General features: G+C 40.2%; 56 protein-coding genes, 4 tRNA genes and 5 pseudogenes (1 of these 65 running past the window's edge). 35 read left to right on the plus strand and 30 right to left on the minus strand.

What is annotated here, in order from left to right; translation table 11 throughout:
• Positions 1–376: 376 nt before the first annotated feature.
• The 8 genes from Xets_RS15290 to Xets_RS15325 form a co-directional block, all read right to left on the minus strand.
• The gene (locus Xets_RS15290) at positions 377–661 is read right to left on the minus strand and encodes a hypothetical protein (protein WP_099131285.1); all 285 of its coding nucleotides are present in this window, start codon (positions 659–661) and stop codon (positions 377–379) included.
• Positions 662–1,955: 1,294 nt separating this feature from the next.
• On the minus strand, positions 1,956–2,135 hold the full coding sequence (locus tag Xets_RS15295; RefSeq protein ID WP_143707512.1) for a hypothetical protein: 180 nt from the start codon (positions 2,133–2,135) through the stop codon (positions 1,956–1,958).
• A gap of 51 nt (positions 2,136–2,186) precedes the next feature.
• Positions 2,187–2,351 (minus strand): hypothetical protein, encoded by a 165-nt coding sequence (locus Xets_RS15300; RefSeq protein WP_167450569.1) that lies wholly within the window; start codon positions 2,349–2,351, stop codon positions 2,187–2,189.
• Positions 2,352–2,369: 18 nt separating this feature from the next.
• The gene (locus Xets_RS15305) at positions 2,370–2,534 is read right to left on the minus strand and encodes a hypothetical protein (RefSeq protein WP_167450568.1); all 165 of its coding nucleotides are present in this window, start codon (positions 2,532–2,534) and stop codon (positions 2,370–2,372) included.
• Between the two features lie 319 nt (positions 2,535–2,853).
• Positions 2,854–3,216 carry a LecA/PA-IL family lectin gene (locus Xets_RS15310; RefSeq protein ID WP_099131283.1) on the minus strand — a complete coding sequence of 121 codons (363 nt, stop codon included), beginning with the start codon at positions 3,214–3,216 and terminating at the stop codon, positions 2,854–2,856.
• A 51-nt stretch (positions 3,217–3,267) separates the two neighbouring features.
• Positions 3,268–4,611 (minus strand): tail fiber protein, encoded by a 1,344-nt coding sequence (locus Xets_RS15315; protein WP_187652064.1) that lies wholly within the window; start codon positions 4,609–4,611, stop codon positions 3,268–3,270.
• A gap of 955 nt (positions 4,612–5,566) precedes the next feature.
• Positions 5,567–5,809 carry a hypothetical protein gene (locus tag Xets_RS15320; protein WP_120211340.1) on the minus strand — a complete coding sequence of 81 codons (243 nt, stop codon included), beginning with the start codon at positions 5,807–5,809 and terminating at the stop codon, positions 5,567–5,569.
• A gap of 703 nt (positions 5,810–6,512) precedes the next feature.
• Complete coding sequence (locus Xets_RS15325; RefSeq protein ID WP_099131278.1) at positions 6,513–6,818, minus strand: hypothetical protein; 306 nt, start codon at positions 6,816–6,818, stop codon at positions 6,513–6,515.
• A 441-nt stretch (positions 6,819–7,259) separates the two neighbouring features.
• Between Xets_RS15325 and cml the strand changes: the two genes are divergently transcribed.
• Positions 7,260–8,474, plus strand: a complete 1,215-nt coding sequence (gene cml, locus Xets_RS15330; RefSeq protein WP_187652065.1) for a CmlA/FloR family chloramphenicol efflux MFS transporter — start codon at positions 7,260–7,262, stop codon at positions 8,472–8,474.
• Between the two features lie 185 nt (positions 8,475–8,659).
• Here the strand turns inward: cml and nqrE are convergent, their stop codons facing one another.
• A complete protein-coding gene (nqrE, locus tag Xets_RS15335; protein ID WP_099131276.1) occupies positions 8,660–9,259 on the minus strand; it encodes an NADH:ubiquinone reductase (Na(+)-transporting) subunit E in 600 nt (199 codons plus the stop codon).
• Between the two features lie 91 nt (positions 9,260–9,350).
• On the opposite strand from nqrE, the gene Xets_RS15340 reads away from it, so the two are divergent.
• Positions 9,351–9,569: a hypothetical protein gene (locus Xets_RS15340; protein WP_074019599.1), complete on the plus strand. Its 219-nt coding sequence runs from the start codon at positions 9,351–9,353 to the stop codon at positions 9,567–9,569.
• 225 nt (positions 9,570–9,794) lie between these two features.
• On the opposite strand, the gene Xets_RS15345 is transcribed toward Xets_RS15340, so the two are convergent.
• On the minus strand, positions 9,795–10,508 hold the full coding sequence (locus Xets_RS15345) for a LexA family transcriptional regulator (RefSeq protein ID WP_099131275.1): 714 nt from the start codon (positions 10,506–10,508) through the stop codon (positions 9,795–9,797).
• A gap of 97 nt (positions 10,509–10,605) precedes the next feature.
• On the opposite strand from Xets_RS15345, the gene Xets_RS15350 reads away from it, so the two are divergent.
• From Xets_RS15350 to lldD, 8 genes are all read left to right on the plus strand, one after another.
• Positions 10,606–10,803, plus strand: a complete 198-nt coding sequence (locus Xets_RS15350; protein WP_047771141.1) for a Cro/CI family transcriptional regulator — start codon at positions 10,606–10,608, stop codon at positions 10,801–10,803.
• A 110-nt stretch (positions 10,804–10,913) separates the two neighbouring features.
• Entirely contained in the window at positions 10,914–11,366 is a 453-nt protein-coding gene (locus Xets_RS15355) for a DUF2335 domain-containing protein (RefSeq protein WP_099131467.1), read from the plus strand.
• Between the two features lie 16 nt (positions 11,367–11,382).
• Positions 11,383–11,877: an NADAR family protein gene (locus tag Xets_RS15360; protein WP_274539997.1), complete on the plus strand. Its 495-nt coding sequence runs from the start codon at positions 11,383–11,385 to the stop codon at positions 11,875–11,877.
• 318 nt (positions 11,878–12,195) lie between these two features.
• Positions 12,196–12,951: a thioesterase II family protein gene (locus tag Xets_RS15365; protein WP_099131273.1), complete on the plus strand. Its 756-nt coding sequence runs from the start codon at positions 12,196–12,198 to the stop codon at positions 12,949–12,951.
• A 93-nt stretch (positions 12,952–13,044) separates the two neighbouring features.
• Positions 13,045–13,872: an alpha/beta fold hydrolase gene (locus Xets_RS15370; protein ID WP_099131272.1), complete on the plus strand. Its 828-nt coding sequence runs from the start codon at positions 13,045–13,047 to the stop codon at positions 13,870–13,872.
• Between the two features lie 117 nt (positions 13,873–13,989).
• Positions 13,990–14,592: an alpha/beta hydrolase gene (locus Xets_RS15375; RefSeq protein ID WP_244208736.1), complete on the plus strand. Its 603-nt coding sequence runs from the start codon at positions 13,990–13,992 to the stop codon at positions 14,590–14,592.
• Between the two features lie 235 nt (positions 14,593–14,827).
• On the plus strand, positions 14,828–15,598 hold the full coding sequence (locus tag Xets_RS15380; RefSeq protein ID WP_187652066.1) for a polysaccharide lyase: 771 nt from the start codon (positions 14,828–14,830) through the stop codon (positions 15,596–15,598).
• 77 nt (positions 15,599–15,675) lie between these two features.
• The gene (lldD, locus tag Xets_RS15385) at positions 15,676–16,818 is read left to right on the plus strand and encodes an FMN-dependent L-lactate dehydrogenase LldD (RefSeq protein ID WP_099131270.1); all 1,143 of its coding nucleotides are present in this window, start codon (positions 15,676–15,678) and stop codon (positions 16,816–16,818) included.
• 144 nt (positions 16,819–16,962) lie between these two features.
• Here the strand turns inward: lldD and Xets_RS15390 are convergent, their stop codons facing one another.
• A complete protein-coding gene (locus Xets_RS15390; RefSeq protein WP_187652078.1) occupies positions 16,963–17,628 on the minus strand; it encodes a PhzF family phenazine biosynthesis protein in 666 nt (221 codons plus the stop codon).
• A gap of 181 nt (positions 17,629–17,809) precedes the next feature.
• On the opposite strand from Xets_RS15390, the gene Xets_RS15395 reads away from it, so the two are divergent.
• The 3 genes from Xets_RS15395 (at position 17,810) to Xets_RS15405 (ending at position 19,215) form a co-directional block, all read left to right on the plus strand.
• Positions 17,810–18,202, plus strand: a complete 393-nt coding sequence (locus tag Xets_RS15395; RefSeq protein WP_187652067.1) for a hypothetical protein — start codon at positions 17,810–17,812, stop codon at positions 18,200–18,202.
• 32 nt (positions 18,203–18,234) lie between these two features.
• Complete coding sequence (locus Xets_RS15400) at positions 18,235–18,570, plus strand: hypothetical protein (protein WP_255430673.1); 336 nt, start codon at positions 18,235–18,237, stop codon at positions 18,568–18,570.
• A gap of 183 nt (positions 18,571–18,753) precedes the next feature.
• A complete protein-coding gene (locus Xets_RS15405; RefSeq protein ID WP_099131267.1) occupies positions 18,754–19,215 on the plus strand; it encodes a hypothetical protein in 462 nt (153 codons plus the stop codon).
• A gap of 178 nt (positions 19,216–19,393) precedes the next feature.
• Here the strand turns inward: Xets_RS15405 and Xets_RS15410 are convergent, their stop codons facing one another.
• The 3 genes from Xets_RS15410 to Xets_RS15420 all read right to left on the minus strand — a co-directional run bounded on the left by Xets_RS15410 (position 19,394) and on the right by Xets_RS15420 (position 21,398).
• Positions 19,394–20,020: a LysE family translocator gene (locus tag Xets_RS15410; protein WP_167450567.1), complete on the minus strand. Its 627-nt coding sequence runs from the start codon at positions 20,018–20,020 to the stop codon at positions 19,394–19,396.
• A gap of 102 nt (positions 20,021–20,122) precedes the next feature.
• Complete coding sequence (locus Xets_RS15415) at positions 20,123–21,058, minus strand: LysR family transcriptional regulator (protein WP_187652068.1); 936 nt, start codon at positions 21,056–21,058, stop codon at positions 20,123–20,125.
• Between the two features lie 139 nt (positions 21,059–21,197).
• On the minus strand, positions 21,198–21,398 hold the full coding sequence (locus Xets_RS15420; protein ID WP_370588251.1) for a hypothetical protein: 201 nt from the start codon (positions 21,396–21,398) through the stop codon (positions 21,198–21,200).
• Here Xets_RS15420 and Xets_RS15425 point away from each other — a divergent pair.
• Positions 21,388–21,720 (plus strand): annotated as a pseudogene (locus Xets_RS15425) (transposase); the annotation flags it as partial. The gene Xets_RS15420 and the pseudogene Xets_RS15425 overlap by 11 nt on opposite strands.
• 12 nt (positions 21,721–21,732) lie before the next feature.
• On the opposite strand, the pseudogene Xets_RS15430 reads toward Xets_RS15425, so the two are convergent.
• From Xets_RS15430 to Xets_RS15450, 5 genes and pseudogenes are all read right to left on the minus strand, one after another.
• Positions 21,733–22,092, minus strand: a pseudogene (locus Xets_RS15430) (MFS transporter); the annotation flags it as partial.
• A 65-nt stretch (positions 22,093–22,157) separates the two neighbouring features.
• The gene (locus Xets_RS15435; RefSeq protein WP_099131262.1) at positions 22,158–23,099 is read right to left on the minus strand and encodes a Kdo(2)-lipid IV(A) acyltransferase; all 942 of its coding nucleotides are present in this window, start codon (positions 23,097–23,099) and stop codon (positions 22,158–22,160) included.
• A gap of 505 nt (positions 23,100–23,604) precedes the next feature.
• Positions 23,605–23,949, minus strand: a pseudogene (locus tag Xets_RS15440) (hypothetical protein); the annotation flags it as partial.
• Positions 23,950–24,522: 573 nt separating this feature from the next.
• Entirely contained in the window at positions 24,523–24,873 is a 351-nt protein-coding gene (locus tag Xets_RS15445; protein WP_099131259.1) for a hypothetical protein, read from the minus strand.
• Between the two features lie 417 nt (positions 24,874–25,290).
• Positions 25,291–25,917: pseudogene (locus tag Xets_RS15450) on the minus strand (phage portal protein); the annotation flags it as partial.
• 464 nt (positions 25,918–26,381) lie between these two features.
• Between Xets_RS15450 and Xets_RS15455 the strand changes: the two are divergent.
• Positions 26,382–27,440, plus strand: coding sequence for a rhodanese-related sulfurtransferase (locus Xets_RS15455; protein ID WP_099131258.1), 1,059 nt, complete (start codon positions 26,382–26,384; stop codon positions 27,438–27,440).
• Positions 27,441–27,567: 127 nt separating this feature from the next.
• Here Xets_RS15455 and Xets_RS15460 read toward each other — a convergent pair whose 3' ends face one another.
• The 4 genes from Xets_RS15460 to Xets_RS15475 all read right to left on the minus strand — a co-directional run bounded on the left by Xets_RS15460 (position 27,568) and on the right by Xets_RS15475 (position 30,225).
• Positions 27,568–28,161 carry a response regulator transcription factor gene (locus Xets_RS15460; protein ID WP_099131257.1) on the minus strand — a complete coding sequence of 198 codons (594 nt, stop codon included), beginning with the start codon at positions 28,159–28,161 and terminating at the stop codon, positions 27,568–27,570.
• A gap of 213 nt (positions 28,162–28,374) precedes the next feature.
• Positions 28,375–28,629, minus strand: a complete 255-nt coding sequence (gene bssS / locus Xets_RS15465; protein WP_099131256.1) for a biofilm formation regulator BssS — start codon at positions 28,627–28,629, stop codon at positions 28,375–28,377.
• A 238-nt stretch (positions 28,630–28,867) separates the two neighbouring features.
• Positions 28,868–29,920 (minus strand): dihydroorotase, encoded by a 1,053-nt coding sequence (gene pyrC, locus Xets_RS15470; RefSeq protein ID WP_187652069.1) that lies wholly within the window; start codon positions 29,918–29,920, stop codon positions 28,868–28,870.
• Positions 29,921–30,149: 229 nt separating this feature from the next.
• A tRNA-Asn gene (locus Xets_RS15475) sits at positions 30,150–30,225 on the minus strand.
• A 180-nt stretch (positions 30,226–30,405) separates the two neighbouring features.
• Here Xets_RS15475 and Xets_RS15480 point away from each other — a divergent pair.
• Entirely contained in the window at positions 30,406–30,765 is a 360-nt protein-coding gene (locus tag Xets_RS15480) for a hypothetical protein (protein WP_244208734.1), read from the plus strand.
• Positions 30,766–31,023: 258 nt separating this feature from the next.
• Here the strand turns inward: Xets_RS15480 and Xets_RS15485 are convergent.
• From Xets_RS15485 to Xets_RS15505, 5 genes are all read right to left on the minus strand, one after another.
• Positions 31,024–31,099: transfer RNA gene (locus Xets_RS15485), tRNA-Asn, on the minus strand.
• Positions 31,090–31,401 carry a hypothetical protein gene (locus Xets_RS15490; RefSeq protein ID WP_099131254.1) on the minus strand — a complete coding sequence of 104 codons (312 nt, stop codon included), beginning with the start codon at positions 31,399–31,401 and terminating at the stop codon, positions 31,090–31,092. Before Xets_RS15490 ends, Xets_RS15485 begins: the two co-directional genes overlap by 10 nt.
• Positions 31,369–31,444 (minus strand) — tRNA-Asn (locus tag Xets_RS15495). The genes Xets_RS15490 and Xets_RS15495 overlap by 33 nt, the downstream gene beginning before the upstream one ends.
• A gap of 470 nt (positions 31,445–31,914) precedes the next feature.
• Positions 31,915–31,990, minus strand: a tRNA-Asn gene (locus Xets_RS15500).
• Between the two features lie 140 nt (positions 31,991–32,130).
• Positions 32,131–32,640, minus strand: a complete 510-nt coding sequence (locus Xets_RS15505) for a YlaC family protein (protein ID WP_099131253.1) — start codon at positions 32,638–32,640, stop codon at positions 32,131–32,133.
• Positions 32,641–33,147: 507 nt separating this feature from the next.
• Here Xets_RS15505 and cspE point away from each other — a divergent pair.
• From cspE to Xets_RS15585, 16 genes and pseudogenes are all read left to right on the plus strand, one after another.
• Positions 33,148–33,360 carry a transcription antiterminator/RNA stability regulator CspE gene (gene cspE, locus Xets_RS15510; protein ID WP_047766586.1) on the plus strand — a complete coding sequence of 71 codons (213 nt, stop codon included), beginning with the start codon at positions 33,148–33,150 and terminating at the stop codon, positions 33,358–33,360.
• A gap of 801 nt (positions 33,361–34,161) precedes the next feature.
• On the plus strand, positions 34,162–34,860 hold the full coding sequence (locus Xets_RS15515; RefSeq protein ID WP_244208733.1) for an MgtC family protein: 699 nt from the start codon (positions 34,162–34,164) through the stop codon (positions 34,858–34,860).
• A 106-nt stretch (positions 34,861–34,966) separates the two neighbouring features.
• A pseudogene (gene mgtA, locus Xets_RS15520) lies at positions 34,967–36,777 on the plus strand (magnesium-translocating P-type ATPase); the annotation flags it as partial.
• Between the two features lie 1,560 nt (positions 36,778–38,337).
• On the plus strand, positions 38,338–38,688 hold the full coding sequence (flhD, locus tag Xets_RS15525) for a flagellar transcriptional regulator FlhD (RefSeq protein WP_074019618.1): 351 nt from the start codon (positions 38,338–38,340) through the stop codon (positions 38,686–38,688).
• A 2-nt stretch (positions 38,689–38,690) separates the two neighbouring features.
• Positions 38,691–39,272: a flagellar transcriptional regulator FlhC gene (flhC, locus tag Xets_RS15530; protein WP_099131251.1), complete on the plus strand. Its 582-nt coding sequence runs from the start codon at positions 38,691–38,693 to the stop codon at positions 39,270–39,272.
• A 134-nt stretch (positions 39,273–39,406) separates the two neighbouring features.
• Positions 39,407–40,288 (plus strand): flagellar motor stator protein MotA, encoded by an 882-nt coding sequence (gene motA / locus Xets_RS15535; protein WP_099131250.1) that lies wholly within the window; start codon positions 39,407–39,409, stop codon positions 40,286–40,288.
• A 2-nt stretch (positions 40,289–40,290) separates the two neighbouring features.
• On the plus strand, positions 40,291–41,304 hold the full coding sequence (gene motB / locus Xets_RS15540; protein WP_099131249.1) for a flagellar motor protein MotB: 1,014 nt from the start codon (positions 40,291–40,293) through the stop codon (positions 41,302–41,304).
• 66 nt (positions 41,305–41,370) lie between these two features.
• Positions 41,371–43,548 carry a chemotaxis protein CheA gene (cheA, locus tag Xets_RS15545; RefSeq protein ID WP_370588254.1) on the plus strand — a complete coding sequence of 726 codons (2,178 nt, stop codon included), beginning with the start codon at positions 41,371–41,373 and terminating at the stop codon, positions 43,546–43,548.
• A gap of 4 nt (positions 43,549–43,552) precedes the next feature.
• Positions 43,553–44,050 carry a chemotaxis protein CheW gene (gene cheW, locus Xets_RS15550; protein WP_074019720.1) on the plus strand — a complete coding sequence of 166 codons (498 nt, stop codon included), beginning with the start codon at positions 43,553–43,555 and terminating at the stop codon, positions 44,048–44,050.
• A 178-nt stretch (positions 44,051–44,228) separates the two neighbouring features.
• Positions 44,229–45,932 carry a methyl-accepting chemotaxis protein gene (locus Xets_RS15555; RefSeq protein ID WP_099131247.1) on the plus strand — a complete coding sequence of 568 codons (1,704 nt, stop codon included), beginning with the start codon at positions 44,229–44,231 and terminating at the stop codon, positions 45,930–45,932.
• 56 nt (positions 45,933–45,988) lie between these two features.
• Positions 45,989–47,620, plus strand: a complete 1,632-nt coding sequence (locus tag Xets_RS15560) for a methyl-accepting chemotaxis protein (protein ID WP_099131246.1) — start codon at positions 45,989–45,991, stop codon at positions 47,618–47,620.
• Between the two features lie 6 nt (positions 47,621–47,626).
• On the plus strand, positions 47,627–48,514 hold the full coding sequence (gene cheR, locus Xets_RS15565; protein ID WP_099131245.1) for a protein-glutamate O-methyltransferase CheR: 888 nt from the start codon (positions 47,627–47,629) through the stop codon (positions 48,512–48,514).
• Positions 48,507–49,559: a chemotaxis response regulator protein-glutamate methylesterase gene (locus Xets_RS15570; protein ID WP_099131244.1), complete on the plus strand. Its 1,053-nt coding sequence runs from the start codon at positions 48,507–48,509 to the stop codon at positions 49,557–49,559. The genes cheR and Xets_RS15570 overlap by 8 nt, the downstream gene beginning before the upstream one ends.
• An 80-nt stretch (positions 49,560–49,639) precedes the next feature.
• Complete coding sequence (gene cheY / locus Xets_RS15575) at positions 49,640–50,029, plus strand: chemotaxis response regulator CheY (RefSeq protein ID WP_074019627.1); 390 nt, start codon at positions 49,640–49,642, stop codon at positions 50,027–50,029.
• Between the two features lie 9 nt (positions 50,030–50,038).
• Entirely contained in the window at positions 50,039–50,695 is a 657-nt protein-coding gene (cheZ, locus tag Xets_RS15580; protein WP_099131243.1) for a protein phosphatase CheZ, read from the plus strand.
• A gap of 123 nt (positions 50,696–50,818) precedes the next feature.
• Positions 50,819–51,622, plus strand: coding sequence for an alpha/beta fold hydrolase (locus tag Xets_RS15585; protein WP_370588252.1), 804 nt, complete (start codon positions 50,819–50,821; stop codon positions 51,620–51,622).
• On the opposite strand, the gene Xets_RS15590 is transcribed toward Xets_RS15585, so the two are convergent.
• Positions 51,619–52,182, minus strand: a complete 564-nt coding sequence (locus tag Xets_RS15590; protein WP_099131240.1) for a recombinase family protein — start codon at positions 52,180–52,182, stop codon at positions 51,619–51,621. The two genes, Xets_RS15585 and Xets_RS15590, sit on opposite strands and share 4 nt — an antisense overlap.
• Before the next feature lie 317 nt (positions 52,183–52,499).
• On the opposite strand from Xets_RS15590, the gene Xets_RS15595 reads away from it, so the two are divergent.
• From Xets_RS15595 to flhA, 3 genes are all read left to right on the plus strand, one after another.
• Complete coding sequence (locus Xets_RS15595) at positions 52,500–53,876, plus strand: sodium:alanine symporter family protein (RefSeq protein WP_187652072.1); 1,377 nt, start codon at positions 52,500–52,502, stop codon at positions 53,874–53,876.
• A 195-nt stretch (positions 53,877–54,071) separates the two neighbouring features.
• Positions 54,072–55,223: a flagellar biosynthesis protein FlhB gene (gene flhB / locus Xets_RS15600; protein ID WP_187652073.1), complete on the plus strand. Its 1,152-nt coding sequence runs from the start codon at positions 54,072–54,074 to the stop codon at positions 55,221–55,223.
• A complete protein-coding gene (flhA, locus tag Xets_RS15605) occupies positions 55,216–57,303 on the plus strand; it encodes a flagellar biosynthesis protein FlhA (protein WP_187652074.1) in 2,088 nt (695 codons plus the stop codon). Before flhB ends, flhA begins: the two co-directional genes overlap by 8 nt.
• A gap of 99 nt (positions 57,304–57,402) precedes the next feature.
• Here the strand turns inward: flhA and Xets_RS15610 are convergent, their stop codons facing one another.
• Positions 57,403–57,671: the 3' end of a fimbrial protein gene (locus tag Xets_RS15610; protein ID WP_099131236.1), read on the minus strand. It continues 673 nt past the right edge of the window; the window shows 269 of its 942 coding nt (coding positions 674–942); its start codon lies off the right edge, out of view — the gene reads right to left on this strand; the stop codon is at positions 57,403–57,405.

The following is a 57,671-nucleotide window of genomic DNA, read 5'->3' on the forward strand; positions in this document are numbered from 1 at the left end:
CGAATTGCTAGAAAACTTCTTTCTCACACGTTGGGTATTTTTGCCAATTTTAAACAAGGTAAAAGTCAACGCGACTGGCTTCAACAAGCCAACGTTATAAGATGTTAAAGTCGAGCATCGCGTTGTTATATAGTGATTTTATTTATCTATTAATGAGGTGGTATAGCCTAACGTATAGCAATAGCCGTTATCCAAGCCGCGCTATTCATTAATTTCAAATATATCCAGTGATAACCTGATATTCCATTATCAATAAAGCAGAGTCAGCACACTAAACGTCCTGAGCTAATGACTGACGACGAATTTCGTCGAGATTAAGTAGGTTAGTACGTTTAACGTTCTAAGCTATGGAGGTTGCGACGTTTTGCGTCGGAACCTATTGAGCGATAGAACTGACAGCCAACTGATAGCCCTGCCAGTAAGAAGATTTCCCCATAACAGTGATCACCTGACCTTTCCGCAATAGCATCACCGATAGCGCCATCTCATCAAAGCCAACGACACGCAGCGGATAATCACTGCGCTTCTCGCTCTGTACCTGCATAGTAGCAACTACCATCACTTTATCTGTCTGGCATTTGATGCGCTTGGGGGCAACGGTTATCTTCCCTGTGACTGTGGCGACTATCGATGATGCGTTCTTTTGCTTTCTTCGTGCCATTTTCCACCGTCTATAGATGAACTGGTTTTTCAACCATGATAATAATCAATAAGTTAAATCACTGCGAACGTAATACGTATGGAGTCAGTTACATTCAGCAAAAGGTATCATCGAAATGGTGATACCCACTTTAAAGATGGTCACGATTTTGACCATGTTGTTTTATAGGGCTTTTTATGGACGGCTTACTCAAGCCCTCCTGCGTTGTGATTTCCACAATAGAGATTTAGCCAATTTATTCGAAAATCACGCTCTAACGAAAAAAACGCGAAATAACTGTACCACTTGGAGTATTTTACTTTTATATCAATCAATTAAGGTGGTGCGGATACGAAAAATAACTGCGCCATATCTGTACCACCGCTCACGGAAGCAATGACCTGTGGCAACCGTGGTGATTTCCACCCTAGTTGCTTAACTCATTGATTTCTCCGAGGCCGTCACTTTGACTACCCGAGACATCTCTTCCGTAAATTCGTCTTTATTCCAACCGTTGGGGAAATCCCAACGGTTACTTTATGTGCTGGAAAAAACGACTTAACCCTTTGTTTCTAGCTCACTCTTTTGGGCACACCTCTTATTGAGTTGTGCAAGTTTTGTGAGTCAGTATTACTGCCGCGCAAATTTTGCAAGTAACTATCAGTTACGCTCAAAGTCCGATTATCGGATATTGGGTTTTGCATACCGATATTATCGATGCTCAAAATTTAATCAGATCCCAAGTTCGGGATCTGATTAAATATCAATTGGTTAGATGCTATTTTAGCCATAAAATCACCAGGCTGATTTTATCGAGGGGCCAAACTGACCCGAAATAATCGGGGTAGTGCTTGCCTCGAACACTGTTGATGGTATTTTGCGCTCTCCGATTTTGAAGCACTCAAAATATAAGCAAATGCCAAATCTGGCGTTTGATTGAATCTCAATGGGTTATCACCTAAGCCCGAATTCGGACTTTGCTCTACCGTCAGATTCGTCGGTAGCCATTAAGTTATATACGGGAAGATCACGCATGTACTAAAGTAAAAGGTGTTTCGGAAATCGAAATACCCAAGGTGGGATAGCCCATCTTGAGATGATCTGGTTTTTTCTTCATGGTTAAAATCAAATAGATGCATTAATGTTAACCGTAACCTATTGATTATTAATAACTCTGTCTCTGTGCCGGAAATTAGTAAAATTAATGGGTTACGCTAAATGGGATTTGAAAGCCTTTTTAACCGATTGATATTCCACAATTCCCGCTCAGAACCGGAATTCCTGCACCGTGCGGGAATTTGGTTAAATCAATGAGTTACCTAAATTCCGCCGATGAGAATAGCTTAATCTCTGGGTTGGGTTTTACCAGCACATTCGCTTTTATGCTGTATGACTGGCTTAAATCGTTAAACTTGGTTTCTGCGGGAAGCCCATCCATCAGATACAACAAGCAATCTTTACCATAGGGCATAACTTGTAGCATATCCGTTAGCATCATTGGTCCTCAGATTGTAGTTGAAGGCTTCCAGATTCTTGTCTTCATCGTCTAATAGTTCCCAGCCTGAACAGATAGCTTCCATCTTGCGTGTGGTGTATTGACTGAGGTGGCGATAACCCGTGCTGACAATTGACTAAAGTTGTATTGTTGGTCTTTGTTCTGTTTGTGAGCTGCTTTGCGTTTGAAGCGACCTAATCCCAGTATCTCGGACATCGTTTAATTTGCCATTTGTTATTTTCCTGTTTGCAATAAAGCCTTGTCTACTAGCTTGCGAGCCACTTCGTGAAGCGTGGGTTTAATACCCAGTTCTGAACGGCTGTACTCGTCCCGCTGTATCTGGCGTAGGGCATCCATCTGCTGACGAGTCAGTAAGATGGCTTTGTTATCGATTTTCATACTTACACCTCAATCGCTGATAATTTATACAGTCATATTGTTGCAATATATGCAGCAAATAAAATTAATGATGCAAAATAAGAAACAATAAGATTCACTATAAATTAACGACAGCAGGAAGCGGCAATATCATGAAATACCGCCGTTTGGTGAGGCTTGATGTTAGACGTCCTAGACGTCCGTGTCCAGATGCCGAAAAATTCAGTGTGGAATGTGAAGCAGAAGGTGGTGGAGGTTGCCACTGATCTTGATCATACTGAATTGGTGGAGTAAGGGAATGATTAACCCGCAAAAAATTGCGGGTTATCTTTAAGATTATTTATTTGATTTCCTGAAGAGGATAATAACGTGACTCTATTTTAACGTTGACATCAAAGCCACCAGAATTATCTTCATAAGCGCTATCTAAAAATATAAGGGTTAACTCACCATCTGTGGGAACTGTCCTGTGGAGAACTCCATTGCCAATCTCATAGGTGTTGTCGCCAATCTTTGCGACTAAAGCCCCTCCGGGAGGGCGAGGAGGTACGCCTTGAGGGGCAGACCAAGGGTTTGTATTATCAAGAGTGTACCGAACCCATCCCGAAGCAGTAATAGAGATCACGTCACCTTTTTTGAGTACAAGTCCCGTGGGTTGACCTTGTTGAAGTTTTCCAGAAACAGTTCCAGTCCAATCATACATAGCATTACCTCGAATTATATTTTGAAAGCGGAAGAAGAATTAAAATTGTAGTTATTTAGTGTCCGGCATTTGCACCCGGACAGAAATAAATCTGCCATCGGGAATATCGATTAAATCACCGTCTGAGTAACCTTCCCGTATATTTCTGGCGAAAATGGGAGCGTCTGAATGTTCGCGGTGGTAGGTCATTAATTTGATAGAGCCATCGGGTAGGGTTTCGTGATTTACCCAAACTAGTGGTAATTTGTTCAGGCAAAGTGGTATCTCTATATTGCTCCATATATCTCTGGTATTAAAACCGGAAACACCTTTAATATGGTAAATACCCTTGGAGACTCGTTCAGCAGTTGCACCTTCAGAGCCACCATTTTTTTTCAGCGAACCATCAGAAAATAGATTGATTACCGGGGTAATGTTTTTCACAAATCCGCTAGCATCAATATAATGCTGAGAGGTTGACATAATGGTACCAAATCCTTTTGGTAGGGCTTGAACAGATTCGTTTTTATTTCCTGCTGCATTTCTGTCTAGAAAGTAAAGCAAAGTCTTTTCATCATTAGGGAGCCCTTCTATCCTCCAAAATGTTCCATTGGGTCGGAACATATTTATACCTCCCCTTGGTATGTTTGGATTTACGCCTATCCCCCACGGATCTACTGTGAATGCACGTCGAGTGTTAATGTCTACTGCATATCCTAAAGTATCAGAGCTACCACCTCGTACAATACCTGTCTGAATATCATTGCAGTACCAACCATAATTAGTGAAGGCTACAAGCTTATTAGCTTCTTGATGAGGCGCAGATACGATCTTTACAGGGTTCGCTTCTTTCGGTGTTGTTTCTATTTGTTGAAATTGGAAAGAGCCTGGATAAACTCCACCATTTTCGGATACTGCGCCTATGTTACTAATAAATTCTTGTTTATTAGGAATATCAGCCCCATTCTGATTTTTAGCTAGCCTACTTTCGGCATTGGTATTGGCATTGATAGCATTCTGATTTGCGGTGGTTGCTAATGTGTTCACTTCACTGATATGAGAGTCAGTTTCTGCTTTAGTGTAAGTTCCGACATCCTCTGCGTTCAGAGTGATATCAGCAGATAGGGCATGACCATTAACTTTACGCCCAATTGGAACACGGTCACCGGCATTATTGTTTGCAGTATTGGCTAGGTCATATGCTGCTTTCACTGCTTTGGGTGTTGCAGCCATCGTTTCGCTATCACTGCCAGTATCATTACTCAGGACAACAAAACCTTTATCCTGTAATGTTGCATTTGGATGGTTACGGCTTTGGGCGTGCTCATTTATCGCTTCTTTGACATATTCCGGTGTTGTAACAATCACGAGATTGCCATCTTCTGAGACAGGTACATCAGGCTTCTTATCTTGCATAATTATTCCCTCATCTAATCAACAATACACATTGCTAAATAACATGAAGGCGGTGGGAGACTTCTCCGCCGGTGAACATCAACAAAAGGGTTCATCAATACGGGAAAATACGGCTTGACTAATATTTGATAGGTAGCATGTTTTGTTGGCAGGATGACATAAAATGACAGGTAGAGAATTAATAGAGTTTGTCAGAAGACTGATGAAAATTAATACTTCAGAGAGCCTGCTTAGATTATTAAATCATCAATAAAGAAGCTCCCATAACGGAACAAAATCAAGTGGTTAGAACGGGCCGCTCAACACCTATATCATAGTTAAATCAATATATTAGGTGTGATTTGATATGTTTCGGTCAACATACTGTTTGGGATTAGAGAACGTCCCTTCATGCTATATAAATCAGGTGGTTAATATGATTCTTAGTAGGAAAGAGAACACCCCATGAAAGATGAATTCGAATCGTGCGATGATTTCGATGGATTTTAATTCCAACCGGCAAACCATCTCTACAAGCTCAAATATCCGGTAATTCCGTTTAGTTCAAACTTACTCGTTATTACTTCGGTACTTTTTACGTAATCTGAACCCAAGAGTGACAAAATAAATGGCTAGTAAACTTTCAAATGAGTTATATAGCCAGTCCACTTCAATTTCAGATGTCATCCACTTTAAAATTGATAGCGCGAGTAAAAATATCCCACCAAAGATGAATGCTCGAGGTGTCTTATCTCCGAGTGGTAATTTTTTAAATTGTGACATATTAAATCCTTATAATATTTACTGATGGTTATTTGACATGAGTTTCACATATTTGGTTATTCCGAACAACTGAATACTGTAGTTATAAATGCTTCGGTAGTGTGAGATAGTCAGACTGAACTAAATCAGCCAATCTATTCAAAGCTGCTTAATGCGGCTTTTTTCACGTAAAACCACCTTTAATACCTTGATATTACTTATCTTCTGCATGATGCAGGTTTAGTGCTATATCATCGTTCCGCTTGAAACGGAGGCAATGGAAACGAACACAGGGGCTACCCTCTTTAAGAGATATGGTTAAAAATAGCTCAGCATATTTAAAGTACCGATCTGTTATCGATATGCTTACTTTGGCCTGTCCATCAGCCAAATTTTCGCCCAATGAACCCGCTAAAAGAGAAAGCTGATTTTCCCGATTTGAAATCGGAGAAAACATTGCCACTTCTGAATAAGCGACTATGAAATGCAAGTGTAGATGAACATGCCTACCATGTAATATAGCTATTTTTTGTTCACCAATTAGAATTTGCTTAAAGCATTATTCACATAAAAAACCATCTTTATCAATTTCAGTATAAACATTGAGAATCAGGAATAACTAGTCATCTTTGCAAATAGAAACTCTCTCGCTCAGTGAGTAATCACCTGCAAACTGATTAATATCTATACGCGGGATAGACTCATCGAAATGACGATCAACACCGCGAAACTCCGCACTATATATCATAGATACATTCTGTAATTAGTAAGAGAAAAAACTTCATGATACTAACTTGATAGATAAACACTATTGGTCTTTAAAAGTCACCTATTTTTATTGTTTATCCTGGCTTTCAGGAACCGCCAAATTTCAGGGAAGCAGGGGATTACTGCCAGAACAAAAAAGAACAGAGTTAATTTGAATTCGTGTGCAACAAACAAGCCAATGAGAGCGAATAACCCAAACATTGTTGACGTCATCCATCTGATATCATTAAAAATATCCTTTATCATCCAGATAAGCGCCCGCTTAATCCATTGCAGAAACATCAATATCGTCCTTGTTCGCTGTGGTAGTCAGATTATATGTAATACATCCTGGGTACTGACGCACTTTTATCTCCAACTGCTGAAATATTTCTATGGTTGACTTGTGGCGATTATTTGTCCGGGTAAGCAAGCCTATTGCAATTAGACTCGTTATAGCTCTGAAGCAAAAGTTTACGCGATTCGCTATCTGCTCGTAAATTTCCCGCTTCATCTCGAAAAATAGTAGCTTTATTTACTTGATTAAGTGTTGTGTACATCATTCCTAGCGAAAATTCTGGAGAAGATGAAAAAAGAGTGGTTAGCAATACCATCGGAATCTTTGATCCAAATTCTTCAGGTATGTTTCCATTAGGAAGTTGATGGGATTTTATTTCTTTAATGAGTGGGATACCTAAATCTGTTCCTTTATTGACCAATGCTTTGAATTCATCATCTTTTTGTAGCCACTCTGCGTAGAATGCACAATTAAAAATATTAACGAGCGCTTTAATCGTGGCGGCGGTGTGCAGGTGTACTTATGGTTAATCAACTCTTATGATGGAATGATGGGGCATTATTATTGCACGAAATTTCTCATGACGACACCATCTAGTTATCCATCTGAAGATGAACTATTATCTATAAAGCACCACCCGTCTATAAAGTACCACCCATAATTTAAGGCTCTTTGCATCTCAGCATGAGATCTTACGATACGAATTCACTACAGGATAACCTATATATGAGTACCCTTAATAAGCACAAAACAGATAAATAAGCCGCAGCAACCACAGTTTTTTTCGGTTGTTGCGGTGTTCTCAAGAAGCACTTAATTCTATGAGCACGCCGCCAAATCCTTAACTTTAGGAGATGGATTCGTGCAATCAAAAGATTTTTTCTGGCAATATTCTCTTACCGCCACAGTATTACTGTTATCACCATTCAATTTACTGGCATCACTGGCTATGGATATGTATCTGCCCGTAATACCTTTCATCGCTGATGCACTTAGTGCCGGAATAGGAACGATCCAGCTAACGCTGACTGCATATATGATCCTGTTAGGAGTCGGCCAGCTTCTATTTGGCCCTCTATCAGATCGGTTTGGCCGCCGTCCTGTTTTGCTTAGCGGTGGAATTGCTTATACGGTTGCTTCATTCGGCCTTGCCATTACTTCATCCCCCGAAGTTTTTTTGGGTCTTCGCATTATTCAAGCCTGTGGGGCTTCAGCATGTCTCGTAGCCATGTTCGCGGCTGTACGCGATATCTATTCGGGCCGTAAAGAAATCAACGTGATCTATGGCTTGCTCGGCTCTATGCTTGCCATGGTTCCAGCAGTAGCTCCTTTGCTCGGAACACTGATTGACATTTGGTTGGGGTGGCGCGCAATCTTTGGTTTATTAGGATGTGCGATGGCAGTTACGGTTATTGTGGTCTGGAAATTCTGTCCAGAAACTCGGCGGCAATGGACGGTAGACTTACCGTGGTCACAATTACTTCTTCCTGTAAAACGTCTGAATTTCTGGATGTACACACTCTGTTACAGTGCAGGCTTGGGGAGCTTCTTCGTCTTCTTTTCAACTGCCCCTTGGGTAATGATGAGCCGACAAGGATTATCACAAATTACTTTCAGTTTGCTATTTGCAACTGTGGCTATCGCAATGATGATGACTGCGCAAAGTGTGGGTAGTTTGATTACCCGATGGGGAACCCTAAATACGTTGCGGGTGGGAATGTTTTGCCTGATGACAGGAGCGTTGTTGCTATCTGTTGGCGAAACGCTCATACCTGAGTCGGTAATTGGCTTCATCGTCCCAATGTGGCTTGTCGCTGTCGGGATCTCTATGGCGATTTCAGTAGCACCTAATGGCGCACTACAAGGTTTTGATCATATGGCCGGAACTGCAACAGCATTCTATTCCTGTCTGGGAGGGTTATTGTTGGGAATAGGTGGAACACTCACCATTACAATTTTATCCAATGCTACTACCTGGCCGATTATCGCTTACTGCCTGCTTCTGGCAACAGTAGTACTTTGTCTGTCCTGCTTTATTAGCAATGGGGAGCAAAAACAAACAGATCAAAGTTATTAAGTGAATGGTTTACGAATACTGCTATACGGATTATTTCATTTTGAGGATTTGTGCTGTGTTGTCCGGTAAAGTACGATGAATCTAATTTTATTATTACAGTTCACGAAAGGGCTGTATTGTATTTACTATTTAAGCCTCGCGTTTGCGGGGCTTTTTTGCTTTTCTCAGTTAATTTATTGATTTTATTAAATCGATATCCCAGAGAATGACATAAATCCAAGTGACATAAGGCCGACAGTGATAAAAGTAATTCCTAATCCCTTTAATCCTTTGGGTATATTTGAATATTTCATTTTTTCTCGTAGTCCGGCCAGGGCAATAATCGCTAGCATCCAGCCAATGCCACAACCTGCGCCATAAGTAATAGATTCAGCAAAATTATAGTTTCGCTCAACCATAAATATAGTGGCGCCAAAAATCGCACAGTGGATAGTGAGCAATGGCAAGAAAATTCCTAGTGAGTGATAAAGGGAGGGAATAAACTTATCTAGAAACATCTCCAAAATTTGGACAAGAGCAGATAAAACACCAATAAAGGTTATAAAACTAAGAAATGATAAATTTATTCCTTCAATGATCGTATTCTCTTTGAGTATGTAATTATAAATTAAGTTATTGATTTGATTGGATAATATAAGCAATACTGTGACTGTTATACCCAGTTTGAATGCAGTTTTAACCTCTTTAGAAACAGCTAAAAAAGTACACATTCCAAGGAAGAAACTTAGGGCCATATTCTCAATAAAAGCTGCTTTAATGAGTATATTTAAGTGATTTTCAATCATAATTTCCTCCTATGTATGATAATCTTTCTATAGTCTAAATAAAACAGTAAATTACTTAAAGCTATCTTTTAAAAAAATGGGAGGTAGATTTATGAGTATGAACTTGGAAGAGAGAGTTTTATTAGCGCTTGATGAGCATTATCCTGATTTACGTTATAAAATTGATCATTATGATGTTGAAGTGACTCAAGCGAATTGCAGCATAAGAATGTGGATTAAAGGCGAAGTTTTGCCAAGATATGTCATATTTGATAGGGACATTGATACTGACAATTTGTACCTGACACACGGAATCAGTAATGAAATCTAGCAAAAATGTTGGTGCTTGTTTTTACAACTAGTAGTAAACTCCGGTTTTACCACTCGATCGGGGTCGAATAACACTCTATAGCTTGTTAAATCAATATATTAGATTGATTTTATAACAAAAAATAGATAGTACCCCGATCATTGCTGATAATGCTGTTTTCATAACTGCTAATGTCATTTGATAACGAGTAAGTCTAGTTAATCATTCTCAGACAACTTACTATTTTTAAGGTAATTTCCCAATCCTCGCTTCCACAACTACTCCAATAATATGTACTTGATTGCTAAGGGGAATCATATTGTATTGGGGATTTAATGGCTTTAAAAACGTATCATATCCTTCTGTAATCAGTTGTTTGAAAGTCAGTTCTTTTTCTCCATCGAGTTTTGCTACGATTAAATTGTTGGGAGTCGGCTTAACTTCTGGATCAACTAAAATAATCATGCCTTGCGGGATGCTTAGCCCATTCGGCGATACCATTGAATCACCTTTTACTTCCAGCCAAAAAGCACGTTGTGAACATTCAACACAGGTTTCATATACCTTTGCTGTGCGGTTTGTTTGGTACTTTGGTGCGGGATCTTCGCACCAATTACCTGCATTTACCCAGTCGAGTAATGGATATTGCTTATGTAGGAGCATATGACTGGCAAATGCAGCATTATCACCATAAAGAACAGAGACAAGTTTTCTTGCTTGTTTATCTAGCGATGGACTGAAATCTGCAATTTTGACTTCCAGTTTTTGGGCAAAATAGGCCGCGATCTCCAAGTTAAGGGCGTTTATCCCGTTGAGATAGTGTGAAATTGCACTTTGTGTCTTGCCAATTTCTTCTGCAAGCGTTTCCTGAGAGATGCCGAGCTGTTTTTTCTTAGACTCAAATAGCTCTTTTAAGCGTGCTGCATCTGCAATTTGTTCTGCTGTAAGTTTCTTTTTCATGGGATCATTTTAATACCAACGCTATTAAAATGATAAATACTAAAAGTATTGAAATATTTAGTACTTTAGATATTATTTTGAGGGAAGGAGAAATCGTATGGAAAAAATCCCATTATCAGAGTATGTAAAGTTGAATGGTCAAGTTAAAGCAGCACGTTTAGTAGGTGTTCATCAAACAGCGATCAGTAAGGCATTGCGTTCAGGCCGGAAAATATTTTTGATTCGTCAAGAAGATGGAACCTACAAAGCTGAAGAGTGCCGCCCGTTCCCTAGCCAAAAGCAAGGTGTATTGTGAATAACGAAGATATCAGAAGTACGATTAATTCATCTCTATTATAGGTTGAACTTAATTATCTCACTGATTTTATTAAAGCGTTTTTTGTGTATATTGCTGGGGGAGAAATCGTGAACTTTAACATTGGTCATTACTTCAGAGCGATAGGGAGCATTCTTGACATTATGCCCGTAAATGATTACCGCAATGCTTTAGATGCTGATTCATCGGATGGATATTTACTCGAAAATAAAGAGATATCTCATTGTCTTGATTCATTTCCATCCCCTGAAGTATTGAAGAGTTATGAAACAATTTTACCAGGTTACGCTGAAAGAGTATTTACTCTCAGAGAAAAAGAGCAGGTTTTTCAACATGAAAAGCAGAATAAGGCGTTGGATGGGGTGATAAACAGGGATAGACGAGGGCAATGGATGGGCTTTTTCATTACCATATTTATTTTAATCATTGCGACAGTTTTTGCTTTTAGAGGAGAAATATTATTTGCGGGTACTTTAATCACTATAGATTTGGTGGGATTGGTTTCTGTATTTGCCATTGGCCGTAAATTGAATATTAAATAATTTCAGAATAATACGAATATATCTTTTTTTCTGGGGGCATAAAACCAATCATTCCAACCACATAACTAAGTCTTGTTTAAGTCAGTGGTATCCAGCTCCATTTATTGTTGATAATATAAAATATGTCAGTGCGGAACATTATATGATGGCAGGTAAAGCCCGTTTGTTTAATGATCACGAAGTGCTGAAAAAAATTATCAATGCTAAAAATCCAGGTGCGGCAAAAGCATATGGGCGTGAAATACGTGGGTTTAACCAGTCGGTTTGGGATGAACATCGGTTAAATATAGTGGTTGAAGGAAACTTAGCGAAGTTTTCTCAAAACAAGTCCTTGGCAGAGTTTTTATTGAATACTGGGGATAAAATATTAGTTGAGGCTAGTCCCGTTGACCGCATTTGGGGGATCGGATTATCAGAAGACACCCTTAACATTAATAACCCTTTGATGTGGGATGGCCTCAACTTACTCGGGTTTGCATTAATGGCTGTGCGCGATAAATTAAAGATATAAACTTAAGTATAGAGCCTGATCTGATAGGCTCTATACTTTTCATTGTAATCATCACGTTATCTATGTCTTAGGCATTTACTGATTTTCTTTTGCTTTGCACGCAACCGCATCAAATCTAACATTGTGAGTTAATTAATAATTATAAGCTAATCAATTTTTTCTGTTATAGAAAAGGAAATAAATAGTTATTATTCTTTCCCTAATGAGTGTTTTTCAAAGTTATTTATATTCAATCGATTTCAAGTTACAGTTGTAAACAACAAAGCAATAGCTTGAAGAATTCATGGGATATCTCTTATCTGCTAAAGGAACTTCATCTTGTCTGATTCAGTTTTATTTTCTGCGATTAAAAGGCCAGAGGCCGGAGCACAACTGTTATTTTTTCATCACGCCGGAGGCTCTTGTTTTTCCTACATTGAGTTGGCTCACAAGTTATCGGAATTTATCGAGGTTTATTGTTTGGAGCTTGCAGGCAGGGGAATGCGTGTTTCAGAGCCTTTTCAGGTGGATGTTGAAACTATTTTGTCTGATATCCTTGCCGCAATAAAGCGTTTAAGGTTAGGAGAGGATAAACCTTTATTACTGTTTGGGCACAGTTTGGGTGCAGAACTGGCTTATCAGGTTGCTCGTAGGCTGGAGAGTGAATTACCAGAAAAGCAACTAGCACTTATTATCTCAGCCCGTGGTTTTACTGATCCCGAAAGGTTTAAAAATAAGCCATGTGAGGAATATTCTGACTCTTATGTTTTGAATATTCTTGAGCAATGTGAAGGAACACCTACAGATATTCTTGCTAACCCAGAATTACGTAATTATGTAATCAAAACAATGAAAAACGATCTCATTTTGTTGGATTCTTTGTCTTTATTACCGAAAGTAAAGTTGAATATCCCAACCTATGTGATAGGAGGAGATCGGGATAATAGAGTTCCTGTTTCTCGTTTGGCGGAATGGTGGCGAGTGTTACCGGCGCCAATAGAACAACAAATTTTCACAGGAGGGCATTTTTACTTGTTCAATAATTATGCAGTGGTTTCTTGGCTCGAAAAACAAGCGAGAAAACTAGCAGGATAGGCTAAAAATTATAATCTAATAACAAAGCAGCAATTTAGAAAATTCAGGGTATTTTTATATAAAAAATAGACAATACGCTATAACGGAAAAGCAATGATCAGATATCAAGAAAAGAAAATCACTGTTAATGATGCTCAATTTGTGTATCTCCATAATCATGAGAATACTAAAACACCCTTATTGTTTCTGCATGGTGCGTTGGCTGATAGTTATATGTGGCATCAACATATGATCGAATTGGAAGATACAGTGTCACCAATAGCTTTGAGCTTGCGCCACTTTGGAGGTTCTGCAAAAGTGGGTAACTTTGGTATTGAAACTCATGCTAATGATGTTATTGAAGTTATCCGTAAAATAGGCTGTTCTCCGCTACATCTGGTCGCATGGTCTTATGGCGCTGATGTAGCATTATTAGCAGTATTAAAAGCTCCTGAATTGTTTCGTAGTCTTTTTCTTTATGAGCTTGGATATCCCTCTTATTTAACCAAGGATGAATTAGCACTATTTATGGTAGATGCTCAAGCTATGTTTGGCCCTTTATTTGCATTAATAGGAAAAAGAAAACTGACTGAAATGGTGGAAATTCTGATTGATGGTTCAGGAAATCAAAAAGGTTATTTTGCATCACAACCTGAAGCTGTGCGTATGGCTCAATTAGCCCAAGCAGATACGGTAATTAAGCAATTGAATCAGAATGAGAAACCAGATATAAGCGTAAACGTTTTGGGGACGATAAAATTGCCAGTGCATGTTGCTTATGGTGAATACTCTCGTCCATTGTTTCAACTTGTTAGTGTGTCAGCAGCAAGAAACATTCCCAATTGTCAATCGGAAATTATCACAGGGATGACGCATATGTTCCCTATAGAACAGCCAGCCGTTTTTAGCGCAAGGATAAAGAATTTTATTCGGAATGTATGAGTTAAGTGGTAACTAACTTATGATCATGTATTTGATTATTGACTTATCTCAGTTTCAAGCTCTTAATAATTAGATGGTTGACTCCAAATAGATAAATTATTAAATAGGAGAAAATTAGTGATATCAGAAAAAATAAGTGGTCAAGGGAAGTTTTCTGGCAAAAAAATAATTATTGTTCATGGATATACTGCTTCACCTTCATCACATTGGTTCCCTTGGTTAAAAGAGAAACTTACTGAACAGGGTGCGGAGGTTATCATACCCACAATGCCTGATACATCATCTCCTAAACCTGAAGCCTGGGCTAAGATGTTGATGGATATCGTGCCTGAAGTAGACAAAGGCTCGATTTTTGTTGGTCATAGTCTCGGTTGTATTACGCTATTGCGGCATTTAGAATCGATGCGTTCTCGGCATCTTCGTATTGGTGGATATATTTTGGTCTCTGGATTTGACTCTTCTCAAATTACTTTACCAGAATTGGATTCTTTTACTGTTGAACCGTTAGATTATGCTTTCTTGCGTGAGGTAACCGAACACCGTTTTTCACTTATTTCATCTGATGATGAAATTGTTTCTCCGCAATCCTCCCAGATTCTGGCTCATTCTTTGCAAACGGAAGTGATTAATATTGATAATGGTGGACATTTCCTTAATAGGGATGGATTCACTCGTTTGTTACCTATTTATGATATTCTGGAAAACATGCTCTCAAAATGAGTATAGATAAATGGTAGCTTTTAACCCTCCAGTTTATTGTTTTTATTCTGGAGGGAGATATTAAATATAAAAGACTAGTGAGTTATTTTAAATATAGTTTGTCGGCTATAAGGTTTGACTGTCATTTCAAACAGGGACAATATAAAAATATATTTTAGATTGTTTTTTCTGATTTTTCTTATTCTATTTGGAGCTTTATGTGAAAGTATAAATATAATTTACCAAGGAGCTAATTATGGTGCCAATTCATTTTTCTCTTGTATCTAATGATAATTTGATTAATGTAAATTTTGCACACAAGATAGGGCAATACTCTGCTAAAGATTTCAAATCTGATTGGGGGATTTCACCTACATCATCGTCTGGTCTTCGTCAGGGAAGATTAAATATCGTTATTGATCCTCAAGATGATAACAACAAAGTATTAGAGCTCACTTATCTTGCCAATGCTGTTGGTTCTGAGGCCGGTACCTCATTCAACGCACCGATTAATGGTGAGCATGAAGCGTTATGGTTACAGTATAGGGTGATGTTCAGTAAAGAATTTATGTGGGTTAAAGGTGGAAAACTACCAGGATTAGCTGGTGGTGATCATCCGTCAGGTTGTATTGATAATGACAGTTTCGATGGTTTCAGCAGTTGCGTGATGTGGAGAAAAGCTGGTGAGTTATTTGGTTATCTCTATTACTCGGAAAAAAATGAACAATGTGGGGATTACGTTAAATTAAAAATTTTTTTAAAGAAAAATATTTGGTATACCCTGACACAATATGTGAAGCTGAATAGTATCGGTAAACATGATGGTATTTATATCCAATATGTCGATAATCAAGAGGTTTTTAGAACGGATAATCTCAAGTTGAGAAATAAAGATGATGTTTTTATTGATGCAATAAAATGGAGTTCTTTTTTTGGTGGCTCTACGCTGGATTGGGCGCCACCAGTGGAACAATATGCTTATTTTGATGATTTTATTGTTAGTGTAGAAAAACCTTTTAACTTTTAATACGTTGGAGATAAAGGTGATCAAACGAAATGGTATGCCATAAAATGTGTGAATAACTTTACATTAGGATAGATATTATGATTATTTCCGCTTCAACTGATTATCGGGATGCAGCACAAGCTAAGTTACCGCCTTTTCTGTTCCACTATATTGATGGCGGAGCCTACGCAGAACATACCCTTAAATGTAATACCACAGACTTATCCAATATTGAATTACGCCAGCGTGTATTGAAGGATATGTCCGAATTAAGCCTGGAAACCAGCTTATTCGGCGAGAAAATGTCAATGCCGGTGACACTTGGCCCTGTTGGACTGGCAGGAATGTATGCGCGTCGTGGTGAAGTGCAAGCTGCACGTGCCGCAGCCAAAAAGGGGATCTCATTTACTTTGTCGACGGTATCAGTATGTCCGATTGAAGAAGTCGCTCCTGCAATAGATCGCCCAATCTGGTTTCAGCTCTATGTGCTAAAAGATCGTGGTTTTATGCGCAATGTACTGGAAAGGGCACAGTCTGCGGGAGTCAAAAATCTGGTATTTACCGTTGATATGCCAGTACCTGGGGCGCGTTACCGTGATGCACATTCCGGTATGAGTGGCCCGAATGCAACCATGCGTCGTATTTTGCAGGCGATGACTCATCCTCAATGGGCATGGGATGTAGGATTATGGGGTAAGCCACACGATTTGGGCAATATTTCTATGTATCGTGGCAAACCGACTAAATTGGAAGATTATATTGGCTGGTTGGGAAATAATTTTGATCCATCAATCTCATGGAAAGATTTGGAATGGATCCGTGATTTCTGGAAAGGGCCAATGATTATCAAAGGCATCCTTGATCCAGAAGATGCTAAAGATGCTGTCCGTTTTGGGGCTGATGGCATTGTGGTTTCAAATCACGGCGGACGTCAGCTTGATGGTGTTTTATCAACGGCACGCGCCTTACCTGCGATTGTGGATGCAGTCAAAAACGACATTACCATTCTCGCTGATTCTGGTATCCGGACCGGATTGGATGTAGTGAGAATGATTGCTCTGGGCGCGGATAGCGTTTTGCTGGGGCGTGCTTTTGTTTATGCGTTGGCTGCGGCAGGTGAAGCAGGCGTTTCTAACTTGTTGGATCTGATTGAGAAAGAGATGCGGGTAGCGATGACCTTAACCGGAGCGAGATCAATCTCGGAAATTAATTCAGATTTACTGGTGCGTAATCAAAGTTAATGTAGATAGTTGTCATTATTGGTCAGCAGAATTTATTCCGCTGACCATAGCTAGTTTATCCTTTAAATACCAATAGGGCTTTTTCTTGCAGATAACTTTTATCTATTGTGACTTTGTGCCAGTTTTTTTATCAAAAATAAGGAATTATATATTCTCAAGCAGTATCTCACCGTGTGAAAAGAGTCTTGCTTTACCCGTCAGGTAGATACGATCTCCATCTATTTGACATAACAACTCACCGCCTCGTTCTGATAATTGGCGGGCATGAAGCTCAGTTTTATTGAGCCGCTTTCCCCAGAAAGGGGCAAGAACACAATGGCTGGAGCCTGTAACAGGATCTTCATTGACACCTTTAGCTGGTGCAAAATAGCGAGAAACGAAATCAGCGAACGAATCACCGAGAGCGGTAATGGCAAGTCCTGGCAAGGGCAGGGCTGCAATCTTATTAAAATCGGGGTGGGTATTGATGATCTGTTCTACGGAATCTAAAACACAAATATAACGATCATGTGAAGCTAATGCCGCGGAAACATTTTGTCCCAGGGCGTCTTGTATGACAGGGATGAGGTCATTTTCTTCATGACAATCGGCGACAGGGAAATCCAATGTAAAAACACCATCTTGATGAGAAACTCGGAGTTCACCGGAGCGGCTTTTGAATGTGAGTAACTTCTCTTGGATGTTGCGATGGGTTATGAGGACAAACGCGGTCGCCAACGTTGCATGTCCACATAAATCTACTTCGACTTTAGGTGTAAACCAGCGTAAGTGGTTTTCTACCAGAAGGCATCGACGTGATAAATAGGGTATGGATGCATCAGAATCTCACTTAATTTTTATAATGAAAAGTAAATCACAGAATGTTGAAACGACATTGATTTGTAAAGAGTTATTTTTTTGGTTGCAAAATGCACAGAAATTGTAGTGTTGACCTTAGGTGATAATGGTTATTAAATAATAATTTGTTGTTATAGTTTCATTAAGGAAGGATATGAAAATCAAAGGATCCCATTGCCTGTTTTTTATTTTGTCAGTGTGGTTTTTTCAAGCTCAGGCTTTGGATTTAAGCTACCAGGGCGATATACCCGTAGATAACAGGCTCTCAGGAGAATACCTGAAAAAGAGATTCAGCCTGGACAGTTCGGATTACGAAAATTGGAACATGGATAAACCGGCTAAAGCTATTACCTTAGCTGAGAAGGGGAAGAAGGAATTGAAAGAATATAATGAATATAATGGCAAATTTGAGAAAAAGAGCCTAGGACTTCCTCCTGATTGGTATGCGCAGAGCTTTAATGCTTATCCCGATATTCAACAGCATTACCTTCGCCAAGAGATGCGACTCTTCCGGATACGAGCTAAACGTTTTCAGGGTGCAAACTAAACGTCATTGTTATATTCTCATTAAGGAAAAATATGAAAATCAAAGGATCCCATTGCCTGTTTTTTATTTTGTCAGTGTGGTTTTCTCAAGCTCAGGCTTTGGATTTAAGCTACCAGGGCGATATACCTGTGGATAACAAACCCTCAGAAGAGTACCTGAAAAAAAGGGACAAATTGCATGATGGAAATTGGGAAAGGGAGAAATTGGTTAAAGATAATGCCTTAGCCGAAAAGCAGGAAAATGAACAGAAAGAGTATAATAATCGATCTTCTGATTGGTATAGGTCGAACAGTTTTAGCTTTAAGGATTATCCCCCCAATCCGCAAGATTTAAAGCGAGATATAGAACGCTTCATGAAACAAAACTGAACGTATTCAGAGGGTAAACTAAACGTCATTGCTATAGGACAACAAATCAAAAGAGGCGTGAGGTTTTTATTAATTGAGCCAGCAGTTGTTAGCGAAGACTTAAACTTTCTCTGAAGCCGTGATGCACAATATGATAACGATTATTAATAATAATCATTTGTTATAGTTCTGATAAGGAAGAATATGAAAATCAAAGGATCTCATTGCCTATTTTTTATTTTGTCAGTGTGGTTTTCTCAAGCTCTGGCATTGGATTTAAGCTACCAAAGCGATATACCCGCGGATAACAAACCCTCAGAAGAGTACCTGAAAAAGAGGGACACACTGGATAGTGGGAATTGGAACACCGAAAAACTGGCTAAAGATAATGCCTTAGCCGAGAAGCGGGAGAATGAACAGAAAGAATATAATGATAAATTTAATAAGCATCACAATAGACTTGATAAAGAGAGCTGGAAGCTTTCTTATGACTGGAGTGAGCAACAGCCTAAATTTTCCCATAAGCCACAAGACGACATTATGCAGCATTTCAGAGAGCAGAATAAACGCCGTTGCTATAGGGAAACAAGGCAGAAATTAGAGAAAGAACAAGGGAATGGTTATTCCTATTCTGATATTGAAGATGCTTGTTATGCTTACTATTAATTGAGTTAACTGGCAGTTAACATAGGTTTACGCCAGTTTCATAAATGTAACAAAAGCTGTGAAATAGTGTGTAAGGATGCTGAAAATAGCGAAAGGATTCGCAAATTTAGCAGCAACCGACAGGGGATTACATTCGATCTTGTCAAACATGGTTTAAGAGCATGTGATATATTCTTGTTTAAAACTGGCTAATACATAAGTTAATGGCTAATGCCATAAATATCAAGCTAGTAACTCTATTAAGAGCAATCTGTATTGATGATTTACTGGATATTGCTTTATTTAAAAAACCGGATAAATAGGATATTAGAGTAAATACCATAAAAGCAATTACGACAAATATTAAACCTAGATATAATAATTGAAGAGATACTGGAGTAGCAATTGTATTGTCAGTAGTAAATTGAGGCAGAAAAGCTAAAAAGAAAATAATTACTTTTGGATTTGATAAATTCATAATCAAACCTTTTTTAATGAGTTTTTTTGTGTCATTAAAACTGTTGCTGTTGAGATGAATAGGCCTTGCCTTAAAGGCTCCCCAAGCCAGATAAATTAAATAAAACACACCCAATAGCCTGATAATTTCAAAGGCCATCGTATTAGCTTGTATTATTGCTGCAATGCCTAATGAAACTAAATAAGTATGTATTACTAATCCAATACATAATCCAATGGTAATTAATACTCCATGTTTGAATCCATTTATTGCAGACTGACTTAAAACTAAAAGATTATCAGGACCTGGCAAGAAGCATAGGAAGGTTGAAATACTGATAAATGTAACAAGTGTTTCTATAGAGAGCATATTTATTACCATTATAAAATTGAAAATAACAGATGTTACCATCTATATGAAAAAGTGCTGATTATATTAATGTAACAAGATCATATATAAAAGACGAAAAATCTACTTATAGGTATGAATTAATTTCATACCATGTTCGATAGTTCTTTCAAGATGAGCTTTGATCAGAGGAAAACAGATATCCCTAAACCATCTATGCTCTGGATCTTGGTGATGTTTCGCATGCCATAGCAAATAGTATTGTTGTGCTTTAATATCAATAGGTAAACGTCTTATTTGTAAATCATAGTTTTGAGCAAAATCAGCAGCAATATGCAGTGGTATGGTTAGCATGGTATCTGTTTTTAACAATAACTCAATGGCCGCCTGGAAGAAGGGAACTGTAGCGTAAATGTGGCGATTTAGGTTCATCTTTGCCAACATCTGATCGACAAAACTGTCTTTATCTCCGCCACCACTAATCAAAATATGCCGACCTTCTGTATAGTCGTTAATAGTCATATCGCTATCAGTTTTGGGATGTGTATTTCTAAATGCAACGGCAAGTTGATCTTCAGCCATCATTTTACCGTATAAATTATCAGGTATCGTATCGGCAATGGTTGCGACTAAATCAATATCTTGTTCAGCAAACTTATTCAAATTGTCTTTATGCCACAATTTATATTCAATACTCACGTTAGGAGCATCAACTTCAATGTTAGAAATTATAGATGGCAAGATGGCCTGGGCGACATAATCACTGGATGCTAAGGTGAATTTTCTCTTACAAAGATTTGGTTCCATTATCTCTGGTGCATAGAGGTTATCCAATTGTTGCATTAATGCCGGAAGCTTTTCTTTCAGTTTTTCACCTTTTGGGGTGAGAATAAATTGATTTGCCTCCCTCACAATAATTTTGTCATGAAAATCTTCACGCAGCTGATGTAATATTTTGCTCATTGCTGATTGTGTAACACCTAATTGCTTTGATGACTCAGTTAGGTTAAGTGTTTGCAATATTGATACTAAAGCTGGTAATAACTTGTAATTATTCAAGATGTGATTTCCATGGGATAAAATATTTAATGATTATAATAATTTTTTGCAACCAATGTGAATCCTGGACAAAATGCCACTAAATATCTCTGATTCGGGTATGGAATGTTAGTGGCGATTTAACTAAAGTTTAAGTTACTTAAGATTTTACTTCTGTCTCATGCAGTCTGCTCATCAAACGGTGGATAGGGATGATTAAAACAAGCAAAATAGCAGAGCAGATGACCAACGATAGTGATACGTTGGAAAATAGTTGAGGCAGGCTATCCAATTTATCTGCACGTACATTACCACCAATCAGGCCAGCAGCCAGATTACCTAAATGCGTTGGGTCGCTCACGCGGCGGTTATGGCACCAAAATCCACCTGGCCAAGCCGTGCTGGCAGATAAAGGTTATTCGGGAAAAAAACTCTGCGGTTACCTGCGCAAATTGAGAATAAAGGGCATTATTCCTTATAAAATCCATGAAAAAGGAAATAGTGATGGTTGTGTTCAATTTGATCAGCAGGCTTATTGTCACCGTAATGTTGTGGAACGCTGTTTTGGTTTTCTCAAAGGACATCGGCGTATCGCAACACGTTATGAAAAAACAGCACGAAACTACCTGGTTATGGTGAAATTAGGCTGTATTCGACTCTTTTATCGGAGATTATATAATTAAAGGACACCGCCTAGCAATTTCGACTGGATTAAATGGAATTACTCCCATCGCCACCAATGCAACAATTACACAGACAGCTATTAAAATTGTGCTGACCCATTTGCCAACATTCTTGCGTTTTATCATTGGCCGATCCCAACAGGAATCCAGCCCTGCATCTTTATCATAGCTACGCATTAATGGAATAGTATAAAAACGGAAAATCAGCAAGGCGAGTAGCATACCCAATCCACCAACGCCAAATCCCCAATGCCAGCCATAATCTTTCACTAACCAGCCAGTAATTAGCGTAGCGATGAAAGATCCCAAATTGATGCCCATATAAAACAGGGAGAAATCACCATCACGGCGAGGATCGTCTTTTTTAAGGAGATGTACTGAATTATTGAAGGAGGATATTGGCTGTTACTTAGGAAATAACAGCCAAATGATGTTTATCAGTGAATATTATCGTTGTCACCATACAAAGATGGCATACCTTTAGGGCGAGTTTTGAAACGGCGATGCAACCACATATATTGATCGGGTGCCTGCATAATTTCCTTTTCGATCACCTTATTCATGAATGTTGCTGCTTCTGTTTCATCTTGCAGAGGAAAATTTTCTACAGCGGGCTGAATAATTAACTCATAACCCTTTCCATTGGGTAACCTTCGCGGAGTAAAAGGGATCAGTGCAGGTTTGGCCAAACGGACGAGAATTGAGGTTCCAGTCGTGGTTGCAGCATGTTCAACAGCGAATAATGGGGCAAATACACTGCTACGTGGGCCATAATCGTGATCAGGAGCGTACCAAACAATTTCACCATTTTTTAAGCATCGGATCATGCCCTTAACATCTTTCCTATCCAGCATATATTTATTGGAACGGAGACGCCCCCAAGTTTGTAGCCAATCCATGACAGGATTGTCATTTGGACGATAAACACCAATACCTGGGTTCAGCATACCAAAAATACGTGCTCCCAATTCCAGTGTTAAAAAATGGATACCAATGACGATAATTCCTTGGCCTGTGGATTGTACTTGTTGGATATGTTCCCTTCCAGTGACTTTGAACCAACGCTTGATCCGCCAGTCAGGCCAAAACCAGGCCATTCCGGTCTCAAACACGCCCATGCCAACAGATTCGAAATTTCTGACTAGCCATTCTTGTCGTTTCTCTGCTGGCATATCAGGGAAACAAAGTGTCAGATTGCGCTCTGCAACTTTGGCTCGTTTTTTCAAGAAACGTAGTGAAAGTCGTCCAAGTCGGGTTCCCATCCAATAAATCGCTGGATAAGGTAGCAAAACCAGTAAATAAAGTATGCCAATACCCAGCCAAGTCAGCCAGTGGCGGGGATGTAAAAGTGAACGACAAAAAGGGGGTGCTTGTATCATGTGTTTTCTGTATGTTATTTGTTATTTTGAATCGGTTTCGTCTGTCTGAATCATAGATGCCTAAGATAGGCTCTAAAAATCGTATTAGTGTATTGTGACACTTTTTAGTGGAATATCGAAATTTTGCGGCATTAAATATTGAATCTGGTGATAACTCATTTGCCTGATTCACTGTTTGGCAAGGTTTTGCTGCCTCAGACTATCGTAGTCATCATCCCACTGTATCGGCGTGATGGAAAAGCATAAATCACGATTCCTCCAACGGCCATTTTCGTTATGATATCCAGCCATCAATGGAACGACCATTGAAGTTTTCATTTTTTAAGCGAAATTCAGGAAAGTACACCATGCCTGTCTTTTAAGGCTCCGTCCATGGAACCTTGCTTTATTTGATTGAAATAAAATCCTTTTAAATCAATTAAAAAAAGTAATGCCAAGCAATTATAACAAACTGAAAAACATATTAGTGTGGACACTTTGAGGTCACTATAATTGCTTAAAATGTTTATACACCTATCCCCCCTTTCAGTGGATTAAGAGTGCTAGCAAACTGCATATAATCAGGCAACAGATGCGCATAAACCGTGGTTTGCTGAATACTGGCGTGACCAAGAATCTGCTGTAATGCAATGATATTTCCACCATTTATCACCTGTTCACTTTTTAACGTTGCAGCTTCCGACCATCTGGCACCTGTGCTTAAACAAAGCAATGCTACCAATTTGTAATCTCCTGATAACGCATTGAGTAACAGTTTGATTTCTTCATGAGCTAAAAAGGTCATTTCTGCCCGTTTTTCTTTCAGTGTTGGTAATCCTTTGATCGGGTTATCACCATTAAAGAATTCCAGTTAGCGGTAGAATGCCAGGAATAAACCCTGCCAGTGTCCGCCTAGAATGTCCCGGTCACGTCGATATGCCGTATTCATCACTCCATTATATAGCTGAGAGATTTATGTTGATATTAATATATCCTTAGTTGTAATATCAATCTGCTGGCTTTTACCTTGAGTAGATTGCTTTTATTAATGCTTGGCAATTAAAAAATGTCAATGAAATTAATGCTCGTAGAAACTTAAGCTAAAATTGAATTTAGTGTTTTCATCTTGAACTATAGTAATAGTTCTACTTTGAAGAAAAAATCCAAAATTTGGTTCTTGTATTTCGTTTGAAAAATATTCCAATTGTAATGTATTTAGAGAGTCTTTAAATATTATACCAGTTATCGTAGGAATCTCCGAAAAATGTGAAAAATCAAAAAGCGCACTGCTCTTAGATTTTATACGGTTTGTTATGATTGGATACTGACTGTATATAGATACGTTAAAATCGAAGTCAGTCAGGTTAATTACTATCCTAGTATTATAAAGAATGCCACCCATTTCATAACTCCTTTAGTGATGTTAAGCAATATTATATTATGACTAAATCATCGGAATGATAGAAACCGGAAAACAGTTTTTATACGTAGGGTACGTATCTTTATTACAGATGAACCAATAATTAAGAACAAACTTTTCATGTTTTAAAAGACTGGTTACTTCCGACTCTTGTCCCATAGATTTTAAAATCATACTAAAGCCAATATGGTACATATGTATAGAATATTCCAGTTTCATTATATAAGTTCCTGGTACAGATAAAGTTAGTGTTTCTTTAGAATGGATTAATTGACTAACCTTTGCAGGAAGATGAGGCGTTCCCTGATGGTTTCCCTCAAGCGTTATGAACATAGGCACGTCTGAGTTGTTATAAAATGTCTTTATAATGCTCATGATGTTTTCCTTAATAATAGAAGAGAAGAGGATTTATATTATTAAAAATACGTCACGGGATATATTTCATAAAATAACACCCTGTTTTTTTTGTATTTATCAAGCAATGGAGTAATTATTTTAATATTAAATGAATGAGTTAATTATGGTAGTTGTATTTTAAGTATCCATATATAATGATTGCAATCAAATTTATTAGCTTTTATCTCTTTTTAATTAAATAAAGAAGTAATGCGCGTAATAAATTTTAATAATGCTATCATCATACAATTTTTTAAATTTCCCGTTTTCTTGGTTTTTCAATTTATCGAAAATGTCATTAATGAGTTATCTGCATAAAACATTCTACTTTGCGCATTTTCATTCAGGCAAAAGAAGACCGCCTCGCCGACGGTCGTATCATCAACGTGATGTGGGTTAGTCGTTTTTGTCCGTCTCCAGGGAATAGCGTCCAAACCGGAGCACCTCTTCCCCGAGCCAGTCATTCAGCTGTTTCATCTTGCTTTGCAGTGGCAGTAATTCGTTGCGCACAAACACCTTAGCCGCTTTCTCCACGTCACCGAACCCACCGGTATTCTGCGGGATAATCCCCATTAACGGAGGGAGGTATACGGTGCGCCGCCAACATGTCATCACGGCTCACATTCTTGATATTCAAAAATTCATCTTTCGCCGCGGCTTCGGACAATGGGATAGTTTGAATGCCGCCTTTCTTGCCGCCGGGGGCATACAAAAACAGATTGCGAAAGTTGCATAGAGAATGTACCCCGCGTGCGAACCATTGAGATAATACTTACGACGGAAAAGTGTCGAAGCTTCATTAAGCAGAATGGACGGAATAGCCGCCAGATATTCCGGCAGGCCGTACAGTTCCTGATTAATATCCGGCTCTCTTAAATGAAACAAATGACCCGTCTTAAATTCAAACGGCTTAGTCTCATAGCCATATTGCACAAACCAATAGGTATTAAGATCAACACCACGGCGAGTGAACTTAGCCGGCGAGTGTTTCAATGTCAGCGGTTGACCTAACATACCCTGTCTTCATTCATCGTAAGCGTAACAATATCTCCACTATCACTAATCGAGAGTGGTTGCCACATTTTCATTGATTTTTGCAAAACAGAGAGATGTGTTGATTGTGCAAAAACACCCAATGAGGTCAGCAAAAGTAGTGTACAGAGATATTTTTTTTATTAAGATAATCTTGGATTTTCATAAGCATATATATGGAAAAATATTGCATACAACAAACGATAATCAAGTTTTATACTGTATGGATGTGAAATCAGTCTGATAATTTAGAAGAATTCCTGTTCAACCATTATGGTAGATTGATAGATTTCGATCACAGGAAAAAGTAATATTGTAGAAAATAAAAAACCCCTAGTATGATACAGGGGGTTTCTAGTTAAAATTGTCGATCATGGTCTAGTGTGGACACTCTGTGGACACAGAAAGACATAAATTTATAAATATCAATAGATTAAAAAGGTATTTTGAACACCATGCCAGTGTTACATAACCGTATTTCTAACAAAGAGCTGAAAGAGCGCATGTTGGCTGAAATTGAGCCGCGCACTACTATCTCTTTTTATAAGTATTTCACCATTTCCGCACCACAGACTTTTCGCGATAGCCTGTATCAAAAGTTTACCGAGTTATCTGTCTTTGGGCGGGTTTATATCGCCAAAGAAGGTATCAATGCACAAATTAGTGTGCCTTCCAAGAATGTCGATGCGTTGAAGGTATTATTGGATGAGACCGATCCGGCACTATATAATCTGCGCCTTAACATTGCGTTAGAAGATGATGGTAAATCATTCTGGGTATTGCGCATGAAAGTGCGTGAGCGCATTGTTGCAGATGGCATTGAAGATGAAACTTTTGATTCATCTAAAACAGGCGAATATCTGAAGGCGGAGCAGGTTAACCAAATGTTGGATGATCCTGATACTGTCTTTGTCGACATGCGTAACCACTACGAATATGAAGTTGGGCATTTCGAAAACGCGATTGAAGTTCCATCAGATACGTTTCGTGAACAGCTGCCAATGGCTGTAGAAATGCTGAAGGATAATAAAGATAAAAATATTGTTATGTACTGTACTGGCGGAATTCGTTGCGAAAAAGCAAGTGCTTATATGTTGCATAATGGTTTTAGCAAAGTTTACCACGTAGAAGGTGGCATTATTGAGTATGCCCGCAAAGCGAAAGAACAAGAATTACCAGTTCGTTTTGTTGGTAAGAACTTTGTCTTTGATGAGCGTATGGGGGAGCGTATTAGTGAAGATGTTATTGCTCACTGTCACCAATGCGGAGCGACGTGTGATAGCCATACCAATTGTAAGAACGATGGTTGCCATTTGTTATTTATCCAGTGCCCATCTTGTGCAGCGCGTTTCGAAGGCTGTTGCAGCGATGCTTGCTGTGAAGAGATGAAACTGCCAGAGGAAGAACAGCGTGCCCGTCGTGCAGGAAGAGAAAATGGGGCTAAGATTTTTAATAAGTCCCGCTATCGATTAAATGATGGTTTGAATATTACATCACTGCAATCTATTAAATAGTAGTGCTTTAAGTAGTATTCGTTCCCATCTTTCAAATTGTAGCTTTATTCTCTGTGCTTACTTATCCCATTCACATAATTTGTTATGTGAATGGGAATTTTATACTAAAATAGGTTATTCAAAAGGCTTAACAAAAATATTTAAAGATATTGTAAATAAAGAATAACTCTATTTTGTTAGATACCCCTATTTTTTCTATAATATGCCTCTTATGCGAATAAACTGTACTATTGCTAATTTTTAAAGTTTTGGCAATTTTATGGGTATCCATTTCTAACATCCAATAATAGATGATACGATTTTCCTGATGACTAAAAATGGAACTATATGCACTAAAATTAGAGAAATAACATTGAATATCATATGATGCTATTTCTTTTAGGCGTTCAAGTAATATCGTTAGATCTTTTTTTGGTAATATAAAATCTTTATTTGTCAACTGGATAGGTGTTTCCTTGGTGGGGTATGTTTTGTCTACATAAATATAGTTACGAGTACCATAAACTGAAGAAATTAATAACTCCAGTTGTTCACAATATTCACTGTAGTAACCATAACTAGTCAAATTCGCCAAAATAACATCTGGAGAGAAGACAGGCAAAATATTTATGGCATCCCGTATTGATACAGCGCCTAAAGAGAGGATGTCTGTATTTTCTTTTAGGGATTCAATAATTCCCAGACGTGTGTAATAGCATTCATCAATGACTAATAGTTTCATCACTTGAACATCCTTGTTCTACTATGGTTATATTTAAATAATCAGCTTAATAACTAAGCATTAGGTGGGTGAACATGGATGTATAATACAATATTATGAAGGATAATAAACCATATGGATAATTTTATTGGTTGATATGTGTTCAATTGTTTGTTTGGGACACTCAATATATTGAGTGTCCGAATGTGTTGGAGGTGTTAAACCTAGTTATTGTTAATGTTTAATATGATCAAGTTGGCTGTATTCTGAGGATTCTATTTTTTCAATCCCGGCTTGTAAAATGAGGATAAGCTGTTTGGCTACGCCTGTTGTTAACCATAACGTTTTGTCAACACTGACATTTTCTGTTGTTTGATCTTGGGTGGATGAGTAATGAAGGCGTATCATCATGGCGTCATAGGCATCGACAATGCTGATATCCCAGCCTACAACAGGATGTGTTTGAATTATTTCATTTTCTTTTCCCATATAACCTCCTAATCAGACTACAGAATCATTATTGATATAATTGACTAAGAGCAGAAGGCCTCGTCTAAGATAAGCCTTTAGCAGTATAAACCTTTTTAGCAATCTAAGAAGTGAAAAAAGCAGGATTTTTTGCATCAGAACTGACTGAGAAGAACCGTTATGGGTTATTTCTGCTTTTTATCAGGTCGGGATTGTGCGGAAATAAAAAACAATTTCCGCACGAAGGAGCGTGCTAAAGTTACTCACATACCCTTACGTCCCATCCTGCATCTTCCCCTGCAAGGAATGGAATTAACTTTTCGTCACCACACTCGATGTATTCAACAACGGGAGTTGGTTTGCGGGTGAGTTCGATAAGGCCATCATTAACCGGCAAACCGTAAAATGCAGGGCCATTCAGGGAGCAGAAGGACTCGAAATATTCCATTGCCCCCATTTCTTCAAAAACAGTGGCATAGGCTGCCAGGGCGGTTGGAGCATTGAAAACGCCTGCACAGCCACAAGAAGATTCTTTGCGGTGCCGTACATGAGGAGCGGAATCCGTGCCTAAGAAAAAACGGTTACAACCACTGGCAACTGCTGACCGGAGGGCTTCTTGATGAATATTGCGTTTTAGTACAGGCAAGCAGTAAAGGTGGGGACGAATACCACCAACCAGCATATGGTTGCGATTGAACATTAAGTGCTGTGGTGTCAATGTTGCGCCTAATTTATCGTTGCCTTCTAAAACATATTCTGCGGCTTCTTTGGTTGTAATATGCTCGAAAACCATTTTTAATTCAGGAAATTGCTGGTGCAATGGTTCCATTACCTGTTCGATAAAGCGCGCTTCACGGTCAAAAATATCAATATGAGAAGCGGTAACTTCCCCGTGGATCAGCAATGGCATCCCTATTTTTTCCATGGTCTCCAATAATGGGTAGATTTTTTTGATATCGGAAACACCGTGGCTAGAATTTGTTGTTGCGTTGGCAGGGTAAAGTTTGCAAGCGGTAAAGGTGCCTTCTTTATAGCCAATCTCAATTTGATTGCTGGTTGTTGAATCTGTCAGATAACAAGTCATAAGAGGTTGGAAATGATGATCTGACGGTGTAGCTGCAATTATTCTCTCTTTGTAGGCTTTGGCGCTGGCAACATCTGTCACTGGAGGGACGAGGTTGGGCATGACGATAGCTCGGCCAAAAAAACGGCTGGTATGGGGAACAATGGTTTTTAGCATATCACCATCACGAAAATGGACATGCCAGTCGTCAGGGCGGCGGATTTTAATTGTATATGATTCAGTGGTCATGGAACCGGCTCCAGAATATAAGTGAAAAATGATGGATGCTGATTCAGCAATCCTTAAGCCGGAGGAGAATGATAAAGTGAAAATAGCTAAATAGCTATTATTGAATGATAATATTCTCTAAATTTTGAAAAATTAGAATGTTAAGCTTATCCGGGTGAGGGTACGTAGAGGAAATTATCGTATCAAAAAAGGAAAAAATAGAAGTAACAACACGAGGGTGAATTGAATTTGGCTCCTCCAGCTGGACTCGAACCAGCGACATACGGATTAACAGTCCGCCGTTCTACCGACTGAACTATGGAGGAACTCCTTCAAGACGGGGCGAATATTAACGGCATTTTTTGCGGTTGTCAAAGCAGAAAATAGTAATAACTGTTTGATTGCTGAGAATCTGTACGTTGTGTGTGTTTTTTGACTAAAATTGACTGGTGATAGTATCGGGGAGCAGAAGTAGGATTTCGCCACCCAAAACCCACATTCCTTCTTTGCTGAGCATTGCCCGAACGTGTTATGACCATTTAGCTGGCGAAATAGCTGTAGAAATTTATGATTTTATGGTTGGTGAAGGCTGGTTTGATGCTGATGGAATATCAATAACCTTGGAAGGCCGAAAACAATCCCAGCAGTTAGGAATTGTGCTTGATCCAAAAACAAAGCGCAAAGAATGCTGTGCCTGTCTTGACTGGAGTGAGCGACGATTTCATCTTGGTGGTGACGCTGGTGCAGCTTTTTTTATTCATTGCGAACAAAAAGGCTGGTTAACTAGAACTTCGGGATTTAGAGAAGTTAACATAACTTCCGGTGGAAAACTGGCTTTTAAAAAATTGTTCAATGTAAGTGTATAGTCCGTTAAGTACGCCTTTTTCAGAAAACGAAACGGTCAGATTTTATATCTGTCCTTACATTGCATGGTAAAGGATTTCAAACACTTTCGTTTTGACAGAGGAAAGTGCAGTAATTGCTTTTACGTTGTTCCTTTCCGGTGGAAATTTACCAACAAAGTGGTGTGACTTTGAGTGGTTTTTAGTGAACGAGGGAATAGGGATAACTAGTTGATAAAAACGCAGAAAGCAGACCTTAATTAATGTCTGCTTTCTTTAAGTTGGCTCCTCCAACTGGACTCGAACCAGTGACATACGGATTAACAGTCCGCCGTTCTACCGACTGAACTATGGAGGAACTCCGTTTAATTGGCCCGAATGATAACGGCATTTTTCACGTTTGTCAAAGCAGAAAATAACAATAAGTGTTTGATTGCTCGTAATATGTGCTTGTTGGGTTGTTTTTGATCTTTTTGTGTTTTTAGCATAGGCAATCACGTCGGCAAGGCTATTTGAAATAGAGAAGAAACGGGAAATAAAGAGATGGAGATAAAAGGGGATGGATAACAATTGGTACCCAAAAGAAAAAATCCCGACCAGCAAAGCTAATCGGGATTTCCAAAAATCTGGCTCCTCCAGCTGGACTCGAACCAGCGACATACGGATTAACAGTCCGCCGTTCTACCGACTGAACTATGGAGGAATTGAGTTGTTCCTGAGAACGGAGCGAATAATACAGTGAATGGTTTTATGTTGTAAAGTAAAAAAATTAAAAATAAAATTAATTGATTTGTTTTTCGCCTAAATGGCTTTTTTTGCTATTTTTTGCTTAAAAAATATCTAATAATTTGAGATTTTATTGATTTTGTAATCTTTATTGTCTTTTGTTTATCTTGGAAAAACGCAACTTATTTTATATTCGTCGTTTTTATCTCTGTTTTTATTGAATTCTAAGTAGAAAATACAAGATATTACAAAGTAGATATGTGCAGGATTGGTTTTTAATAGATTCTGGCAACAAGTGCAGAACACGTTGATCTTAGTAATGGGAAATAAAAAATCAGGATGAAAAAAAACGGCTTCCCAATTGGGAGGCCGCTTAAAAAGGCTTAGGCTAAGTTACCTTTCTCAACCTTAACATCACGCTAACTTATCTAGCGAAATATTTGAATTTGGCTCCTCCAGCTGGACTCGAACCAGCGACATACGGATTAACAGTCCGCCGTTCTACCGACTGAACTATGGAGGAATCGGGTTGTTCCCGATAACGGGGCGAATATTAGCGATGAACTGGAATAGTGTCAACGCAAAAATTCTTTTTTCTTACTGTTTGCTCATAATGCGATCTTCTTGGTTTATCATTGTACTATTCTATTGAATCTATTAGATTTATGCACTTTTATTAACCATGTTAATAGATTGAGCATAGGGTGATTGTTCCGAACAAGCGAGCATAAACACATCATAAAAACAAACCCCCTGTTTCTTCTGCATGATATGCTTGATGTCATCTTTGATTATATTTGGTACTTGAGGATGAGTAAGTATCTTATTGATCGCTTTCTCAGAAACTTGCTCGTTGACAAACCATTCACCGTTATAGCATACCCGTAAATCAAGTACGTCAATATCTTCAAAATGATAGACTGGCTTGATGTCAAATAGCAGAACGCCTGCCATAGCAATAAAGGCTAGAGTAAATGCAAAAAGAGACCAGATGCCAAAATAGGGTGCGTACCACATGAGCATAGCAAGAAAAGCATAGGCAATGACCATCGCCAAACACAAGTAGGGATGATGACGAATAAAAATGCTGTTGAAATGTACTTTACCATCACGATGCTCTTTAAGATTGATCCGCTCAAGATCCTGAATCAATATCTGTTTTATGATTTTCATAATACTAACTCACTCATTTGTAGAAATTGTGTCGTAAAAAATGCTGTAAAAATCGTGATCGAATTGAAAGTTATGGCATTTTCAAGGTTAGCATGTCCTGAACCTATATCTGTATAGCAATTGCTTTAATTTATTTGGCAAATTGTTATTGTTGGCAAGCAATATCTTGTATTTTTCTTGCTAAGAAAAAGTTGAATAAATCAAATAAAATTATAAAAAAACCTGTTTATTATGTTATTCTGTTCTAATATTGAGCGTCTGAGTTTTTTTTAAAACGATAATACATAAAAAGGTTGATATTCGTGTGCGGTCATGCGTTAATGCGTTTGGCCTGATTAACAGACCTACTTTATGTACGACATATTGAGTTAATGAGTTATGTGTAAGTGCTATCCCTCTGGTAGCCTTTGTTGACCGTTTCCTTCTTAGTGCCTCCATAAGTAATAGCTGATACTGGCCAACACATGCCCGAGGTGGCGAGTTTTTTTTGATATATAGGAAAGTCAAATGTCTGACAAAATGAAAGGTCAAGTGAAGTGGTTCAACGAATCTAAAGGCTTTGGTTTCATCACTCCAGCTGATGGTAGCAAAGACGTATTCGTACATTTCTCTGCCATTCAAGGTAACGGTTTCAAAACCTTAACAGAAGGCCAGAACGTAGAATTCACCATTGAAAATGGTGCCAAAGGCCCAGCAGCAGCAAACGTGACTGCTATCTAATTTCTGCCTTATGCCTTATTTAAGCTCGCCAGCGCGAATGCCGTGGCGGGCTTTTTGTTTTCCTTCACCGTGTTTTCTGTACCATAAAATTTATTTCACGAATCTCATTTTATGTGTTCAATCCTAAAATGTCCGCAGGTTATTTATTTGATTGATAAAAAATAACATAGTGAAAGTAAGTTAGGAAAACGGAAAGTCATTTCTGTCTTGTAGAACAATCTGCCTGTTTAAGGCCTTTACTTGTTAATTTTAACTGTTTATACTCCCCCGAAAATTCTATTGGAGAACGATTAATTGGACAGTCAAAGCTTTTGGTTAAATAAAAAAATAATCTGGTAAGCTGTTCATATCCCTTCGATTTGCTGCTTACCTGGAATGGTGGGCGGTGCTACTTTAACTTCATGAGTTGTACCCACCTGAAGAAAATTTGTCTGATATTAAGGATCTACTGAGTTGGAATTCTTAGTCAGGTATCAACTGAAGGTATATCGGGGTATACATGATGTGGTCATATATTCACTCCTTGTTTCCTCCGGGAACATACGAATAATCGATTAAAGACTCGTTGTCAGAATATTCTATGTACGATGAAGAGATGATCTCTTCAGGCTATTCTTTGCGTATTAGTTTTATAACGAATTAAAAAACTCAACCAATAAAAAGCTCAGCAAATAAAATTAAATGAGCCAGCCTCTATGTACATGGTTTTCTGCACCTAATAGGTACTAATCAATCAAGTTCACAATCAACAACTTGAGGGACTTAGAGTATCTTTATCCATTTGATGTTATGGAGAATGCCATGTTGTTAACATCTATTGCAATGCACTTACTATCTGCGCTGTGTTTTGGGGCTTTGATTGGAGCAGAACGCCAATGGCGTCAACGTATGGCGGGATTAAGAACCAACGCTTTGGTATCAACCGGTGCTGCACTTTTCATGATTACTGCAATGAGCGCTTCTGAGGGAAATCCTGATCGTATTGCGGCACAAATTATCTCTGGCGTTGGTTTTCTTGGTGCTGGTGTGATTATGCGTCAGGGAATGAGCATTCGTGGTTTAAATACAGCAGCGACATTATGGTGTTCAGCGGGAATAGGGGAGTTATGTGGTATGGGGCAATACTGGGCAGCAGGGATTGCTACAGCGATTATTCTCTGTGCGAACATTTTATTGCGGGAGCTCGCACAACGAATTAATACTCAGCCTCACCAGCAAGCCTTAGATTTAGAACAGCGTTATAAGATCCATATTATTTGCGACATAAATGATGAAATCCTAGTAAGGACTTTGATTTTACAAGCCCTCAATGGCTTAGGTGTCAGATTGCAGTCATTGAGCAGTGCAGATGCCATTCAGCCTGACAGGCTTGAGGTTTGTGCGGAAATATTAGCAACACCTGCGGAGCAAAAAGAAATCGAATCGATTGTTTGTCGAGTAAGTTTGGAGAAAAGCGTCACTTCAGTTAATTGGAAAATTGCGGCTGAACTACCAGCTTAGAATATTCTTTTATTTTTAATTCCATAATTTTATATCAATAAGGAGTCAATATGGACGATGCCCCTCCCTCTACACTAAATGAGATGTTGCCTATGGAGTAAGTAATTCACAGAAAAAAGAAATTCCAATCAAGTACTTGGTTCCGGGAGATATTGTTTATTTATCTGCCGGAGACATGATCCCAGCAGATCTGTACTTAACCGATTCCAGAGATTTATTTATCAGCCAGGCAATTTTGACGGCAGAAGCGATCCCTGTCGGAAAATATGACACGATGGCTCATGTGAGTGCCAAGACAGCACACTTACTTTGGTGCAATGGACATATTATGTACGGACAAAACAGGAACGTTAACGCAAGATAAAATTATTCTCCAGTACTATTTAGATACAGAAGGCAAGGAAGATGCTTCTGTATTCCATTGGGCTTGGTTAAACAGTTTTCATCAAAGTGACACCAAAAACGTAATGGATCAAGCCATTGTTAGGTATAGATGCGATAATTCAGGCCTTGATTTCCTCCGCAGCTACAGAAAAATTGATGAGTTACCTTTTGATTTTGTTAGACGCAGATTGTCAATTTCTATACAGAATTTGTCTAATAACTATCAATTAGTTTGCAAAGGAGCCGCAGAGGAAATGCTATCAGTTTGCTCCTATATAAGGATAAAAGAGAAAATTATTTCTCTAACTGAAGAAAGCCGCAACAATGTAATGGAATTAGTTAGCAGTTATAACGAACAAGGTTTCAGAGTGTTAATCTTAGCGACTCGGGAGTTAAGTCACGATGAAGTGAAACACCCACTTTTTGTTGCAGATGAAAAGGAGATGGTGCTACAGGGTTTATTAACATTTTTAGATCCAACAAAAGAAAGTGCTGCAATGGCAATTGCAGCATTAAGGGAAAATGGTGTTTTAATTAAGGTGGTTACCGGAGATAATCCTGTTGTTACGGCTAAAATTTGCCGAGATGTGGATTTAGATTCTGGAAATATTCTTATTGGCCCTGATGTTGAACTAATGAGTGATGAAAACCTTTCAAAAGAAGTGGAATTAAGATCAGTCTTTTGTAAGTTAACCTCTCTGCAAAAATCATGCATTTTAAAATCATTGCAAAATAATGGACATACTGTTGGTTTTCTTGGTGATGGAATAAATGATGCCCCAGTATTACGGGATGCCGATGTTGGAATTTCAGTTGATACAGGGACGGATATCGCAAAAGAATCAGCAGATATCATCCTGCTTGAGAAGAATTTGATGATTTTAGAAGAGGGAGTAATTAAGGGAAGGGAAACGTTTGGGAATATCATCAAGTATTTAAATATGACGGCTAGTTCAAATTTTGGAAATGTATTTTCTGTATTAGTTGCCAGTGCATTTATTCCATTTTTACCGATGTTAGCCATTCATTTGCTTGTACAAAACCTAATGTACGATATTTCTTAATTGTCTTTGCCGTGGGACAAAATGGATAAGGCGTTTTTGAAAAAAACCGTAATGGGATGCAAAGAATATAGGGCGTTTTATGCTCTGGATTGGTTCTACGTCATCTATCTTCGACATCACGACTTTCGCTGTGATGTGGTATGTATTTGCAGCTAACAGTATAGAACATCAAGCATTATTTCAATCGGGGTAGTTTGTGGAAGGATAGCTATCACAGACCTTGGTTGTACATATGTTGTGCACACAAAAATTCTTTTGTGCAAAGTACGGCAGCGCTCCCTGTTTTATTAACGATACTAATAATGGTACTTGTGTTTACATTCAGTTCTCCGCATTTGGTACCCTAATTGGGTTACAACCACTACCGTGGGAATATTTTCCATGGTTAATTGGGACATTAATAAGCTACTGCATCATTGCTCACATGATGAAGCGGTTTTACATTCATCGATTTGGTGGATGGTTGTAAATAATTCTCATTAAATAATATCTTATTCTGTGTGGGTTAAGAGAGTAATTCATACGGAATATATGACATTATGACTCTCATCATGGCGAACTTTTGCAGATATTTAGAACAGGTCTTGGTGTTATTCTTTAAAAACGAACTACCTACCACAACACAAATGAATTTAAGGAAACAATAGCGTTACATTTACCTGTTATTTTTTTTATTTGAAACGCTCAATTAATCTATCTATTTCTATTTATTTTCAAAGTTAAATAGGATGAATTGCTTTTTTATATCTGTTTTTACATATGGTTTTATTTGTTTTGTTCTAATTCTTTATTCGTCTTTTAATTAGGTTTTATGTGATAATATGTTGTTGCCAAATTTGCATTTGGGGATTATTTTATATTTATATTTTTTGTTATTTAAGCAAATTAATTTTTGGTCAATAAATTACCTTGTTTGAGAATTTAACTGCGGATTTGCCCGCGCTGAAAAGCCTTATAAAACATTTATCATTCTTATCATTTTCGCTGTGGGCGTGAAAATAATTGATTAATTTTATTTATTTATTGTGCGTGTGAGCTAGCTAAAGAGGGGAAATAATCAGCAAGGGACTCTTAGTTAAATTTATGTCACAAGCAGGCGGTGTATGTATTTATTTTGTTTAGAAAAATTTATTGATTATGATGGTGGAAAATATCCTTGATAGATTGCAGAGGGGATTGAATTTTGTTTAATTAGCAAAGTCTTGCTAGTTGAGTTTACAGGGTGTGAAGATGCAGATGTTTTTTTATTTCAATATCATACTGTATTTTATCTTATTTTTGTGATCTGTGTGATGTTTGTGCTCAAAGTGGGGGAGTGTGTATTTTCTCTTCTGTTTGAAAATGCTGCGATTATAAACTAAAAATGATCATACTGATAGCTTTTCAATAACTAGTATTCACATTTAATTAATAAATTTGGCATGACTATGATCTAAATCAAGTTATAGTGGAAGATGAGTACCTACCTGCATTATCAAGAAGCAAATTTTATTAGAATATTGATAATTTAACTAAAGGAAAGATTTTTTATCGTTATTTTGGATTTATAAGTTTAATAGATCGTATAAAACCAAAAACACTGTCTAATATTTTTATTTAAATAATTTAACTTATTAATTGTAGACTATTTCTCGTTTTTTTTTGCTTGAATAGTTAATGAGCTAGAATCATAATAAAAAGCACTAGTTTTGTGATCAGGATCACATAGTATTTAAAATGACATATATTCTCCGTTGTATAAGTTGATGATTCAGGAGTAAAGTTAATTAGCATTAAGAATATTCTTAATCAATTGTGGCAAGTGCATTACCCAGATGACGCAATAATACTTTTACAACCCATTACCGAAATATTTTAGAAATTGGGCGATCCCAAGAGTAATACAAAGGACAGTTACTGCTCTGGCTAAAGATGTATATTTCAGTTATGTCGGAGATTATTGAATCTCATGCTACTGGTAATTTTGTCGTGAGTGATTCTTTGATCACTTAATTTGATTTTTTCATGTAATCGGACGGGATATATAGAAATGAGTACGGCTGAATTGCTCAAACATATTTATGACATAAATTTATCGTATTTGCTTTTGGCACAACGGCTAATTAACCATGAGAAAGCATCTGCGATGTTCCGTTTAGGTATTAGTGAATCGATGGCTGATACGTTGGCCGAGCTGACATTGCCTCAGTTAGTAAAATTAGCTGAAACAAACCAACTGATTTGCCATTTTCGGTTTGAAGACCACGAAACCGTACAGCAGTTAACTAAAGAATCGCGGGTGGACGATCTGCAACAAATTCATACAGGTATCTTACTGTCTACTCATCTTTTTCAGCAGTTATCCGCCCAGGATGACACCTCAATCAAGAAAAGAGCGTAAAGATGGTTGAAAAAAGTATTGTTCAGGAAGCGAAAGATATTCAGCTGGCAATGGAACTCATCACTTTAGGCGCGCGATTGCAGATGCTTGAAAGTGAAACCCAACTAAGTAGAGGCCGCTTGATCCGATTGTACAAAGAGTTGCGGGGAAGCCCTCCGCCTAAAGGGATGCTCCCCTTTTCGACGGATTGGTTTATGACTTGGGAACAGAATATTCATTCGTCAATGTTCTACAATGCTTACCGTTTTCTGTTGAAAAGTGGACATTGTGAAGGCGTAGAGGCTGTTGTCAAAGCTTATCGTTTATATCTTGAGCAATGTCCTCCGGCGAATGAAGAAGGGCCTGTTCTGGCATTAACCAGAGCTTGGACATTGGTTCGTTTTGTTGACAGTGGGATGTTACAGCCAACACAATGTCGCTGCTGTGGTGGAACTTTTATCACACACGCTCACCAGCCGGTAAATAGCTTTGTTTGTAGTCTTTGTCAGCCCCCTTCACGGGCAGTAAAAAAACGTAAACTTTCCTCTCAACCTGCCGATACTAATTCACAACTGCTGGATGGATTTGCTCAGCAAGCTGTGTGAATTTAAATGGGAAAGTAAAATTCAGGTTACAGGTTTGATTATAAACTCTGTAACCTGTCGTCACACTCTTCTTCATTTATCGATTCTCTCTGTTCAGATCCCATCTGCTCACCAACTTAGCTAAAGGATATCGCGTGTTAGTACTTTTAGGATATATCGTGGTTTTTGGTGCGGTAATTGGTGGCTACCTACTTGTCGGTGGTCACATGGGCGCACTTTATCAGCCAGCGGAATTTTTGATTATTGCAGGTGCGGGAATTGGCGCTTTTATCGTGGGCAATAATGGCAAGGCGATAAAGGCAACACTGCGTGTTTTACCAAAAGTATTGCGCAGATCAAAATACAACAAGGCGATGTATATGGATCTTATGGCGTTGCAGTTTCGTCTGTTGTCCAAATCTCGCCAGCATGGGCTGCTGGCTTTGGAGCGAGATATTGAAAATCCACATCAAAGCGACATTTTCACCCAATATCCTCGTTTGTTAAAAGATCAGTATTTGATGGATTTTATTACTGATTATATGCGCCTGATCATCAGCGGTAACATGAATCCTCATGAAATTGAAGCCTTGATGGATGAAGAAATTGAGACTTATGAACAAGAAAGTGAAGTACCAGCGACGAGTTTGGCGGTTGTTGGGGATTCACTGCCTGCATTCGGGATTGTTGCGGCTGTCATGGGCGTCGTTCATGCATTGGGATCTGCGGATCGTCCGGCAGGAGAATTAGGTGTGCTGATCGCACATGCGATGGTGGGAACATTCCTTGGGATCTTATTGTCTTATGGTTTCGTTTCCCCTCTGGCAACACTCCTTCGTCAACGCAGCAGTGAGCAGGTCAAAATGATGCAATGCATCAAAGTGACACTGCTTTCCAGTTTGCATGGTTATGCGCCACAAATTGCAGTTGAATTCGGTCGTAAAACGTTATTCCTCACAGATCGTCCTTCATTCACAGAACTGGAAGAACATGTTCGTCGGGTTAAATCCCCTGTACAACAAGAAGTTGAAGAATAATTATGAGAGCGAATAATGTTTCTGTCGTCAGAATAAAGAAGCGTAAAAAACATGATTCGAACCATGTCGGCGGATCATGGAAGATTGCTTATGCTGATTTTATGACTGCAATGATGGCATTCTTTCTGGTTATGTGGTTGATATCGATAGCCAGTCCGCAGGAATTGACTAGCATTGCTGAGTATTTCCGCACTCCTTTAAAAGTAGCGATTAATCAGGGACAGAAAAGCAGCGATAGCACCAACCCGATCCCTGGGGGAGGGGATGATATTTTCCAACAGGATGGGGAAGTTTTCCGTCAATCTAATCTAGTTGAAGCTAAAGAAGAAACTCGCCGCTTAAATCGGTTACGTCAGCAACTCGACCAATTGATTATTACCGATCCTCGCCTTAAAGAGCTGCGTCCTCATCTATTGATTGACATGATGGATGAAGGTTTACGTATTCAGATTATCGATCGAGAAAATCGCCCGATGTTCATGATTGGCAGTTCGAAAGTCGAAAGTTATATGAGCGATATCTTGCGGGCAATTGCGCCGATCTTGAACGATATTCCAAACAAAATCAGTCTTTCTGGTCATACCGATAATTTACAGTATGCTAACGGTCAGCGGGGTTACAGTAACTGGGAGCTTTCTTCCGATCGTGCCAATGCATCAAGGCGCGAATTGCTGATAGGTGGTCTGGATGGAGCCAAAGTCCTGCGAGTTGTGGGTATGGCATCTACTGTTAGTATGCAGAAAGATATCGATCCTAATGCGCCGGTTAACCGTCGTATCAGCATTATTGTACTAAATAAAGATGCAGAAAAAAGGATTGAGCAGGAAAACAGTGGCGGTAACGCCATGACCGCTAACAATAGTATGGATATGCAAGAAGTCATCAGAATGGATTCAAATGAGGGAGCGGCTGCTCAGCAACCCACCGAACAATCCCATGTGATCATAAAACATGAAATCACAAAATCGGAACAGCCATCGGCTGAACCGCCGAGTGATAATCAGATGACAGAGTAAGTAACGATGGATATTACCGCGTTTTATCAAACTTTCTTTGATGAAGCAGATGAATTATTGGCTGATATGGAGCAGCATTTATTGTTGCTTGATGCCGATGAGCCTGATCATGAGCAGTTAAACGCAATATTTCGCAGCGCCCACTCGATTAAGGGGGGCGCTGCGACTTTTGGTTTTACCAAGCTGCAACAGACCACGCATGTTTTGGAAAATCTGCTCGATAGCGCCAGACGTGATGAAATACGTTTGACTATTGACATTATCAACCTGTTTTTAGAAGCGAAAGATATTATGCAGCAACAATTGGATGCCTATAAAAGTTCTCAGGAGCCGGATGAAGACACATTCAATTATATCTGCGAGACACTGCGTCAGCTTGCATTAGAACTACAACAAGGACAGCAGGAAAAAGAATTTTCTGCAGCAACACCTGAGATTCAGGCTGAACTTGTCACGGAAGAGGTTGTAAATGAAGTTGAGGAAAAACAGGCAGTAGCATCGGTTCAGTCCGAAGAAAATCAGCCGGAGGAGAGGCATACTTCAGCAGACAAATCCAATCATGGACAGATCCGTGTTCATTTATCTGGATTGAAAGAACGCGAAGTCAGTTTAATGAAGGATGAATTGGGGCATCTTGGTGAGATTTATGATGTAGAACAGACTACCAATAGCCTTGAAGCCTCATTGATCACATCTGCGACAGAAGATGATATTACGGCTGTCTTGTGTTTTGTCATTGAGCCAGAGCAAATCACTTTTTTACCAACAAATGAGTCTCAGTCAGAAGGCGCGGACACTGAAACAGAACAAGATGCAGCAGTAGCAAAAGGTGATGTTGTAGATGCCATAGTAAAAACGGATACGGTAAAAACTACGGTAGAAAATAGTACAACAGACAGCAATACAGTAAAAGATACTACCACAGCAATAAATACGACAATTACAAATAATCCACAGCCGACTGATGCTCCGAAAAAAGCAGATGTACGTGAGGTTGGGCGTCCGGCGCCCCGCCCGGCGGCGGGATCGCCACGTCAACGTGCGGAATCATCCAGTATTCGTGTTGCCGTAGAAAAAGTTGATCAGCTTATCAATTTAGTGGGTGAATTGGTCATTACCCAATCTATGCTGGCCCAACATTGTAACGGTTTGGAACCGACCAAACACAGTGAATTGCTGAGCTGTATGGCCCAATTGCAGCGAAATTCCCGTGACCTGCAAGAATCTGTCATGTCAATTCGCATGATGCCGATGGAATACGTTTTTAGCCGTTACCCGCGTTTGGTGCGGGATTTGGCTGGAAAACTCAATAAAAAAGTGGAATTGACACTAATTGGCAGTTCGACAGAACTGGATAAGAGTTTAATTGAACGGATTATCGATCCTCTAACCCACCTGGTACGTAACAGTCTTGATCATGGTATTGAAAGTCCGGAAAAACGCCTTGCAGCGGGTAAACCAGAGACGGGTAATTTGACTCTGGCGGCTGAGCATCAAGGTGGAAATATCTGTATTGAAGTTATTGATGATGGAGCGGGTCTGAACCGTGAAAAGATCTTAGCAAAAGCACAATCTCAGGGCTTAAGCGTCAGTGAAAATATGAGCAACGAAGAAGTGGCTATGCTGATTTTTGCCCCCGGCTTCTCTACCGCAGAAGTGGTAACTGATGTTTCTGGGCGTGGTGTTGGCATGGATGTGGTCAAACGCAATATTCAGGATATGGGCGGGCAAATTCAGATTAACTTCCAGGCAGGAAAGGGAACTGTCATTCGCATTTTGCTGCCACTAACATTAGCGATACTGGATGGCATGTCAGTCAGAGTCAATGAGGAAGTTTTCATCCTGCCACTGAGTGCCGTAGTGAGTTCATTGCAACCACAAGAGGAAGATATTTATCCATTGGCGGGTGATGAAAAACTATTGCTGGTACGTGGGGAATATTTGCCTCTGCTTGAACTGTATCGCATATTCGATATCCCTAATGGAATCACTGATCCAACGAAAGGCATTGCTGTTATTGTGCAGAGTGCCGGACGCCGTTATGCCTTGCTGGTGGATAAATTGGTGGGGCAACATCAAGTTGTTGTTAAAAATATTGAGAGCAATTACCGCAAAGTACCGGGTATTTCGGCGGCCACCATTATGGGGGATGGTAGCGTTGCGCTCATCATTGATATTCCTGCTTTGCAAAAACTTAACCACGAACAATTGGCACAGCGCAAAACATTTCACACTAAAAGGTAACATCATGTCGGCCATAGAAGAATTTAATAAATTATCGGGGGAAACGACCGGAAAGGAATATCTGGTTTTCACCTTGGGTGATGAAGAGTATGGAATTGAGATATTAAAGGTGCAGGAAATTCGCGGTTATGACCAAGTTACCCGCATTGCAAACACGCCTGCTTTTATAAAGGGGATCACCAACCTGCGTGGGGTGATCGTTCCTATCATCGATTTGAGGATCAAATTCTCACAGGAAGATGTCACCTATAACGACAATACTGTTGTGATTGTTCTGAATTTGCTTAACCGTGTTGTTGGGATTGTGGTTGACGGTGTGTCAGATGTGCTGTCCCTGAAAGAAGATCAGATTTGTCCTGCACCAGAATTTGCGGTCACTTTATCAACAGAATATTTAACGGGGCTGGGTTCTATTGATGAGCGGATGCTGATTCTGGTTGATATCGAAAAGCTTCTCAATAGTGAAGAAATGGCATTAGTTGATTCAGTCGCCAAAGGTTGATGTAAAGATTGATATTTTGGGGCTATTGCAATAAAAAACAGCAGCCCCTTTGTTTTAGATCAAAAAAATGCCGTAAAAAATCAATTTTTAGAATTATACGTAAAGTTCCCTTTAAGTGTGCCGATAACTATCTGTAATTCTAAAAATCGGCATAGAAATTTAGTAAAAAAGGGAAGTTATGTTTAACCGAATGAAAATAGTGACGGGATTAATCTCAGTCATCATATTGTTTGGTGCTTTGCAACTTATCTCCGGGGGATTGTTCTTCAAGGGGTTGAAGAATGATATAGATGCCTTTGACTTAATAGATAAAATGCGAGAGCAGCAAATCTATCTGGATGAGAGCTGGGTTAACCTGCTACAAGCCCGTAATAACCTGAACCGTGTTGGCATCATGTACATGATGAAAAATCGCGGTGTTGAAGGTAGTTATAAAACTGATGACGCTCTGGCAGAAGCCAAAGCTAATATTGCCCGTGCCGAACGGCTCTTCGAAAAATATGAACAGACTGAAAAATTGTCTTTCTATGATTCAGAACACCTGCAACGTTTGAAACAGACCCATAATGACTATCTTAACGCGCTTAAAGAGTTAGATAACATGCTAGCGCATAACAAGTTTGAAGAGTTTTTTCTCCATAAAACAACGGATTATCAGAATGCGTTTAATGCGGAATTTAACTTTTATCTATCCCAGAGCGCAAAATTTTATGATCAGGTGTCACAGGAAGCTGATAAAGCTTACAGCAATGTTGTTGTTTCGTTGATCCTTGTGATGCTCCTGCTGTTTGTGGTCATGGTGATAAGCTGGATTGGCTTACGCAAAGCGCTGATCAATCCGTTGCACAAACTGTTGGACAATATTAAGGCCTTCTCAAGAGGGGACTTGACTCAGGCGATCACGGTAACTGGCAATAATGAAATGGGCATGTTAGCCGTTGGTTTGAGACACATGCAGGAAGAACTGATCAATACGGTCAGAAGTGTTCATCAAAGTACCGAAACCATCTATACCGGCACCAGTGAAATTGCCGCGGGTAACAACGATCTTTCTTCCCGTACTGAACAACAAGTGGCTTCGTTGGAAGAAACGGCTGCCAGTATGGAGCAGTTGACTGCGACAGTAAAACAGAATGCTGATAATGCCCGTCAAGCCAGTAACTTGGCTGACAACGCCTCTGAGATCGCCCGTCAGGGAGGTAAAGTGGTGGCTAATGTCGTTCAGACCATGCATGAAATTGCGGACAGTTCTCGTAAGATCTCTGATATCACTGGTGTCATTGATGCCATTGCTTTCCAAACCAATATTCTCGCCCTTAACGCTGCTGTGGAAGCTGCCCGTGCCGGTGAACATGGCCGTGGTTTTGCCGTGGTTGCTGGTGAAGTGCGTAATCTGGCACAGCGCAGTGCAGAAGCGGCTAAAGAGATCAAAGCGTTAATCGAAGACTCGGTAAATCGTACAGATACCGGTTCCATGCAGGTAGAAAGTGCTGGCGAAACCATGAACAAAATTGTCGATTCTGTTACCCGTGTGACTGACATTATGGGGGAAATTGCATCGGCTTCTGATGAACAAAGTAGAGGGATCACGCAAGTTGGTGTCGCTATTTCCGAAATGGATAGGGTCACACAGCAAAATGCGTCATTGGTTGAGCAGTCTGCTGCTGCGGCGGCGGCATTGGAAGAGCAGGCCAAGATATTGACCAAAGCGGTTGCGATGTTTCAGTTACCGGAGCAGGCAGAAAGGAAGCAGCCTGAGAAAAGAAAACATGAAGTTTTATCGGCGACAAAATCGTCGACTCCTCCAGCTAATAAAACAAATCTTCCCATGCTGAAGAAAGACAGCAATGTGGAAGACCCATCTAATTGGGAAACATTCTAAAAAAATAATAGCGATAACCACGGCTGCATTATGCAGCCGTTAAACGAGGTGATTACATGTTAGGCAAGCTCCGCATATCAACCAGTTTGTATCTGTTACTGATGATGTTTTGTGTTCTGCAAATTATTTCGAGTGGTTTATCTCTGGGAATAATTTATACAGATCAGACATATATCGAAAGAATTGATCTGGGAACTCAACGGAGAGATACCCTTGGATTGAGTTGGTCGGCATTGTTGCAAACGCGTAATACTTTGAACAAAATCGCAATAGCCCAGAGAGCGGGGCAGTCACAAACGCAGATAGAGTCAATGGAGGCGTTACTCAAAGGTTCAATGAATGACGCAGACCGGAATTTTGCCAAATTTAGTTCACTACCTCGGATGGAACAAACTGATCATGGTGCAGCTTTATTAACTGCGGTTGAACATTCTTATCAAGAATATATCAACGCATTAAAAGAGCTAAAAACTTATCTTTATGAAGGTAATTTTCAGGCTTTCCTTGATCAACCTACAGAAGATTATCAGCGGAAGATGGAAATTGCATTTAACAACTATATGCAGTTTCTCGGCGCTAACATTAACTCAGCAGTTTCTGAGGGGAAATTTTACTACAAAGTATCCATTGCTATGTTTTTTGGCGCCGTCTTGATGGTATTTGTTGTTTCAATAGCAGCTAATTGGTGGATGAAACGTAACTTGCTCAGACCGTTTTCGAATATGAGAACTTGCTTCCAGGATGTAGCGGAAGGGCGTTTGGATAAGGAAATTGCCGTGTTCACCGATGATGAAATTGGTGATATTTTCCGCAAACTGCGTGACATGCAGGCATCATTAGTCAAATCCATTGCTGCCGTGCGTGAGAATACCAACCAGATGTATTCTGGCATTCAAGAGATCACTCAGGGTAATACGGACTTATCTTCACGTACAGAGCAACAGGCCGCATCACTGGAAGAAACGGCTGCCAGTATGGAAGAGTTGACTGTTACCGTTAAACAGAACGCAGAAAATGCGCGTCAGGCCAGCGAACTGGCGGTATCTGCTTCCCAGACTGCTTCAAAAGGTGGTGAGCTGACCACAAGTGTTGTAGCAACTATGGATGAAATTGCCACAAGTTCGAAGAAAATCAGCGCCATTATCAGTGTTATTGATGGCATTGCTTTCCAGACCAATATCCTGGCACTGAATGCTGCCGTTGAAGCGGCACGTGCCGGCGAACAGGGACGTGGCTTCTCTGTCGTAGCCGGTGAAGTACGTGACTTGGCACAACGTAGTGCCGAAGCCGCGAAAGAAATCAAAACGTTAATCGATGAATCTGTCCATCGTGTTAACCAGGGTTCAGAATTGGTGAATAATGCGGGACAGACGATGGATGAGTTGGTTAGGTCGGTGAACCAGGTGACTGATTTAATGGCTGAAATTGCTGCTGCCTCTGATGAGCAGAGCCGTGGTATTCATCAAGTTGCTCAAGCCGTTAGCCAGATGGATCAAGTCACACAGCAAAATGCTGCGTTAGTGGAACAATCTGCCGCAGCCGCTGCTGCCCTTGAAGACAAGGCGGACATGTTGGTAAAAACTGTTGCTCAATTTGAACTACCTGACAGTTTGGAAAATGAGTACGATCATCAAGCGACCGCTACATCAAACATGACTGATGAGCATGTTGTAAGTCAACTACGCTGAGGTCAGATGAAAGCCAATTCAATAGCTTCAGATACTGATGCTACTGTGTCGCTGAACTTTATGCTTCAACGACATGCTTTATCGGATGCGCAATTTGAGCGCATCTGCCAGTTTATCTATCAACGGGCTGGCATAGTACTGGCAAAAAATAAGCGTGAGATGGTATACAACCGTTTAGTCAGGCGGCTTCGTCTATTGGGACTTAATGATTTCGGTCAATATCTGTCGATTTTGGAACAAGACAGTCACAGTAAAGAATGGGAATCTTTCATTAATGCATTGACCACTAATCTCACCGCATTTTTCAGGGAATCCCATCATTTTCCTATTTTGGCGGCACATGCCAGCAGGAAAAATGGCGGGACATACCGCGTTTGGAGCGCTGCCGCTTCAACGGGAGAGGAGCCGTATTCTATTGCAATGACCTTGTGTGATGCACTGGGGCATCGGTCAAATCGGATAAAAATCATTGGCAGTGATATTGATACTAGTGTGCTGGAAAAAGCCAGTCGGGGTGTTTATCGGCTGGAAGAATTACAGTATCTGAGTGAAAGCCAAAAGAAAAAATATTTTTTCAAAGGGGTTGGTCGCTTTGCAGGATATGCACGGGTTCGTCCTTTACTTGCTGAATTGGTGAGTTTTCAGCATTTGAACCTGCTCGATTCTGATTGGGCACTCGAAGGTAAATTTGATGCAATATTCTGCCGTAATGTCATGATTTATTTTGATAAAAAGACACAGGAAAGGATCTTGCGTCGTTTTGTCAATTTCTTAAAACCGGATGGTTTGCTCTTTGCAGGGCATTCCGAAAACGTCACTCAAATCAGCCGAGAGTTCTACTTGCAAGGGCAGACCGTTTACGGTGTAGGTCGGGCAAGGAGGGGTCATGAATAAAATAACTGTTCTTTGTGTGGATGATTCGGCGTTAATGCGTCAAATCATGCGGGAAATTATCAATAGTCACCCTGATATGGAAGTCGTGGACTGTGCGCCGGATCCATTTGTTGCCCGCGATTTAATCAAAAAACACAATCCGCAGGTATTAACATTGGATGTTGAAATGCCGCGCATGGATGGCATTGATTTTCTGGAAAAATTGATGCGGTTACGTCCTATGCCTGTCGTGATGGTTTCTTCTCTGACAGCAAAAGGTTCGGAAATTACATTGAAGGCATTGGAACTGGGGGCGGTGGACTTTGTGACTAAGCCACAATTGGGTATCCGTGAAGGTATGTTAGCTTATAGCGAACTGATTGCCGAAAAAATCCGTGCCGCAGCCCTGGCTAAAATCAGTCCTGTGGAACCGATATCTGTAAGTACAGCACCATTGAATTTTAAGCCACTATTATCCAGTGAAAAACTAATCGCAGTAGGGGCATCGACAGGAGGAACAGAAGCAATCAAAAACCTGCTGCAACCCCTGCCGATCACCAGTCCGGCTTTATTAATTACTCAACATATGCCTGCGGGTTTCACCCGTTCTTTTGCACAACGACTTAATAAACTGAGTCAGATCACGGTAAAAGAAGCTGAGGATGGGGAACGTGTCCTGCCGGGACATGCCTACATTGCACCTGGCGATCGTCATATGGAACTTTGCCGCAGCGGCGCTAATTATCAAATCATGATAACTCATGCCCAGCCAGTTAATCGCCATCGTCCTTCTGTTGATGTTCTCTTTCGTTCCGTTGCCAAGTATGCCGGGCGTAATGCGGTAGGCGTTATTTTAACCGGTATGGGTAATGATGGTGCTGCGGGCATGCTGGAAATGAAACAGGCAGGGGCTTACACATTGGCCCAAAGCGAAAAAAGTTGTGTCGTATTTGGCATGCCACGGGCCGCGATCCAGTTAGGGGCGGTGGATGAAGTCATGGATCTTCAAAAAATCAGTAAAACTATGCTGACCAAAATCAGTGCGGGGCAATCGGTTCGTATTTAGTCGTTGTATTTGGTAGTTGTATTTGATGTTAATTTTTGCAGCGCTGTGCTGCTGGATAAGTGAAATTCCAAGGAGTTTTTATGGCAAGTAAGGATCTGAGATTTTTGGTCGTCGATGACTTTTCAACTATGCGTCGCATTGTGCGTAATCTACTGAAAGAGTTGGGGTTTAACAATGTAGATGAAGCACAGGATGGGGCAGAAGCGTTGACTAAACTCCGCACTGCCGAATTTGATTTTGTTATTTCTGACTGGAACATGCCAAATATTGATGGCCTTGAATTGTTGAAAACGATTCGCAGTGAAGAAAAACTGGCAGCTTTACCTGTCCTGATGGTAACGGCAGAGGCAAAAAAAGAAAATATTATTGCAGCAGCACAAGCCGGAGCCAGCGGTTATGTTGTGAAACCGTTTACTGCGGCTATTTTGGAAGAGAAACTCAATAAAATATTTGAAAAATTGGGGCTCTAAGGAGACAAAATGAGTGAAAATCCAGTCATGCCGAGAAATGAGGCGATCTCAACCAGTGAGATAATCAGCCGTATTGGGCAGCTAACCAGAATGCTGCGCGATAGTTTACGTGAACTGGGATTGGATCAAACCATCGCTCAGGCGGCTGAAGCGATCCCGGATGCAAGAGAGCGATTGAATTACGTTGTTCAAATGACAGCACAAGCGGCTGAAAGGGTGTTGAACTGTGTTGAAGTCGCGCAGCCCCGTCAGAATGAATTGGAAGTGTCAGCAAAAGCTTTAACCCAACGTTGGGATGAATGGTTTGCAAATCCGAAAAACTTGGATCTGACCGATGCTCGCTCACTGGTAACGGACACGAGAAACTATCTGAATCTCGTACCTGATCATACTTCATTTACCAACACCCAATTGCTTGAGATTATGATGGCGCAAGACTTTCAGGATCTTACTGGGCAGGTAATTAAACGGATGATGGAAGTCATTCAGGAGCTGGAAAAACAATTGGTCATGGTATTAATGGAAAATATGCCTTCTGACCAGATGGCTAAAGCGAAAAAAGAGAACGACAGTCTTCTCAACGGCCCTCAAGTTAACCAGAATGGTACTGGGGTTATTACCAACCAAGAACAGGTTGATGATTTATTGGACAGTTTGGGTTTTTGATAACGAGTGTAATTACTTTAACGAACAGAATTTTTATATTTTGGCTGCGCTTGGGTGAGCAGGATAGCTGGCCCAAGCGCCTGCTTCGATGGCATTAATCCAGGCTATGCAGAGGAAAATATTGTGGAGTCAATTGATAAAGTGATTAAGTTAAAAGATTCATTGGTGTCTTACCACAAGGTATTTCCAGAAAATAAGCGAAGTAACAAAAAACCAATAGTCTTCCTGCATGGCACAAATAGCAGCGGTAACAGTAGCTTTGGAGAGATAAAAAAGGCATTTAGCAGTGAGCGAGCCGTTATAATCCCTGATTATGCAGGATGTGGAAATTCTGAACTACCGTTAGAAACATTGACCATTGAGCATTTGGCGGAACAGGTTGCTATTGTGATAGAAGATAGCAGTAATATTTCTATTGATTTAGTAGGCGTTTCTCTGGGAGCAGTCGTGGCGGCAGTTGTAGCAGCCAAATACCCAAATCTCATTGATAAATTAATATTGACTGCACCGTGGGCGACAAATAATGATCCTCGCCACCAATTGATATTCAATACTTGGTTACATTTGGAATTGAATGATAAATCATCAGCAATGGCTTTCGCTTTATCACATGCCCTAAGTCCTGAATTTATCTCATCGTTGGGACATGAAACCATACAGCGGATCTGCTCTCAACCGGCAGAAAAAGAGATAGAAAAACGTATTGCTTTGGGATTATCCATAGATATAAAAGAGTATCTTACTCAAATAGATAAAAACACACTGGTTATTGGATTAAACAGTGATACGTTAATCCCGCCTTATTTGGTGCGTGAAGTTTATAAAAATATTAACAACAGTACATATAAAGAGATTAATAGTGGTCACGCGGTACAGATTGAGAAACCAGCAGAGTGGATTAGTCTGATAAAAGATTTTATAAACTAATTAACCACTTTCCCCACGGGTAAATACTTATAAATTGTTGACAACGATACATTATAAATAATCGATAACTGCTTCCGGCTATGCCCTTTATTCAGTAATCTGGCGGCCTGTTGTCGATTTTCCTCGGTAAACACTACTGGCCGTCCACCAATGCGCCCCTGTTCCCGTGCTGCGGCTAAACCGGCATTGGTTCTTTCTACAATTAGTTCACGTTCCATTTCTGCCAGTGCACTCATTACATGGAAGAAAAACCTTCCCATTGCCGTGCTGGTATCAATACTGTCAGTCAAACTTTGAAAATGAACTCCGCGTTCATGTAGTTCTGAAATCAGTGTGACCAGATTCTTCACACTGCGCCCCAGCCGATCCAATTTCCAAACCACTAGTGTATCGCCAGATTTAAGATGCTTTAAGGCACGTTTTAACCCTGGACGATTAGCCGTTTTCCCGCTGATCTTGTCTTCAAAAATCAGCTCACAGTGAATACTGATTAACGCATTTCTTTGTAAATCACTATTTTGGTCATTTGTTGACACTCTGATGTAACCAACTCTTGCCACTGATAATCCTTGAGTCATTCTAGAAACTATGTGAAAAGCAAATAATACCCATTTATTCGCTATAAAAAACCTTTAATTTATTTAATGGCGAGATAAAAATTTAGAGATGGAGAGGGAGATATCAGAATCAGTGATGTAAGAAGAATTATTATCAATAAGATTGATAAAGAGTAACCATAACGAGTGACTTAACTCACAGTATCAATTTTTTCTTGCCAAAGATACTCAATTAACCCTCGCTTATTTTCCTAAAATGCTCTTTATTTAATTGAAATAATTTTGTTACCAACTTGTTATATTGAATGCCGAGGGTGTATATGGAATTAATTACACAATGGTTAGCTGCACTAAACGGGGTAGTATGGGGCGTTCCTATGCTAATTGGGCTTTTGGGGATTGGTATCTTCATGCAAATCCGCTTGTCCTTCTTACCGATCCGTAAATTAGGCACGGGGTTCAAATTACTCTTTCAAAAAAATGAACAACGAGGTGAAGGTCAGATTTCACCTTTTAACGCACTAATGACAGCATTGTCAGCAACAATCGGGACTGGAAATATCGCGGGAGTGGCGACAGCCATTGTGATGGGCGGACCGGGAGCTATGTTCTGGATGTGGATGACCGCATTGGTGGGCATGGCGACGAAATATTCAGAAGCGGTATTGGCAGTACGCTTCCGGGAAACCGATAAAAGCGGTAATTACGTTGGCGGTCCGATGTATTACATCAAAAACGGCTTGGGTAAAAAATGGGTTTGGCTGGGAACACTCTTTGCTTTCTTTGGCAGTATTGCGGGTTTTGGTATCGGCAATACAGTACAAGCCAACTCTGTCGCTGACGTATTGCAAAGTAACTTTGGTATTGAAAAAACCATTACCGCCGGCATCTTGGTCGTTTTGGTTGGTGCCGTGTTAATTGGCGGTATCAAACGCATTTCTGATGTTGCAGGTAAATTAGTGCCTATTATGACTGTTGGTTATTTTGGGGCAGGGGTTATTGTTTTGGCACTCAATTTTACAGCTATTCCCGATGCATTTGCTTTAATCATCAAATCAGCTTTCACTCCCGTTGCGGCGCAGGGTGGATTTGCTGGTGCAGCCGTTTGGGCGGCGATCCGTTTTGGTATTGCCCGTGGTGTATTCTCTAACGAAGCGGGCATGGGAAGTGCACCTATTGCCCATGCAGCGGCAAAGACCCAAAACCCCATTCGTCAGGGTTTGATTGCCATGCTGGGAACCTTTATTGATACGATCATCGTCTGTTCCGTGACGGGCTTGACCATTGTTATTACCGGTGGCTGGCTGACAGGTCAAACAGGTGCAACACTGACCGCAGCTTCCTTCTCAGTCGTGATCCCAGGAGGCAACTATATCGTTGCTGTTGCTTTGGCTATTTTCGCCTTTACAACCATCTTGGGGTGGAGTTTTTACGGTGAGAAATGTATCCAATATTTATTGGGTCCAAAAGCTATAGTGCCTTTTCGTATCGCCTGGATTATCGCGTTGCCGATTGGAGCTACTCAGTCATTAACATTTGTCTGGTTGTTGGCAGATACCCTTAATGCCATGATGGCGATCCCCAACCTGATAGCAATTGCCTTTCTTAGTCCGGTTGTCTATCGCCTGACGAAAGATCATATTCGTGATGTTAATGCCGATAGTATTGATATTAAGGCATCAGTTAAAACGGATTGAAAAACGATTTGAGATGGCTGGTAACAGCCATCTCAATTCAAGACCGTTGTCATAATGCTCCAAATACCCCCGCAAATTTTGCAGTGTTCCCGCCATTGAATTTCTGGGCTTTTGTCATGCTTAACACAATTTTATTTGCCTTCTCCTAAAGGCAAATATTCTGCATGTAATCACGAACGCTCACCAAGGAAAGCTGTGGCTGAAGATAGCGATCTCGAAAAAACCGAAGAACCCACGCCCCATAAACGGGAAAAAGCTCGCAAAGAGGGGCAAATTGCGCGTTCTAAGGAACTTACCTCAATCCTGATGTTAGCGGGAGGGGTAAGTTTGTTGTGGATGAGCGGACAATCGATTACCCATGAACTTTCCCTGATGGTGTTTGAAGGATTCAATTTTGACCATAACATGGTCAGTAATGACAAACAGATGGTGCAACAAGTCGGTCGGTTACTGAAACAGGCGGTTTGGGCATTGCTGCCGGTTTTTGTCGGATTGGTATTGATTGCCCTCAGTGCGCCAGCGTTGATGGGCGGGTTGTTATTCAGTTCAAAATCGATCAAATTTGACTTGGCTAAGCTGAATCCCATTTCGGGTTTGAAAAAAATCTTTTCCATGAATGCACTGGCGGAATTATTCAAAGCCATCTTGAAGGCATCACTGGTGGGAGGTGGCACAGCCCTGTTTATCTGGCTTAATTGGCCTACTATGCTCAATCTGGCTGCTCAGCATCCGTTGATAGCCTTGAGTGATGCTATGATGATGCTGATTTTTGCCAGTTATATTGTCTTATTTATGTTGATACCCATGGTGGCGTTTGATGTGCTTTATCAGATCCGTAGTCACTTGAAAAAATTGAGAATGACCCGTCAGGAGATCAAGGATGAATTTAAGGAGCAAGAAGGGGACCCGCATGTAAAGGCAAGAATTCGTCAACAACAGAGATCGGCTGCGCGTAAGCGCATGATGACGGATGTGCCGAAGGCGGATGTCATTGTCACCAACCCGACTCATTACGCCGTTGCCTTGCAGTATGACAGCAAAAAAATGAGCGCCCCCAAAGTATTGGCAAAAGGGACAGGACTCATTGCCTTGCGCATTAAAGAAATTGGTGCGGAAAATCGCATCCCATTACTGGAAGCTCCCCCCTTGGCTCGAGCGTTGTTTCGCCATGCTGAGGTTGGAGGCTTTATTCCTGCGGCGTTATATGCTGCTGTCGCAGAAGTGCTTGCCTGGGTTTACCAATTGAAACGTTGGAAACAGGAAGGTGGCCTGAAACCGAAAAAACCTGAAAATCTGCCAGTGCCGCCAGCACTGGATTTTGCTGGAGAAAATAATCGTCATGGCTAATCTGGCCTCATTATTACGTTTATCGGGGAATATAAAAGGCTCCCAGTGGCAAATGCTTGCAGGGCCTGTTCTGATCCTCATGATCTTGTCGATGATGGTACTGCCGTTGCCACCATTCCTGCTTGATCTACTATTCACTTTCAACATTGCGCTTTCCATCATGGTCCTGCTGGTGGCAATGTTTACCCGCCGGACGCTGGATTTTGCCGCATTCCCGACCATTTTGCTGTTTTCAACCTTACTGCGCTTATCACTTAACGTCGCTTCCACGCGAATTATCCTGATGGAAGGACACACGGGATCTGCCGCAGCAGGGCAAGTCGTGGAAGCTTTTGGTCATTTCCTCGTTGGCGGTAATTTTGCCATTGGTATCGTGGTCTTCGTTATCTTGATCCTGATTAACTTTATGGTCATTACCAAAGGTGCAGGGCGTATTGCAGAAGTCGGTGCGCGCTTTGTGTTGGATGGAATGCCTGGTAAACAGATGGCGATTGATGCTGATTTGAACGCTGGATTGATCGGCGAAGATGAAGCTAAAAAGCGTCGTGCCGAGGTGACACAGGAAGCAGATTTCTACGGTTCAATGGACGGTGCGAGCAAATTCGTACGTGGCGATGCGATTGCCGGATTGATGATATTGGTGATTAACATCGTTGGTGGCTTGATCGTTGGTGTTGCCCAACACGGTTTGTCTTTGGGGGATGCCGCGGAAGCCTATACTTTGCTGACCATCGGTGATGGATTGGTTGCCCAGTTACCTGCATTAATTATTTCCACAGCGGCAGGTGTTATTGTAACGCGTGTAGCGACAGATGAAGATGTTGGTCAGCAAATGGTGACCCAACTTTTCAACAACCCTAAAGTCATGATGTTGAGTGCAGGTGTACTCGGCCTGCTTGGGTTGGTGCCGGGAATGCCTAATTTCGTCTTTTTGTTATTTACGGCGGCTTTGGCGGGTGTAGGCTATTTCCTATTGCGTAAGGACAAAAATCCGCTTGTGACACAACATGAAGAGATGAAAGCGGTGGAAGAGCAGCAACAAACCGCAGAAGCCTCATGGTCTGATGTGCAACTGGAAGATCCACTGGGAATGGAAGTAGGTTATCGTTTGATCCCAATGGTGGACTTTCGCCAGAACGGTGAACTGCTTGGTCGTATTAGTGGTATTCGCAAAAAATTCGCGCAAGAAGTGGGATATTTGCCACCCGTCGTACATATTCGTGACAACCTTGGATTGGCGCCAGCCAGCTACCGTATCATGATGAAAGGTGTAGAAATTGGACGTGGTGAAGCCCATCCGGGACGATGGTTGGCGATTAATCCGGGCGGTGCTGTGGGCGAATTACAAGGTGACTTGACGACAGATCCAGCCTTTGGCCTGGCTGCTGTCTGGATTGATGACAGTCTGAGGGAACAGGCGCAAGTGCAAGGCTATACTGTCGTGGCGGCCAGCACGGTTGTTGCAACTCACCTAAACCATTTGCTCACCCAGCATTCCAGTGAGCTATTTGGAAGACAGGAAGCGCAGCAATTGTTTGAGCGTGTCAGTCAGGAAATGCCGAAATTGACAGAAGATTTCATTCCTGATGTCGTGAGCCTGACAACTTTGCATAAAGTTTTGCAAAACTTGCTGGCGGAACAAGTGCCGATCCGCGATATGCGTACTATTGTTGAAACACTGGCAGAACATGCTCCGGTACAGAAAGATCCTTATGAATTGACTGCCATGATTCGAATCGCGCTTGGCAGGGCGATTGCCCAGCAATGGTTCCCAGGTGCGGATGAAATCAAAGTCATTGGTTTGGATGCGGGTTTGGAAAGATTGCTGCTGCAAGCACTGCAAAATGGTGGGGGATTGGAGCCAGGCCTGGCAGAAAGTTTGGAACGTCAGGCGGCAGAGGCATTGGAGCGTCAGGAAATGCTGGGAGCGCCACCGGTATTATTGGTCAACCATGCACTTCGTCCACTGTTGTCTCGTTTCTTGCGTCGTGTACTGCCTCGGTTGGTTGTACTGTCCAACCTTGAAATCACCGACAATCGTCAAATCAGAATGACGGCAACGATTGGTGGTGCGAGGTAGTCTTGATAAGAAAAAAATAATGAATATAAGGTGATCATTTAGGTGATCACCTTATTATGGATTAATCTGAACTAATACAGGTGAATGGCTACCTCTCAATTACTTATAATCGACAGTGAAGGTGGCTGTAGCATTAACGCTACCGGCAATGACAATATTACTAGTCTGATAATACTTTGCCTTATATGACAATGTCTTCAAAGAATTTATTATGCCAAGAGCTTGCTGTTCACCAAACTTTACAGGATTGTCTCTGTCATCTAACATCTGAATACCGATCCCTGTTGCTGATGAGGTTGAATCAGCATTTATCACTCCATTTGTATTAGTCTTTCCCGGCTCCCAGGTAATATTCGCGTTCGGGGATC

This window comes from Xenorhabdus sp. TS4 (assembly GCF_014467265.1).
GTDB lineage: Bacteria > Pseudomonadota > Gammaproteobacteria > Enterobacterales > Enterobacteriaceae > Xenorhabdus > Xenorhabdus ehlersii.

Coding starts and splice junctions, on each gene's coding strand:
- Xets_RS15290 (WP_099131285.1), bottom strand. CDS start 661: ATGGCACGAAGAAAGCAAAAGAACGCATCATCGATAGTCGCCACAGTC.
- Xets_RS15295 (WP_143707512.1), bottom strand. CDS start 2,135: ATGCTAACGGATATGCTACAAGTTATGCCCTATGGTAAAGATTGCTTG.
- Xets_RS15300 (WP_167450569.1), bottom strand. CDS start 2,351: ATGTCCGAGATACTGGGATTAGGTCGCTTCAAACGCAAAGCAGCTCAC.
- Xets_RS15305 (WP_167450568.1), bottom strand. CDS start 2,534: ATGAAAATCGATAACAAAGCCATCTTACTGACTCGTCAGCAGATGGAT.
- Xets_RS15310 (WP_099131283.1), bottom strand. CDS start 3,216: ATGTATGATTGGACTGGAACTGTTTCTGGAAAACTTCAACAAGGTCAA.
- Xets_RS15315 (WP_187652064.1), bottom strand. CDS start 4,611: ATGCAAGATAAGAAGCCTGATGTACCTGTCTCAGAAGATGGCAATCTC.
- Xets_RS15320 (WP_120211340.1), bottom strand. CDS start 5,809: ATGTTTTCTCCGATTTCAAATCGGGAAAATCAGCTTTCTCTTTTAGCG.
- nqrE (WP_099131276.1), bottom strand. CDS start 9,259: ATGATTGAAAATCACTTAAATATACTCATTAAAGCAGCTTTTATTGAG.
- Xets_RS15340 (WP_074019599.1), top strand. CDS start 9,351: ATGAGTATGAACTTGGAAGAGAGAGTTTTATTAGCGCTTGATGAGCAT.
- Xets_RS15345 (WP_099131275.1), bottom strand. CDS start 10,508: ATGAAAAAGAAACTTACAGCAGAACAAATTGCAGATGCAGCACGCTTA.
- Xets_RS15350 (WP_047771141.1), top strand. CDS start 10,606: ATGGAAAAAATCCCATTATCAGAGTATGTAAAGTTGAATGGTCAAGTT.
- Xets_RS15370 (WP_099131272.1), top strand. CDS start 13,045: ATGATCAGATATCAAGAAAAGAAAATCACTGTTAATGATGCTCAATTT.
- Xets_RS15380 (WP_187652066.1), top strand. CDS start 14,828: ATGGTGCCAATTCATTTTTCTCTTGTATCTAATGATAATTTGATTAAT.
- lldD (WP_099131270.1), top strand. CDS start 15,676: ATGATTATTTCCGCTTCAACTGATTATCGGGATGCAGCACAAGCTAAG.
- Xets_RS15395 (WP_187652067.1), top strand. CDS start 17,810: ATGAAAATCAAAGGATCCCATTGCCTGTTTTTTATTTTGTCAGTGTGG.
- Xets_RS15400 (WP_255430673.1), top strand. CDS start 18,235: ATGAAAATCAAAGGATCCCATTGCCTGTTTTTTATTTTGTCAGTGTGG.
- Xets_RS15405 (WP_099131267.1), top strand. CDS start 18,754: ATGAAAATCAAAGGATCTCATTGCCTATTTTTTATTTTGTCAGTGTGG.
- Xets_RS15410 (WP_167450567.1), bottom strand. CDS start 20,020: ATGCTCTCTATAGAAACACTTGTTACATTTATCAGTATTTCAACCTTC.
- Xets_RS15435 (WP_099131262.1), bottom strand. CDS start 23,099: ATGATACAAGCACCCCCTTTTTGTCGTTCACTTTTACATCCCCGCCAC.
- Xets_RS15445 (WP_099131259.1), bottom strand. CDS start 24,873: ATGAGCATTATAAAGACATTTTATAACAACTCAGACGTGCCTATGTTC.
- Xets_RS15455 (WP_099131258.1), top strand. CDS start 26,382: ATGCCAGTGTTACATAACCGTATTTCTAACAAAGAGCTGAAAGAGCGC.
- Xets_RS15460 (WP_099131257.1), bottom strand. CDS start 28,161: ATGAAACTATTAGTCATTGATGAATGCTATTACACACGTCTGGGAATT.
- bssS (WP_099131256.1), bottom strand. CDS start 28,629: ATGGGAAAAGAAAATGAAATAATTCAAACACATCCTGTTGTAGGCTGG.
- pyrC (WP_187652069.1), bottom strand. CDS start 29,920: ATGACCACTGAATCATATACAATTAAAATCCGCCGCCCTGACGACTGG.
- Xets_RS15490 (WP_099131254.1), bottom strand. CDS start 31,401: ATGTCGCTGGTTCGAGTCCAGCTGGAGGAGCCAGATTTTTGGAAATCC.
- Xets_RS15505 (WP_099131253.1), bottom strand. CDS start 32,640: ATGAAAATCATAAAACAGATATTGATTCAGGATCTTGAGCGGATCAAT.
- cspE (WP_047766586.1), top strand. CDS start 33,148: ATGTCTGACAAAATGAAAGGTCAAGTGAAGTGGTTCAACGAATCTAAA.
- Xets_RS15515 (WP_244208733.1), top strand. CDS start 34,162: ATGTTGTTAACATCTATTGCAATGCACTTACTATCTGCGCTGTGTTTT.
- flhD (WP_074019618.1), top strand. CDS start 38,338: ATGAGTACGGCTGAATTGCTCAAACATATTTATGACATAAATTTATCG.
- flhC (WP_099131251.1), top strand. CDS start 38,691: ATGGTTGAAAAAAGTATTGTTCAGGAAGCGAAAGATATTCAGCTGGCA.
- motB (WP_099131249.1), top strand. CDS start 40,291: ATGAGAGCGAATAATGTTTCTGTCGTCAGAATAAAGAAGCGTAAAAAA.
- cheA (WP_370588254.1), top strand. CDS start 41,371: ATGGAGCAGCATTTATTGTTGCTTGATGCCGATGAGCCTGATCATGAG.
- cheW (WP_074019720.1), top strand. CDS start 43,553: ATGTCGGCCATAGAAGAATTTAATAAATTATCGGGGGAAACGACCGGA.
- Xets_RS15555 (WP_099131247.1), top strand. CDS start 44,229: ATGTTTAACCGAATGAAAATAGTGACGGGATTAATCTCAGTCATCATA.
- Xets_RS15560 (WP_099131246.1), top strand. CDS start 45,989: ATGTTAGGCAAGCTCCGCATATCAACCAGTTTGTATCTGTTACTGATG.
- cheR (WP_099131245.1), top strand. CDS start 47,627: ATGAAAGCCAATTCAATAGCTTCAGATACTGATGCTACTGTGTCGCTG.
- Xets_RS15570 (WP_099131244.1), top strand. CDS start 48,507: ATGAATAAAATAACTGTTCTTTGTGTGGATGATTCGGCGTTAATGCGT.
- cheY (WP_074019627.1), top strand. CDS start 49,640: ATGGCAAGTAAGGATCTGAGATTTTTGGTCGTCGATGACTTTTCAACT.
- cheZ (WP_099131243.1), top strand. CDS start 50,039: ATGAGTGAAAATCCAGTCATGCCGAGAAATGAGGCGATCTCAACCAGT.
- Xets_RS15595 (WP_187652072.1), top strand. CDS start 52,500: ATGGAATTAATTACACAATGGTTAGCTGCACTAAACGGGGTAGTATGG.
- flhA (WP_187652074.1), top strand. CDS start 55,216: ATGGCTAATCTGGCCTCATTATTACGTTTATCGGGGAATATAAAAGGC.